This window comes from Paraburkholderia sp. J7 (genome assembly GCF_905220155.1).
In the GTDB taxonomy this organism is placed as follows: Bacteria; Pseudomonadota; Gammaproteobacteria; order Burkholderiales; family Burkholderiaceae; genus Paraburkholderia.
Map to the genome: position 1 here is coordinate 173,015 of NZ_CAJMYZ010000009.1, position 56,833 is coordinate 229,847.

53 protein-coding genes and 1 riboswitch (2 of these 54 cut by a window edge) are annotated in these 56,833 nt (G+C 63.4%); of the genes, 17 read left to right on the forward strand and 36 right to left on the reverse strand.

The features are described 5' to 3' along the window. Together U5A58_RS16785 and U5A58_RS16790 are read left to right on the forward strand one after the other, a co-directional pair. On the forward strand, positions 1-91 hold the final stretch of the coding sequence (locus U5A58_RS16785) for a hypothetical protein (RefSeq protein ID WP_321962279.1). It extends 203 nt beyond the left edge of the window; 91 of the gene's 294 nt are visible here — the last part of the coding sequence; its start codon lies off the left edge, out of view; it ends in the stop codon at positions 89-91. Between the two features lie 68 nt (positions 92-159). Then, positions 160-879, forward strand: a complete 720-nt coding sequence (locus tag U5A58_RS16790; protein ID WP_321911854.1) for a PP2C family protein-serine/threonine phosphatase — start codon at positions 160-162, stop codon at positions 877-879. 620 nt (positions 880-1,499) lie between these two features. Here U5A58_RS16790 and U5A58_RS16795 read toward each other — a convergent pair. From U5A58_RS16795 to U5A58_RS16835, 9 genes are all read right to left on the reverse strand, one after another. After that, the gene (locus tag U5A58_RS16795) at positions 1,500-2,819 is read right to left on the reverse strand and encodes a sigma-54 dependent transcriptional regulator (protein ID WP_321962280.1); all 1,320 of its coding nucleotides are present in this window, start codon (positions 2,817-2,819) and stop codon (positions 1,500-1,502) included. Then, positions 2,816-5,887 (reverse strand): peptidase domain-containing ABC transporter, encoded by a 3,072-nt coding sequence (locus tag U5A58_RS16800; protein ID WP_321962281.1) that lies wholly within the window; start codon positions 5,885-5,887, stop codon positions 2,816-2,818. Before U5A58_RS16800 ends, U5A58_RS16795 begins: the two co-directional genes overlap by 4 nt. Before the next feature lie 18 nt (positions 5,888-5,905). After that, positions 5,906-6,658 (reverse strand): peptidylprolyl isomerase, encoded by a 753-nt coding sequence (locus U5A58_RS16805; RefSeq protein ID WP_321962282.1) that lies wholly within the window; start codon positions 6,656-6,658, stop codon positions 5,906-5,908. Between the two features lie 48 nt (positions 6,659-6,706). Beyond that, positions 6,707-8,092, reverse strand: a complete 1,386-nt coding sequence (locus tag U5A58_RS16810) for an HlyD family efflux transporter periplasmic adaptor subunit (RefSeq protein ID WP_321962366.1) — start codon at positions 8,090-8,092, stop codon at positions 6,707-6,709. 22 nt (positions 8,093-8,114) lie between these two features. Next, positions 8,115-9,977, reverse strand: a complete 1,863-nt coding sequence (locus U5A58_RS16815) for an FHA domain-containing protein (RefSeq protein ID WP_321962283.1) — start codon at positions 9,975-9,977, stop codon at positions 8,115-8,117. Between the two features lie 177 nt (positions 9,978-10,154). After that, positions 10,155-11,579 (reverse strand): efflux transporter outer membrane subunit, encoded by a 1,425-nt coding sequence (locus U5A58_RS16820; RefSeq protein ID WP_415774239.1) that lies wholly within the window; start codon positions 11,577-11,579, stop codon positions 10,155-10,157. Between the two features lie 172 nt (positions 11,580-11,751). Continuing rightward, positions 11,752-12,030 carry a hypothetical protein gene (locus tag U5A58_RS16825; protein ID WP_321962284.1) on the reverse strand — a complete coding sequence of 93 codons (279 nt, stop codon included), beginning with the start codon at positions 12,028-12,030 and terminating at the stop codon, positions 11,752-11,754. Between the two features lie 325 nt (positions 12,031-12,355). Continuing rightward, a complete protein-coding gene (locus U5A58_RS16830; RefSeq protein ID WP_028204268.1) occupies positions 12,356-12,781 on the reverse strand; it encodes a DUF4399 domain-containing protein in 426 nt (141 codons plus the stop codon). A 51-nt stretch (positions 12,782-12,832) separates the two neighbouring features. Continuing rightward, complete coding sequence (locus tag U5A58_RS16835) at positions 12,833-13,258, reverse strand: DUF4399 domain-containing protein (RefSeq protein ID WP_321911864.1); 426 nt, start codon at positions 13,256-13,258, stop codon at positions 12,833-12,835. Positions 13,259-13,583: 325 nt separating this feature from the next. Between U5A58_RS16835 and U5A58_RS16840 the strand changes: the two genes are divergently transcribed. The 5 genes from U5A58_RS16840 to U5A58_RS16860 all read left to right on the forward strand — a co-directional run bounded on the left by U5A58_RS16840 (position 13,584) and on the right by U5A58_RS16860 (position 20,208). Further along, positions 13,584-14,948, forward strand: a complete 1,365-nt coding sequence (locus U5A58_RS16840) for a formylglycine-generating enzyme family protein (protein ID WP_321962285.1) — start codon at positions 13,584-13,586, stop codon at positions 14,946-14,948. A gap of 142 nt (positions 14,949-15,090) precedes the next feature. Continuing rightward, on the forward strand, positions 15,091-17,871 hold the full coding sequence (locus tag U5A58_RS16845; RefSeq protein ID WP_321962286.1) for a xanthine dehydrogenase family protein molybdopterin-binding subunit: 2,781 nt from the start codon (positions 15,091-15,093) through the stop codon (positions 17,869-17,871). Continuing rightward, the gene (locus U5A58_RS16850; RefSeq protein WP_321911868.1) at positions 17,868-18,389 is read left to right on the forward strand and encodes a (2Fe-2S)-binding protein; all 522 of its coding nucleotides are present in this window, start codon (positions 17,868-17,870) and stop codon (positions 18,387-18,389) included. The genes U5A58_RS16845 and U5A58_RS16850 overlap by 4 nt, the downstream gene beginning before the upstream one ends. After that, positions 18,317-19,414 carry a hypothetical protein gene (locus U5A58_RS16855; RefSeq protein ID WP_415774240.1) on the forward strand — a complete coding sequence of 366 codons (1,098 nt, stop codon included), beginning with the start codon at positions 18,317-18,319 and terminating at the stop codon, positions 19,412-19,414. The genes U5A58_RS16850 and U5A58_RS16855 overlap by 73 nt, the downstream gene beginning before the upstream one ends. A 20-nt stretch (positions 19,415-19,434) precedes the next feature. Then, entirely contained in the window at positions 19,435-20,208 is a 774-nt protein-coding gene (locus U5A58_RS16860; protein WP_321962288.1) for a hypothetical protein, read from the forward strand. Between the two features lie 29 nt (positions 20,209-20,237). On the opposite strand, the gene U5A58_RS16865 is transcribed toward U5A58_RS16860, so the two are convergent. After that, positions 20,238-21,068, reverse strand: coding sequence for a flagellar brake protein (locus tag U5A58_RS16865; RefSeq protein ID WP_321911873.1), 831 nt, complete (start codon positions 21,066-21,068; stop codon positions 20,238-20,240). Between the two features lie 297 nt (positions 21,069-21,365). Between U5A58_RS16865 and U5A58_RS16870 the strand changes: the two genes are divergently transcribed. The 4 genes from U5A58_RS16870 to U5A58_RS16885 all read left to right on the forward strand — a co-directional run bounded on the left by U5A58_RS16870 (position 21,366) and on the right by U5A58_RS16885 (position 25,807). After that, complete coding sequence (locus U5A58_RS16870) at positions 21,366-21,935, forward strand: sigma-70 family RNA polymerase sigma factor (protein WP_321962289.1); 570 nt, start codon at positions 21,366-21,368, stop codon at positions 21,933-21,935. Positions 21,936-21,951: 16 nt separating this feature from the next. Next, complete coding sequence (locus U5A58_RS16875) at positions 21,952-22,266, forward strand: hypothetical protein (RefSeq protein ID WP_321962290.1); 315 nt, start codon at positions 21,952-21,954, stop codon at positions 22,264-22,266. A 72-nt stretch (positions 22,267-22,338) separates the two neighbouring features. Further along, positions 22,339-24,117: an ABC transporter transmembrane domain-containing protein gene (locus U5A58_RS16880; protein ID WP_321962291.1), complete on the forward strand. Its 1,779-nt coding sequence runs from the start codon at positions 22,339-22,341 to the stop codon at positions 24,115-24,117. Positions 24,118-24,436: 319 nt separating this feature from the next. Then, positions 24,437-25,807, forward strand: a complete 1,371-nt coding sequence (locus U5A58_RS16885; RefSeq protein ID WP_321911881.1) for an MFS transporter — start codon at positions 24,437-24,439, stop codon at positions 25,805-25,807. Between the two features lie 93 nt (positions 25,808-25,900). On the opposite strand, the gene U5A58_RS16890 is transcribed toward U5A58_RS16885, so the two are convergent. From U5A58_RS16890 to sufB, 10 genes are all read right to left on the reverse strand, one after another. Further along, the gene (locus tag U5A58_RS16890) at positions 25,901-27,571 is read right to left on the reverse strand and encodes a phospholipase C (protein WP_415774237.1); all 1,671 of its coding nucleotides are present in this window, start codon (positions 27,569-27,571) and stop codon (positions 25,901-25,903) included. 313 nt (positions 27,572-27,884) lie between these two features. Next, positions 27,885-28,631, reverse strand: coding sequence for a 3-oxoacyl-ACP reductase family protein (locus U5A58_RS16895; protein WP_321962292.1), 747 nt, complete (start codon positions 28,629-28,631; stop codon positions 27,885-27,887). Positions 28,632-28,637: 6 nt separating this feature from the next. After that, on the reverse strand, positions 28,638-28,853 hold the full coding sequence (locus U5A58_RS16900) for a hypothetical protein (RefSeq protein WP_321911884.1): 216 nt from the start codon (positions 28,851-28,853) through the stop codon (positions 28,638-28,640). Positions 28,854-28,987: 134 nt separating this feature from the next. Next, a complete protein-coding gene (locus tag U5A58_RS16905) occupies positions 28,988-29,320 on the reverse strand; it encodes a non-heme iron oxygenase ferredoxin subunit (protein WP_321962293.1) in 333 nt (110 codons plus the stop codon). A 1-nt stretch (position 29,321) separates the two neighbouring features. Next, on the reverse strand, positions 29,322-29,648 hold the full coding sequence (locus U5A58_RS16910) for an SUF system Fe-S cluster assembly protein (protein ID WP_321962294.1): 327 nt from the start codon (positions 29,646-29,648) through the stop codon (positions 29,322-29,324). 28 nt (positions 29,649-29,676) lie between these two features. Beyond that, entirely contained in the window at positions 29,677-30,129 is a 453-nt protein-coding gene (gene sufU, locus U5A58_RS16915; RefSeq protein WP_321911889.1) for a Fe-S cluster assembly sulfur transfer protein SufU, read from the reverse strand. Next, positions 30,126-31,379, reverse strand: a complete 1,254-nt coding sequence (locus tag U5A58_RS16920; RefSeq protein WP_321962295.1) for a cysteine desulfurase — start codon at positions 31,377-31,379, stop codon at positions 30,126-30,128. The genes sufU and U5A58_RS16920 overlap by 4 nt, the downstream gene beginning before the upstream one ends. Beyond that, positions 31,376-32,701, reverse strand: a complete 1,326-nt coding sequence (gene sufD, locus U5A58_RS16925; RefSeq protein ID WP_321962296.1) for a Fe-S cluster assembly protein SufD — start codon at positions 32,699-32,701, stop codon at positions 31,376-31,378. Before sufD ends, U5A58_RS16920 begins: the two co-directional genes overlap by 4 nt. Beyond that, a complete protein-coding gene (sufC, locus tag U5A58_RS16930) occupies positions 32,698-33,510 on the reverse strand; it encodes a Fe-S cluster assembly ATPase SufC (protein ID WP_321911893.1) in 813 nt (270 codons plus the stop codon). The genes sufD and sufC overlap by 4 nt, the downstream gene beginning before the upstream one ends. A gap of 13 nt (positions 33,511-33,523) precedes the next feature. After that, positions 33,524-34,972 (reverse strand): Fe-S cluster assembly protein SufB, encoded by a 1,449-nt coding sequence (sufB, locus tag U5A58_RS16935; RefSeq protein WP_321962297.1) that lies wholly within the window; start codon positions 34,970-34,972, stop codon positions 33,524-33,526. Between the two features lie 277 nt (positions 34,973-35,249). Between sufB and U5A58_RS16940 the strand changes: the two genes are divergently transcribed. Continuing rightward, positions 35,250-35,510: a DUF1488 domain-containing protein gene (locus tag U5A58_RS16940; protein WP_028204289.1), complete on the forward strand. Its 261-nt coding sequence runs from the start codon at positions 35,250-35,252 to the stop codon at positions 35,508-35,510. A gap of 154 nt (positions 35,511-35,664) precedes the next feature. Here U5A58_RS16940 and hpnJ read toward each other — a convergent pair whose 3' ends face one another. Further along, positions 35,665-37,086, reverse strand: coding sequence for a hopanoid biosynthesis associated radical SAM protein HpnJ (gene hpnJ / locus U5A58_RS16945; protein WP_321962298.1), 1,422 nt, complete (start codon positions 37,084-37,086; stop codon positions 35,665-35,667). 270 nt (positions 37,087-37,356) lie between these two features. Between hpnJ and U5A58_RS16950 the strand changes: the two genes are divergently transcribed. Further along, on the forward strand, positions 37,357-37,713 hold the full coding sequence (locus tag U5A58_RS16950) for a hypothetical protein (RefSeq protein ID WP_321934764.1): 357 nt from the start codon (positions 37,357-37,359) through the stop codon (positions 37,711-37,713). 38 nt (positions 37,714-37,751) lie between these two features. Here U5A58_RS16950 and U5A58_RS16955 read toward each other — a convergent pair whose 3' ends face one another. The 4 genes from U5A58_RS16955 to U5A58_RS16970 form a co-directional block, all read right to left on the reverse strand. Then, entirely contained in the window at positions 37,752-38,432 is a 681-nt protein-coding gene (locus U5A58_RS16955; RefSeq protein WP_321962299.1) for a hypothetical protein, read from the reverse strand. An 86-nt stretch (positions 38,433-38,518) separates the two neighbouring features. Beyond that, entirely contained in the window at positions 38,519-39,487 is a 969-nt protein-coding gene (locus U5A58_RS16960; RefSeq protein WP_321962300.1) for an ROK family protein, read from the reverse strand. Between the two features lie 54 nt (positions 39,488-39,541). Then, complete coding sequence (locus U5A58_RS16965) at positions 39,542-39,871, reverse strand: hypothetical protein (RefSeq protein WP_321962301.1); 330 nt, start codon at positions 39,869-39,871, stop codon at positions 39,542-39,544. A 42-nt stretch (positions 39,872-39,913) separates the two neighbouring features. Beyond that, positions 39,914-40,017, reverse strand: a riboswitch (SAM-I-IV-variant riboswitch). Between the two features lie 106 nt (positions 40,018-40,123). Further along, positions 40,124-41,878, reverse strand: coding sequence for an IlvD/Edd family dehydratase (locus U5A58_RS16970; RefSeq protein WP_321962302.1), 1,755 nt, complete (start codon positions 41,876-41,878; stop codon positions 40,124-40,126). Between the two features lie 224 nt (positions 41,879-42,102). Here U5A58_RS16970 and zwf point away from each other — a divergent pair, with 224 nt between their 5' ends. Both zwf and U5A58_RS16980 read left to right on the forward strand, forming a co-directional pair. Next, positions 42,103-43,725, forward strand: coding sequence for a glucose-6-phosphate dehydrogenase (gene zwf / locus U5A58_RS16975; RefSeq protein WP_321962303.1), 1,623 nt, complete (start codon positions 42,103-42,105; stop codon positions 43,723-43,725). 22 nt (positions 43,726-43,747) lie between these two features. Then, complete coding sequence (locus tag U5A58_RS16980; protein ID WP_321962304.1) at positions 43,748-44,587, forward strand: ROK family protein; 840 nt, start codon at positions 43,748-43,750, stop codon at positions 44,585-44,587. A gap of 31 nt (positions 44,588-44,618) precedes the next feature. Here the strand turns inward: U5A58_RS16980 and U5A58_RS16985 are convergent, their stop codons facing one another. After that, on the reverse strand, positions 44,619-45,542 hold the full coding sequence (locus U5A58_RS16985; RefSeq protein WP_321962305.1) for a LysR family transcriptional regulator: 924 nt from the start codon (positions 45,540-45,542) through the stop codon (positions 44,619-44,621). A 138-nt stretch (positions 45,543-45,680) separates the two neighbouring features. Between U5A58_RS16985 and U5A58_RS16990 the strand changes: the two genes are divergently transcribed. Both U5A58_RS16990 and U5A58_RS16995 read left to right on the forward strand, forming a co-directional pair. Next, positions 45,681-46,898, forward strand: coding sequence for an FAD-dependent monooxygenase (locus tag U5A58_RS16990; RefSeq protein ID WP_321962306.1), 1,218 nt, complete (start codon positions 45,681-45,683; stop codon positions 46,896-46,898). Between the two features lie 92 nt (positions 46,899-46,990). Then, on the forward strand, positions 46,991-47,521 hold the full coding sequence (locus U5A58_RS16995) for a cytochrome b (RefSeq protein ID WP_321911921.1): 531 nt from the start codon (positions 46,991-46,993) through the stop codon (positions 47,519-47,521). A gap of 14 nt (positions 47,522-47,535) precedes the next feature. Here the strand turns inward: U5A58_RS16995 and U5A58_RS17000 are convergent, their stop codons facing one another. The 10 genes from U5A58_RS17000 to U5A58_RS17045 all read right to left on the reverse strand — a co-directional run. Next, complete coding sequence (locus tag U5A58_RS17000; protein ID WP_321962307.1) at positions 47,536-47,961, reverse strand: biopolymer transporter ExbD; 426 nt, start codon at positions 47,959-47,961, stop codon at positions 47,536-47,538. Continuing rightward, positions 47,958-48,656 (reverse strand): MotA/TolQ/ExbB proton channel family protein, encoded by a 699-nt coding sequence (locus U5A58_RS17005; RefSeq protein ID WP_321962308.1) that lies wholly within the window; start codon positions 48,654-48,656, stop codon positions 47,958-47,960. The genes U5A58_RS17000 and U5A58_RS17005 overlap by 4 nt, the downstream gene beginning before the upstream one ends. Positions 48,657-48,669: 13 nt before the next feature. Beyond that, a complete protein-coding gene (locus U5A58_RS17010) occupies positions 48,670-49,431 on the reverse strand; it encodes a TonB family protein (RefSeq protein WP_321962309.1) in 762 nt (253 codons plus the stop codon). Positions 49,432-49,444: 13 nt separating this feature from the next. After that, a complete protein-coding gene (gene pqqE, locus U5A58_RS17015; RefSeq protein ID WP_321962310.1) occupies positions 49,445-50,563 on the reverse strand; it encodes a pyrroloquinoline quinone biosynthesis protein PqqE in 1,119 nt (372 codons plus the stop codon). 1 nt (position 50,564) lies between these two features. Further along, on the reverse strand, positions 50,565-50,852 hold the full coding sequence (pqqD, locus tag U5A58_RS17020) for a pyrroloquinoline quinone biosynthesis peptide chaperone PqqD (RefSeq protein WP_321934754.1): 288 nt from the start codon (positions 50,850-50,852) through the stop codon (positions 50,565-50,567). Continuing rightward, positions 50,849-51,568 (reverse strand): pyrroloquinoline-quinone synthase PqqC, encoded by a 720-nt coding sequence (gene pqqC, locus U5A58_RS17025; protein WP_321962311.1) that lies wholly within the window; start codon positions 51,566-51,568, stop codon positions 50,849-50,851. The genes pqqD and pqqC overlap by 4 nt, the downstream gene beginning before the upstream one ends. A gap of 2 nt (positions 51,569-51,570) precedes the next feature. Then, positions 51,571-52,494, reverse strand: coding sequence for a pyrroloquinoline quinone biosynthesis protein PqqB (pqqB, locus tag U5A58_RS17030; protein ID WP_321962312.1), 924 nt, complete (start codon positions 52,492-52,494; stop codon positions 51,571-51,573). A 66-nt stretch (positions 52,495-52,560) separates the two neighbouring features. Beyond that, positions 52,561-52,635 (reverse strand): pyrroloquinoline quinone precursor peptide PqqA, encoded by a 75-nt coding sequence (pqqA, locus tag U5A58_RS17035; protein ID WP_007178434.1) that lies wholly within the window; start codon positions 52,633-52,635, stop codon positions 52,561-52,563. Positions 52,636-52,862: 227 nt separating this feature from the next. Further along, positions 52,863-54,851, reverse strand: a complete 1,989-nt coding sequence (locus tag U5A58_RS17040) for a sigma-54-dependent Fis family transcriptional regulator (RefSeq protein ID WP_321962313.1) — start codon at positions 54,849-54,851, stop codon at positions 52,863-52,865. Between the two features lie 277 nt (positions 54,852-55,128). After that, positions 55,129-56,833, reverse strand: the 3' portion of a protein-coding gene (locus U5A58_RS17045) for a TonB-dependent receptor (RefSeq protein ID WP_321962314.1). 623 nt of this gene lie beyond the right edge of the window; the window shows 1,705 of its 2,328 coding nt (coding positions 624-2,328); its start codon lies beyond the right edge, outside the window; the stop codon is at positions 55,129-55,131.

Genomic DNA, 56,833 nt, shown 5'->3' on the forward strand with positions numbered 1-56,833 from the left:
CCAGACGCTCGACGTGACCAATTCCGCGTCCAATTCGAACGTGACGGTAGGCGTGGGCCAGAACGGCAAGAATAACGGACTCGTCGCGTAGCCTATGGAGGCTCGATCGTGGCAGGCGCATTGTTATGGAGCTCGGCATCGCGCACAGACGTAGGACGTGTGCGGGCGCTCAACGAAGATGCATGTCTCGATCTGCCCCAGAAGGGGCTTTGGGCGGTGGCCGACGGCATGGGCGGGCACACGGCCGGAGACTTTGCCAGCGGCATGATCGTGCGTTCGCTCGGCGGCCTGGCAGTCCCCAACACGCTCACGAGCTTCATGGCCACCGCGCGCGGCACGCTGCAGACGGTGAACCACCAACTGCGCGAAGAGGCGGCGCGGCGCGCGGTTCGCATGATCGGCAGCACGGTTGCCGTGCTGATGGCGCGGGGGCGCGAATTCGGCTGGCTATGGGCGGGCGACAGCCGCATCTATCTGTACCGCGATGCGCAGCTCGAACCGCTCACGACTGACCATAGTTACGTGGCGGAGCTTCAGGCGCAGGGGCATTTGAGCGCCGAAGCGGCGCGCCACCATCCATCGCAGCATCTGATAACACGGGCCGTCGGTGCGGCAGACTGGCTCGATCTGGACGAAGGCCGCATCGTCGTGCGCGACGGAGACCTCTTTTTGCTATGCAGCGACGGGCTGAGCAATGAAGTTCAGGGCCCTGAGCTGGTGCGTGCGCTCGAGGGCGGCGACTGCCAGCAGGCAACTGAAATGCTCGTGGAGATGGCCTTGCAGGCCGGCGGGCGCGATAACATCAGCGCGGTCGTCGTGAGGGTGGAGGATCCGGTTGGGTCGGATCGCACGCTCGTGAATCCTGCTGTGGGGCGCTGAGCGCGTGGGTGTTGTTGTTTCTGGTTTCTTTGGCCTTTCCTTGTGGTCGTGTCGGTGTGCATGCGTTGCCCCTGTGCGGGGCGGCACCTACTTTTCTTTGCAGCGGCAAAGAAAAGTAGGCAAAAGAAAGCCGCTCAAACCGCCAATGCCTGCCACCGTTCACATCGCGCCACCAAGGGTTAATGGCTCCGGAGCGTCTGTCACCTCGCACCATTCCCGTTAGTGACAAAGGGCTCATTCATCCCGCAGCTCGCTACGCGCGCAGCGGCCGGGTCTGCAAGGGAAACCAAGGGTACGAGTCAGCTTTGCGGGAACTCACGCGCCCCAATGGTTTTGGGCTATGCCCTTCGGGGCGCGCAGCGCCACCGGAAGGATGAGCGCCTTGTCACTCAGTTCAGTGGTGCGAGGTGACAGACGCTCCGGAGCCATTCACCTGGGGTGGTGCGATGTGAACTGTGGCAGGCGCTGGCGGTTTGAGCGGCTTTCTTTTGCCTACTTTTCTTTGCCGCTGCAAAGAAAAGTAGGTGCCGCCCCGCACAGGGGCAACCCTGGCATACCGCCACGACCACAAGGAAAGGCCAAACAGGCCAAACAAACCAGAAACAACAACAAACACAACCTCAAGACTCCTTCCCGTGATTCACCTTCTCGGCATGCCGAAAATCTTTCGAATGAATACCATGCTTCTTCAGCAGCATCTGCAAATGCGACCGGTTCATATCACAGCGCCGAGCAAGCTCGGCCACCGTACCACCAGTCTCCTGCAATCCGCGCTCGAGAAACGCGCGCTCAGCCTCATCACTCGCGGCACGCTTCGCATCGCTAAGCGAAAGCGGCGCGCCAGCCGCCTCGGCTTCCGCCGCACGTAACGCGAGCGCCGCAGGCTTAGGCCGAATATCATCGGGCAAGTGCTCGATATCGGCCGTATCGCCAGCCAGACACGACAACCGATACACGAGATTACGCAACTCGCGAATATTCCCCGGATAGGCATAAGTCAGCAGAAAGTCCCGCAACTTGGGCGTGAGCTTCACAGGCCGGCGCTTAAGCTGCCCGGCAGCCTCGTCGCCAAAGTAAGCAATGAGCAGCGGAATTTCATCGTTGCGTTCGCGCAGCGCAGGCAGCGTGACATGAATCACGCTCAACCGGTAAAAGAGATCCTCGCGAAACTGCCCTTGCGCGGCAAGCTCTCGCAGGTTGCGGTTGGTCGCAGCAACAATGCGCGTGTCCACGCCAATGGGCTCATCGGAACCCACCCGCTGGATTTCGTGCGATTCGAGCACGCGCAGCAGTTTCACCTGCCCCTGCAGCGGCAACTCACCAATCTCGTCCAGAAAGATCGTCCCCGTATGCGCGCTTTCGAATTTCCCTTTGCGATCGCTCGATGCGCCCGTGAACGCGCCTCTGCGATGCCCAAACAACTCCGACTCGAGCAGATTCTCAGGTATCGCGCCACAGTTGACTGAGATATACGGGCGGTCGGCACGCGCTCCGTTGGCGTGGATCACCTTCGCCATCAGCTCCTTGCCCGTACCGCTCTCGCCGTCGATCAACACGGGCAGGTCGGTAGGCGCCGCCTTTTCCGCAATCTCCAGCGCGGCCAGCAGCTTTGCGTTGTCGCCGAATATGCCTTCGAATATGAAGCTGCGCTCGATGAGCGCCTCGCGCCGACGGTGCGCGGAAGGCGCGAGCGCATCCGGCCTTTCCAGCGCATCGAGCGCCTCGGGCGCCTCGGCCGCCGCTTCGACAAAGCGCTCCTTGCGCGAGAGTTGCATGACTTCGTCGCGCAGCGCGTTCGACTGGTTCAAAAGCTTTTCGATATCGGTACGCTCGAGCCGCGGCGCCCAGCGCAGCGTGGAGCGCAGGATTTCGATCTTTTCGAGCAGCCCCGCATAAGACACCACGGAGCTGCCGAATCCATGCGGGTCGAAGAGTTTCATGATGCCCCCAGCTGCTTTTGAACAAGCTGGTAATACATGCCCTTGCGCTCGACAAGCTCTTCATGCCGCCCCTGCTCCACGATAGCGCCTTCGTAGAGCACGAGAATCTTGTCCGCCCGCATGATGGTGCTCAGCCGGTGCGCGATGATGAGCGCCGTGCGACCCTCCAGGATGTCGTGCATGTTCGAGAGAATGTTGCTTTCCGACTGCGTGTCGAGCGACGAGGTCGCTTCGTCGAACACGAGCAGGCGCGGGTCGTGATAAAGCGCACGCGCAATGCAAAGGCGCTGGATCTGCCCGCCCGAAAGGCCCATGCCGCGCTCGCCCACCACCTGCTCGTAGCCAAGCGGCAATTTGCTGATGAACGCGTGCGCGTCGGCCATGCGCGCCACTTCCTCCATGCGCCGCCAGTCCGGCGTTGCATCCCCGCAGGCGATGTTCTCGGCAATCGTGCCGGAAAAGACGAGGTTCGTCTGCATCACGTAGCCCACCTGGGCGCGAAAGTACGCATGATCGATCGCGCTCATGTCGTAGCCGTCCACGTTGATCTTGCCTTCGGTCGGTGCGTAGAAGCCCACCAGCAGCTTGGCGAGCGTCGTCTTGCCGGAGCCGCTGCGCCCCACGATCGCCACCATCTGGCCGCGTGCGACCGAAAAGCTGATGTTCTCCAGCACGTAAGGCGTTTCGTTGCCGCCATAGCGGAAATACACGCCGTCGAATTCAATATCGCCCTGCAGGTCCGGCAGCAGCACGCGCGAGCCGAGGTCAGCCGGCTTCTGCTCGGGTTCGATGTCGAGCACGTCGCCTAGCCGCTCCATCGCGACCGCCGCATCGTTCATGAGGCTCCACAACCCGACCAGACCCATGAGCGGCGCAAGCACGCTGCCCATGAACGCGTTGAACGCGATGAGCTGCCCGATGCTCAACTCCTGATCGAGCACGAGCGTGGCGCCCGCCCACAGAATCACAATCGTGGTCGCCGCGTTGAGCAACTGACTGCCTAGCCCCACCAGAATGTGGAATGCCTGCGCGCGGTACTGCACTTCGAGTGACTTCGCGTACTTGCGCTCCCACTTCAGGCGCACCGCTCTTTCTATGCCCATGCCCTTCACGGTTTCAACGCCGCCGAGCGTTTCCATGAGCATGGAGCGCGAATCCGTGGACGCTGCAAAGACGTCGCGCGCATAGCGTTTAATGCGCGGCGTGGCAATGGCCGTGAGCGCCATGATGGGAATCACGAACGCGATGAGCAGCAGCGTCAGCTTCACGTTGTAGAGAAACATGATCGTGAAGTAGATGAAGATCATCAGCAAATTGAGCGCCGTGGTCACCGTCGATTCGGTGAGGAACGCCCGTATCGTCTGGTTCTCCTGAAAGCGCGCAAAGATATCGCCCGTTTTACGGCGCGCGAAGAACGAGAACGGCAGCGACATCGTGTGCTTGAAGAACTGCGACATCATCGCGAAGTCGAGACTGCGCACCATGAAATTCGACAGATGCGCGCGTATCGTCGTCATGAGCTGCGTGAATACGTGCGAAATAATGAGCCCCACGATCAGGAGATGCAGCAGGCTCACGTTCTGATGGACGATCACGCTGTCGAGAATGGTCTGGATGATGAGCGGCGGCACGACGCCCAGCAACTGGATCACGAAGGTCGCGAGAAAGAGGTGAGCGAGTATTTTCCGGTACGGCAGCAAGTAACCGATGAAACGCACCCACGGCGAGCGCGTCGCCGCCTGCGCACCGGTCGTGTCGCCAGCGGTGAACAACAGGCACGTGCCGTTCCAGCCGCGCTCGAAAGCTTCGACGCTCAGCTTGCGAAAGCCGAGCGCCGGGTCGGCCACCCTCACCCACTGCTTCGACACGCCGTACACGACGATATAGTGATAACCCTCCCAGTGCGCGATAAAGGGCAGCTCGAAGCCTTGCAGCGCTTCGTATGTGCACTGCACGCCGCGCGTGGTGAAGCCAAGCGCCTCGCCGGTGCGTGCGAGACTCTCGAGCGTCGCACCCTGCGTCGTCACGTTCGCGAGGTCGCGCAGCTTGCCGAGCGTCATGGGAATGCCGTAGTGTCGGCAGATCATCGCGAGGCACGCCGCGCCGCAGTCCATCTCCTCGGCCTGCTCGACCAGCACGAAGCGCTTGATCACGCGCTCGCTGAATTTCGCGTCGGCGCCGCTGTCCACAGCAACCGGCCGGCTGCGGCGCTCCGCGAGCTTCTTTTGCCGCTGCAATTCGCGCTCGTTGAAGCGCACGCGCTCTTCCAGCACCTCGCGCAACTTGGGGTTGCGCTCCAGCATGAAGTGCACGGTCTTTTCGGGAATCACCAGCAACCGTACATCGGTGAGCGCCGTGACGCTCGCGGGCTGATCCTGGCGAAGCAGGCAGGCGCGTTCACCGAAGATCTCACCCGCGCCGATTTTCGCGATCTGATAGACGGTGCCTTCTTCCTCGCGCGCGATGCTGACCTCGCCCTGACGCACGACATACAGGCGCATGTCGCCACCCGCGCCTTGATGGATGATCTCCTTGCCGGCGCTCACGCGCTTGACGCCCACGCTCGACACATATTCTTCCAGTTCGGCGCGCGAAAGCTTGCCGCGCAGGTCGAAAAGCCGCGTGACGAAGCCGCCTGCCGAGCTGATCGCCACATAGCTCGTCACGAACGACTGCGCGGCCGGATTCGCGGCGAGCAACGGCTCGAGCGCGGCGCGCGGGATGCACAGCACCTCGGTTTTTGCCGAGGCGCGCACCGACACTTCGTGCCAGTAGTCGCGCAGCATGGCGATCTCGCCGAACACCTCGCGTTCCTTGCGCACGCCGAGGCTCATTTCCTTGCCGCGCTCTTCGGCAATCAGGCGCACGGAGCCCGAGCGGATCACATAGAGGCCGGCAGCGGGCTCGCCGCGCTTGCACAGCGTGTCGCCGAATGCGTAGGAGTGCGTTTCGACCTGCGCGGCGAGACGGTCGAGTTCTTCGCGCGAAAAGAGCGAAAGCGGTTCGACCGATGCGAGAAAATCCGCCAGCGAAGGTGCGCTGGCCGGTGCGGGCGCCTGGGTGTCCATCTGCTTGGCTCTGCGCGCTCAGTGCGCGTCGATGATATGTTCTTGCGCGCGCTCCGCGAGCCACTCTTCGCGCAAGAGCCGCCGCACCTCGGAAGCCACGTCCGCTTCGAGCGCCGCCGGATGCTTCGCCGTCACGCAGAAAATCTCGAAGAACGAGCCATCCGGCGCGGGAAATGGCCCGAGCAGGTCGCCGACCTGCGCATTGAACACCTTGGCCTCGATGTCCGTTTTCAGGGACCCGCGCAGCACCTTGCCGATCACGCCGCCGCGCTCGCTCGTGTCCGCGATCGAATGCTCGCGCGCCATTTCGCCGAATGCCTGCGGCTCGTCCTCGAGAATCGACATGATTTCACGCGCCTTGCCTTCCGAGTCCACCACGATGTGGCTCACTTCGATGCTGTCGAATTTCGGCGAATTGAGCTTGAAATAGCTTTCGACCGCCTCTTCGTTGCAGATGAGGTTAAATGTCTTCTCCTGGTAGAGCGTGTCGGTAATGAAGTGCTCGAATTCGTCGAGGCTGATACCGAACACATCGAGGTAGCGGTTCATGTCCGCCGCGCGGTGCAGCCCCCGCACGCGGCGAAACTGGTCGGCGCGCTGCTGGATTTCGTCGGGCCCGACCTGCACGCCCATTTTCTTCGCGGCGATGACCGTAAGCCGGTCGCGCACCTGCTGTTCGACCAGGCTTTCGAACTGCCCCGTGAGTTTCAGCACGCGAATGAAATCTTCCGTGCCGATCGCTTCATCGTCGATCCGTACGATTGTCGTCATTGCTTTCCCCTGAGTTCTGATACCCGAATTCTGGGCGGGTTGGCGCCTTCAACCCGCAATTTGCCGGAACGGATCCAGCGCGAAATCGATCAGGCGCCGCTCGCGCACCACGATTTCGGCGGTCGCCGTCATGCCGTAGCGCAGCGGATACGTCGCGCCGCCAATCGAAAAATGGTCGCGCGCAAGCCGCACGCGCCCTTCGTACACCGGCTCCTTGGTCTGCGCCTGCGGCTTCGTGGTCGGCGAAATATATTCGAGCGTGCCGTCCACCACGCCATAGCGCTGATACGGAAACGCGTTGAACTTCAGCTTGACCGGCAAGCCCTCGCGCAGGAACGCGCGGTCCTGCTCCGGTATCGCGACCTTCACGACCGGGCGCGCATTGGCCGGCGCAATGCCCCCGAGCGGCGTGTTCGCCTGGATCTTGTCGCCGGGCTGCGTCGTCGTCACGTCCGTAATCACACCCGAGACCGGCGCGAGCACGAGCAGGAAGTTGTCCTTGTCGATGTTCTCGAAGCGGATGCGCGCCGCGGCGTCGGCGGCAAGGCGCGCGGTTTGCACCTGCAGGCGCAGCTTGTCCTCGGTATTGGCGATCTCACGCTCGGTCGCGTCGTATTCGATGCGCAGCGACGTGAGCTGCCCGGCGCTGCCTTCGAGTTGCGCCTTCGCCTGCGCGAACTCGTGGCTCGTTTGCGCCTGCAATTCGGTGAGCCGCGCTTGCGCGATGCGGTAATTATTGTCCGCCTGAACGAACGCGCTGCGCTTTTCCTCGACCTGGCTTTGCGACACGCCGCCGCCGCCCGGCAGCGCGAACAGGCGCTCGTACTTGTTCTCGTCTTCCTTCGCGAGGTCGCGCACGTGGCGCGCGTTGTCGATATTGCCGCGCGCCTCGTCGAGCTGGGCGTTCTCGGCCTGCTGGAGCTTGCTCGTGCCCTCCGCAACGCGCGTTTGATGCATATGCTCTTCAACGTCCATCTGCGCCTTGAGCGCCTCGGCCTTGCGCTCCATCAGCGCCTTTTTCTCGGGGAACTCCTTCCAGTCGCGTTCCGCGTCGTCGAGCTTCAAGCGCGCATCGAGCGCGTTGGTCGCCGCCTGAATCGCTCCGCGCGCGTTGATGCGTCCGATCACGTCGTCCTTCTCCACGGGCTGCCCTTCGGCGATATAGATATCTACGAGCTCGCCGTCCACGGGTGCATAGATACGGCGCACTTCGGACTCCGGAGCAAGCGCGCCTTGTGCGCTGACGATCACATCGGCGCGCCCGACAAACGACCATAAGAGCGCGCACACCACAAGCGCGACCATCGTGATGATCGTGGCTTCAATGAGACGCCACGGCCGCGCGGTGAGAATCGCCACGCCCTCCTCGCTATGGTCGCCCAACGCCTCGCCAAGCGGTCGCGGCGGTTCGGGCGCGGCATGCGAACCGTACACGCCGAACGCCTTGCGCAGGCGCTCAATGAGCAGGGACGGATTCACCGTGCCCTCCCGCTAGCGCAAGCTTTTCGAGCGCGCCCGCGTGGGCTGCGAACGGCGGCGTGGAGAAGTGGGCGGCAGCCAGACGGTCGTGCACGGCTTGCACATGGCCCGCATGCGCCTCGCTATCGATCTGCTGATACTGCTCCATGTCGGCGCGCACGGCGTCGAGCCCCGCAAGGCGCGGATAGCGCTGCGCATAGTCGCTCAGCATCGTATTGAGCGCGTCGAAGCGGTCGCTCGCCAGCGCGCTGTCGATCGCCTCGTGGATGCGATCGAGCGCAGCCACATAGACCGAGTCGTCGCTCTGCAGCTTGCGCAAGTGGCTGAGCGAGTCTGCGTACACGGTGGCAAACGCCGGCACGTAGGCCGAGATTCGGTCGAATGCACGCTGATGCTCGCCTGGGTCGTCGTTCCAGCGGCTCGTCAACGTGTGGATCGGCGCCTCGTCGCGGTAGATGCGAATCGGTGCTTGCGGGCCTCCCCGCCCCTGCACGAACGACTGAAGCGCGCCGATCCAGTCGATGTTTTCCACGAGCGGCGCGGCGTCCGGATTGTGGCGCGCGAGCGTGCGCATGTCTTCGACGATGGCGCGCGCGCGATCAAACGCACGCGCGTTGATCGCGGCAACCCAGTCGGGTACGTTGGCCTTGATGAGCGCTTCTGTCCCCATCGCGCGCCACGTGGTGTCGTTCGGGTGGCGCGTGAGGTATTGGTCGGCCACGCGCGCCGCGCTTTCGAACTGGCCGCTCGTGAGCAGGGCCTGCATGTCGCGCTGCGGGGCGCCCTGGAAATACGTGAGCGCAACGAGCGCGACGATCACGGCGAGCCCGCCGCCGCCCCACCGCACGAACGCGCCCATGTTGATCTTGCCACTGCCGCCTAGTGCTTCGCTCAACTCGCTGAGGAAGACCTCAATGCGGCCGCGCCGGCGTTTCGCGTCATGGCCGGGTTCCGGCGCTTGCTGAGGCGCATCGGGATTGATCTCGTCGTCCTGTGCGGGCGCGGGGGGCGTGCAGAAGATGTCGAGAAACGAGTGCGCGCTGCCAATAAAGGTCGTGCGGTCGGCGTCTTCCGCCAGCACGCTGGCGCGGCGCTCGCGCGTCGCCGTCACGGTGGCGTCGCTCGCACTCGTGCTTTCGAGGCTTACGCGGTAGACGAAGTGCTCGCCGCCGAATGCGATGCGCTGGCCGTCTTCGAGCCTGACTGCGTGGTCGTCGAGCCGCTGTCCGTCGAGGAACGTGCCGTTGGTGCTGCCGAGGTCTTCGACATACATCGCGTCGTCCTCGGCATAGATGTGCGCGTGACGTCGCGACAAATAATTTACCTGGTGCGGATAGGCGTCGTGGTACTGCGAGAACGTCTCGTCGGCCTTGCTGACCAGGAACGGAAAACTGGTGACGACGATCTGCTGCAAGCCAAGATCGGCGCGCTCTGGCGTGAGCGTCACCACCGTTGCGCGTACGGCCGCGCGCGCCGCACGCGGCGCGAAACTTACGCGAAACGCGAGCGCGCCGGCGAAGCTGAGCTCGTCGCCGTCGTTGAGCACGTGGGGCTTCTGGGTGACTTCGATCCCGTTGACCGCCGTTCCGTTCTTGCTGCCCAGGTCGGCCACGTAGGCCGACGCGCCCTCGCGAAAGATGCGCGCATGACGGCGCGAGACATCCACGACGACCTCGGGCCGCGCCTCGGCAAAAGGCGGCTGTGTCCGCCCAACTGCGAACAGATCTTTGTCGATACGGATCTCGCCCAGCTCCGCATGCGATATCGGCCGCAGCACGATATCGAACGTCCGCTCGAGCGATGTCTGGTTCTCGGCAAGGGAAGCGGCGTCAGGCACCATGATTCCGCCAGCGATCAGCAATTGTCAGCCAGGCCGCGCGTGGCGCAAGCGCCGCGTGCGCACTGACTCTCCGTGAGAAGCCGCGCGCCTTGCACATGGCGATCGGGGTGTTAGAAAAGTGTAGGCGACTGTTGGCTGGAGTCAAACAACTGGCGTTGCCCGCCGTCACGAGCGCGCTCACTTGACCGGCGCTGCCGACACAGCGGAATTCGAGGCCACGTTGGCCACATCGACGTTGGGCCAGCCGCCGCCGATCGCCTTATAGAGGGTGACAGTGTCGGCCAGAATCTGCTCATGGTTGGCCAGAAGCGACTGTTCCGCGGAAGCAAGCGAACGTTCGGACTCCAATACTTCGAGCTGCGATACGAGCCCTTCTTTGAGCTGCGCCTCGACCTGCGCCGCGACGGTGCGCAGACGCTCGTTTTGCTGCAGCAACTCGACGCGTTGCTTTTTATGCGCGTCGAGATTCACGAGCGCGTTCTCGACTTCTTCGAACGCCGTGAACACGACCTGGCGATACTGCTCCTCGGCAACCTTGCTCTCGGCTTCGGTCGTCTTGATGTGGGCGTGCACGCCCGGGTCGAACATCGGGAAGTTGATGCTCGGCATGAAGCTCAGCGTGAACACCTTGAAGAGATCGGAAAGCGAGAACGCAGCCGTACCGGCACGGCCCGTGAGGCTGAGGGTCGGCAGTTGCGCGAGCCGGGCGGAACCGACTTGATCATACGATTCGAGAATGCGGTACTGCGCGGCCACCACATCGGGGCGGCGCCCCAGCAACTGCGCGGGCAGGCCCATGGGCACGTTCGGCAGCTTCACGCGCTCGCGCAACTGGCCCGCCGGCATTTTGAACTCGCCCGCGGGCACGCCGACCAGCGTGCAAAGCGCGTTTTCGGCGGTATCGCGCTCGCGGTGCAGTTCCAGCAGTTCGTTCGCCACGCCGTTGACTTCGGCGCCTTGACGCAGCACTTCGGTTTTGGGCGCCAGACCGTTTGCGTACATCTGCTGGTAAATGGTGAGGATCTGCTTGTTCCTTCTGAGCGTGTCTTCCTCGTCGCGGATCTGGTCGTCGAACTGCAGGATCTGGAAATAAGTGCTCGCCACACTCGCAACGAGCGTCAAATAGCCTGCGCGCCAATCCGCTTCGGTAGCGTGATACTCGGCCTTTTGGGCCTGCACGCTTTTCTCAACTTTGCCCCAGATATCGATGTCCCAATTCACCTGAGTGGCGACGTTGTAGGTCTTCGAGAGCGCTAGCCCCGTGCTCTTCTCATAGTCGATCCCCGCGCCCGCGTCGACCGTGGGCAGTGCACCGGCCTGCACTTCCCCGATCTGCGCGCCGGCCACGCCAATGCGCGCCGCCAGCACCCGGATATCGACATTGCCCGCAATCGCCTTCTCGATGAGTGTATTCAGGTAGGGATCGTCGAACTCTTTCCACCACTGCGGATTGACCGTATCGGCCGCGGAAAACGTGCGGTTCGTATGCGCCCAGGCGTCCTTCTCAGGCATGTCGGGACGCCGATACGCAGGCGTACTCAGATCCGTGCAGCCGCACAGCGCCACGGCACACAACCCGGCCGCTCCGACGAAACGGGTCAGCCAACGCGACGCGCCGCCTGATACGTTTGCGGCGGACGGCGAGAGCAGTGTGTTCACGATCGACTCCTTAAGCGGAAGGCGGCGACGAGTGTGGCGATAAGCGCGGTGTGCAACGAATGCGGTGGTGGGCGGCGCCGTGGAGGCCGGTAAGCCTCCACGGCTGGCAGCACGATCAGAAGTTGATCGTGTTGTGCGCCGTCTGCATCGGGTTGGTCGACGAGGCGATGCCCGTCGCGAACGCCACTTCGTTGCCCGTGTTGCTCACGATGCTGTTGGTCTGACCGATCACTTGCTCAGCGGTGAAGTTGGTGCTGCTGACCTTCACGCTCGGCATGCTCGGATAGTAGATGGGCAGCGGGCCAAAGCTCAGGCCACCGCCGTGCACGGCGCTCATTTCACGGCTGTCGAGTTCATGTGCGACGCTCAGGTCTGCAATCATCAGCTTGCTCATGGCAGTTCTCCAGAAAAGGAATGCAACGATGTTGGGGTTTTGAGCTGCAAGGTTGCGGGCTCGGGTCCAACAAGGCATGAGGCGTGCCAGGTGCGCGCGCGAGCGGGCGCACGGCGGCGCATCGCCCGCTGCATAAGGATTGTTCTGGAATTTCCTGCGTCTCACGCACAGCGACTGGTGCTCGCCTGGCGTGCGGTGTGATGGGTGCGCGCCAACGCGTTGCGCGACTTATGTTGGCATGCTGCGAACACGGGTGAACTGTGTGACGTTAAAGCGTCGCAAACGTTCGTACGTCACCTTCTTGTGTGCGATAGATTCGTATGGATCACTTAACGTAAATGGTGATCTTCTTCGAGTACACAGGCGGGTTGTGGGGCACGTGGTGCGCGTCGCCCATCAGCAGCTGCAGCGTATGTTTGCCCGGCGGCAACTGAAGCGTGGTTTCGGTCTGGCCGGCGCCGAAGTGCAGGTGGTTGCGATCGGATGGAATGGGCTGATCCATCGGCGGCAAGTCCGTATCGACGAGCAAGTGGTGGTGGCCCGTGTTGGGAAACTCGACCTCCGCGGGCGCCACGCCCATGTTGCGCAGGCCGAACCACACGCGAAATGGCCGCCCGGCCGGCATCACCTGGCCGTCGTTGGGCCAGCCTATATAGACGTGCGCGTTCGGGTCGGCCGGCGTCGTGCCTGCATGCGCCGCACCGCCCGCGAGCAGCACGAGGCTGGCAGCAAAAACGAGGAACCTGTTCATGGCATGCACTCCCGCTTCTTTTGCGCTGCGGCTAAAGACCGATGTCCTTCGCTATTTCACCGTGACCGTGATCTTCTTCGAGTAGATCGGCGGATCGTGCGGCACGTGCTTGTAATCGCCCATCAGCAACTGCAGCGTGTGCTTGCCCGGCGGCAGCTCGATCCGCGCTTCGGTTTCGCCCGCGCCGAAATGAAGATGGTTGCGATCCGACGGGATAGGCTGATCGAGCGGCGGAAGGTCCGTGTCGATGAGCACGTGATGATGGCCGGTATTCGCCTTGTTGATCCCCTTGGGGCACACGCCCATGTTGCGCAGCCCCATGCGAATCCAGAACTTGCCGGTCGGAATCGTCGCGCCGTCCGGCGGCCAGATGATGTAGACCTCTGCGCCCGGCGGGGAAGGCGTGCGCTCGGCGAACGCGAGACGCGGCATCAGAACGGCCGCTGCCAGGGCCAACAGGGTTGCTCTTCGTTGCATCTTCGTGCTCCTTGTTCGGCAGACGGCGCACGGCTTTGGAGTTCGGTGCGTGTTCTACAGCTTAGGTCGGATTCAAGCGGATGGAGAATAATCGGCGCGGCGCGCGCTTGCCACCGAGTTACTGCATCGCCCGGCGTGCGTGCTATTTTGTAGTTGTGCGCAGGCAGTGCCTGTTCCGGCGGCGGCCCGCGTCTCACGCGAGCGCGGCGGGCGACTGCAGCGGGGTAGCGCACCGTCGGCATTGAAAGGCGATGATGCCTGGGGTTGCCACCTGGGCTGGCAATTCGGCTGGCAACTCGGCTGGCACCTGATAGGGAGAACGAACATGAGGCGGCTAGTGTTGCCTGTGTGCCTGTTGATCTCGCTCGGCCTGACCTCGACACTGCGTTCAGCCGCGCCGGCTGCGCATGCGCGTTCGGCACCGGTTCACGTGCAGCCGCGTTTCGAGCCGCAAAACCCTGGTGGGTACGCAACCACCCTCGGCACACATGAGCGGGTCACCACGGCCAGCGCTGCGCGGCAGCGCTATGGCGTCGCGATCGTGCGCGTGGGCCTGATGCCGAAAGACACCTCCCAGGAATACGAAATCACGTTCTGGAATTCGATCAAGGACAGTCAATACCCGAGCGACTATGAGGCGTACCTCAAGGCCTATCCGAACGGTCGTTTCGCACCGCTCGCGCAGGCCCGCCTTGCACGTTTGCATGCGGAAGCATCGAAACCGGCTGGGGCGTCCGCTGCGAGCGCGACGTCCACCATGCACCCGGCTAGCAGTCCCGCCGCCGCCGCTCCCGCGCCAGCACCGGCGCCAGCACCTCAGGCCAAGACAACGCCGCCCCCAGCCGCCCCGCCAGCCGCGCAGACCAAGCCGGCACCCGCCTCGGCCCCGCCCGCCGCGGCCGCTGCAACGGCCGCTGCAACGGCCGCAGCCGCCGTGGCTGCGAAGGGCAACCCCGCCATTTCAAAACCCGGTCCTCACGACATTCAGGACTGCCCATCTTGCCCGGTGCTCATCGCGGTAACACCCGGCGCCTTCACCATGGGCATCGACAACGACGACGCATCGGAGCGGCCCGCGCACCGCGTCACGATCAGCCACAGCTATGCGCTCGCGAAGTATGCGGTCACGGTGGCACAGTGGGACGCGTGCGTCGCCGCCAGCGCCTGCCCGCGGCTGTCGAATGAGAATAACGTCTCGCCGAATGCACCCGTGCGCGATCTGAGCTGGGACGACGCGCAGCAATACGTGAAATGGCTTTCGAAGATCAGCGGTAAGCCCTACCGTTTGCCGACGGAGGCGGAATGGGAATATGCGGCGCGCGCCGGCACCGAAACGCGCTACTGGTGGGGCAACGACATGCGCAAGGGCACGGCGAACTGCAAGGACTGCGGCCCGCCGTGGCACGTCGAAGCGCCCAACGACGTCGGCTCGTTTGCCGCCAACGCGTTCGGCTTCTACGACATGGCCGGAGGCGTTTGGGAATGGGTCAGCGACTGCTGGCACACCTCGTACAAGAACGCTCCGAGCGACGGCCACTCGTGGGACGAGCCCAATTGCCAGACGCGCGTGATCCGCGGCGGCTCGTGGCGTGACGGCGCCGGCTATATGCTCGCTGCCACGCGCTTCAAATACGACAGCAGCGTGCGCTACGAAGCCAATGGTTTTCGCGTCGCGCGCGACATGAAATAGCGCGGCAAACGTTGCAGGTCTCGCAGGCAAGCGCAGCGCCGCTGCCTTGAATTTGCCTGGTGCAGTTCATAGACTATGGGCAGCCGCTCGAAACCTGTGAGCACACGCGTAAGGTTCTGACTACCATACGTGGAGGCACAACATGGCTTGCGATGTTCCGATCACCCGCCGGACATTCCTCAAAGCCATGGGGAGTGGCGCATTCACGATCTCGGTCAGCTCCGTTACCGCTTTGACGGGCGCCTGTTCCTCGCAGCGCCCGGCCGCTGGCCCCGCCGCAAATACCCCGAATACCGCGACAAGCGCCCACGCCACGCCGCAAGCACCGAATGGCGCGCCCGACTGGGCGCCGGAGCCAGGCAAGGCGCGCTGGCGAATCGAGGGTGTACCCAAGGTCACAGGCGCGAAGATCTATGCGCGCGATTTCAAGGCGCGCGACTTCGACGGCTGGCCGAAAGAAGAAAACTGGTTATACGCGCTCAGATGTAATTGCGTCGACAAGAATTTCGAAGACTTCGACCTGAGCGTATTACCGCATGATCTTCGCCCGATTGCCGTGGTATCCAACCAGACGCTGAATGACAATCGTATCTATCTGGCTTCTGAGCCGGATCCGCTACATCACGAGGATATCTTCCTCTTTGCACAAAAGGGCCAACCCGCCAATTGCTATGGCCAGCCCGTCGCGTTGTTGATCTTCGAAAACTTCGACACGTATCGCCACGCAAAGAAGCTGCTCGATTTCAACGATTCGGTGATCCGCTATGGCGCAACGGTATCGAAGCGCGCCGCGCCGACCGACTGGTATGCCTCCGCGAACAAGATCTATGTGCGCGACGACGACACGTCGTTTTCGAACCTCCTGATGGACGTGGACACCAAGGGACGTCCGAGTCAGGCATTCATCGAGACGTGCAAGAAGAAAAGAAGCGACATGCTGAATCGGGTCGCAACGAGAGTGGACAGCAACGCCTGGCGCGCGTTCAAAGGCTCTTTTACGACGCCCGCAATCGATCCGATGTTCATGGAGCCGGAGTCGGGACTGGCCTGGTTTCAGACGGACACCGGTTGCCTGCATCTGGTTCTCGGCACGCAATCGCCGCGTGGCGACGGCATCGCCGCAGGCGACGTGTTTTACAAGAGCAATATCGACGTCAAGCAGGTGCATGTGATCAGCTGCTACCCGGGCGGCGGATTCGGCGGCCGCGACAGTTCGAATTTTCCCGTTTATCTCGCCCTCGCCGCGCCCTTCGCCAAGGGAGCGCTGCGCTGGCAACAGTCTCGCTACGAGCAGTTTCAGGTTGGGTTGAAGCGTTCGGCCACCGCGTTCACAGAGACAATCTGGCTCGACCGTCACGGCAAGCTTCAGGCGCTCGACAGTTCGTTCACCTTCAATGGCGGCGGCAAGGAGAACCTCACGGGCGCCGTTGGCGACCTCGCGGCCATGAGCGCCATGAGTTGCTACAACATTCCGCGTGCGAGTGCGCAAAGCGCCGTGAGCTATACGCCCGATCTGTTCGGCGGCTCGCAGCGCGGCTTCGGCGGCCCCCAGGCTTACCTCGCTATCGAAACGCTCATGGACGAAGCCGCGCGAGCGCTGCACAAGAGTCCGTTCGAGATCCGGCGCAACAACCTGCTTGCCAAGGGCCGCGGCAAAACGCTCACTGGCGCGCCCATCCTGTTCGACCTTCAACTCGAAGCCCTGCTGAACGGCCTGGAAGCGCACGAGTTATGGCGCAGCAGGGAAAGCGTGCGCGCGCAACGGCACGCGCACGGCTTGCGATACGGCGTCGGACTCGCCATGTCGAACCAGGCGTATGGCACCGCGAAGGACCCCGTATTCGCGATGGTCCAGATTCAACCGAATGCGGGCCTGCACGTGCTCACGCACTACACGGACATGGGCAATGGCGCAGCGACGACGCTGGCGCTCGCGCCCGCCGCGTGCCTCGGGCAGAACGCGCAGGCCATCACCATGAACGAGGTCGATGCCTTTCAAATACCGGATTTCAATTACAAAGTGCTGGGCAAATGGTGCGACAAGCGAAGCTACCCAATTTCGAGCCCGTTTGGCTCTTCGAGCGCGTGCCTCGGTGCATTCCAGCACTTTCAGGCCGTGGACCGCGCCGCCATGGTGTTGCTGCTGCAAAGCGTGCTGCCCGCCGCGCGCAAAATCTGGCATAACCCGCACGTCGAACGGCAAGACCTCAAGTGGGTGAATGGCAAGCTGAGCGCCCCCGGGCGCGAGGCGATCGGCTGGCCAGCGCTGCTCGACGAGATCAATCGCCAGCACTTGCCTACCGTGGCCGCCGCGCACATTACCTACGCGGGTGGATTCTGGCGCAGCCAGTACACGTTCGAGTCGGGTCCGGCCGAGATGGACTGCGACTACATCGCCGTTGGCACCGATACGCACCAACTCGAGAGCGTGCCTCACGGCGAGTTGCTGGAACCGCCGAACGGAGTCGGCTTCGGGCGCTCGAGCTATGCGCCTTCGGCTGCCCTTGTTGCGGTATCCGTGAGCCCCGAGAGCGGGCGCGTGAAGGTGGAGCATGTCGTCACGGCGCTCAGCGCCGGCCGCCTGATATGTCCTGAGATCGTGCAAGGCCAGTCACAGGGCGCGGTGGCCATGGCGATGAGCAATGTGCTGAGCGAATCGTGTCCGCTCGACAATCACGGTCCCGGCAACGGCACGTGGAATCTCGACCGCTACCTCATCACGCGTATGGCCGACGTCCCGCGCCAGGAACTCATCGCGCTGCCGCCGCCCGCGGGCAAAGAGCATCACAGTGCGCGCGGCATCGGCGAGGCCGTGATGTGTCCCATCGCACCGGCGCTGCTGAACGCACTGGCCATGGCAACCGGGCATCGTTTCAGGGACACCCCCGTCACACCCGACAAGATACGCGAGGCCCTGAAGTGAGCGAAGGCGACGTCAAGATTCACGTGAACGGACACGCGGTCACGGTGCCGGCCGCCGATACCGATATGAGCCTCGCTGAATTCCTTCACGAGCGCCTCGACCTGACCGGGACCAAGGTGTGTTGTGGCATTGGCGCGTGCCGTGCGTGCACCGTAGGCATGCGCAGCAGCCAGGACGCGCTGATGGAAAAGACCCTGGCGTGCGTCACGCCCGTGAGCGCAGTGGCGAATCAATATATCTATACGGTGGAGAGCCTCGCGCACGGCAACAGGCTCTCGCTGCTGCAGCAGGCCTTCCTTGAATCTTTCGCGTTTCAGTGCGGCTACTGCACGCCTGGCTTTCTGATGGCGGCGACCGCCATGCTCGAACACTTGAAGGCGTACCGTATCAGCGCAGATCAGCTCGACACGGAAATCGATACCTGGGTGGGGGGAAACCTGTGCCGATGCACAGGCTATGTGAAATACCGGGAAGCGATTCGCAAAGTCGCACAAATGCAGATGAAGAGCGGAGGATGACCATGGGCTTCCGGATCCGCTTGTGCGCGCTGTGCTTCCTGTTCACCGTGCCGCCTGCTGCCTATACGCACGAGCAGACATTGCTCGAATATGCCGATCAATGCGTAAGGGAAATTGGCGAGATCCCGCCGTTCAATTGCAATAACGGTACCGACATACCTATTACGATCGACGGCAAACCTCCCGGGCCACATGAGTCTCCCATGCAATGCGACAAGCCTTCATTGCTCAGCCCGATCTACGAAGCCAAAGGTCAGTGCATCCCGTTTTCGAAGATCCTCAATCTCTCGCGCGGCAACACGCAAATTTCAGCGTATTGCCGCCGGGACGTACTGCGCGACGACAAGGATCCGCACTATGACGGCGTAGTCGTCGTGATGCATCACTCCGGCAACGGCAAGACCTGCTGGTTTGCGTCGAAGCCGCCGCCGTCGAAATCACAAGCCGATGCGCACGCGAGTGGCGGGATCGTCGCGACTCGCGTGCCGCCGCCAAACGAGAGAAGGCCGCCTTCGGGGCAACTCTCCGCAGTCGAATTCTGGGAGACACCCACCGTGGTTGCCACCAGCACGCCGCGCAACCCCACCTGCCTCAAATGCCACGACGCGGGGCCCTTTATCTTCAGCCCGTATATCGGGCAAGTCTGGGACAAGGTGCCCACCGACCCCTGGGGAAAGTATTCGAGCATCGGGCAGGCTTTTGCGTCGTATCACCTCATGACGATGAGCACGCCTGGCAACACCTGCATTGGCTGTCACCGCATCGGCAGCGACCAGAGCTGCACCGCCTTTATCGGGCTCTCGACGGGCAATCAGAAAGCGCCAGGAAACGACCGGCTCGCCAACAGCTATCCACATGACCACTGGATGCCCACCGACAACGCCATGAGCGCGGTGCAGTGGGACAAGGCCAACGTCGCGTCGGTCAATGCCCTGCTGGCCTGCTGCAAAGACGCGGCACACAGAGACCCGAATTGCACATTCACGCCCATGCCATCGAGTTCGAATACCCGGTCATTGCATTGACCTGCACGAGGAGACCTGAAATGGCTGAAACCGTTAGTGCGAGCAACGTCATATCGGATGTGACGCAAACCCTGCAGACCTTCGATCTGCTCGACCTCCAGCAATACACGCGCGAGAAGAGCTACTCGAACACCGCCAGCAAGGACTTCCATCTCTTCTACGTGGGACGCGACGACGTTCACAGCATCCTGAAGTACATCCTTTCGCGCGCCAGCGTTTCGCTTTACATGAACATGTTCGGATTCGACGACGATGAACTCAACGCCATCCTCATGCAGCAAGCGCTCGACCCGACCATCACCATGATGATCACGCTCGACAGGAGCCAGACGAACATCGCACATGAAAAGCAGCTGCTCAATGCCGACATTGTGCAGAACCCGGCCAAATTCAACACGTTCTTCGTGATCGGCGAATCGGCGACCCATCAGATCAGTCATACGAAGGGATTCGTAGCCGATGGTAAAGTGGGCGGCGAGGGTTCGGTGAACTGGTCGGCTTCCGGCGAGGGCACGTTCGTGAACAACGGCGCGCCGGGGGGCCCGCGTTACAAGGCGCAAAACAACACGCAGACCATCTTTACGGACCCCGACACGATCAACCGGTTTCAGACCGAACTGATCGCCGAACACATGATAGCGAAGGCGCAGGGCTTTACGCTCGCTACCGCCGCGCCCGCCGCTGCGCCGGCCAAAAAAGCCGCCGCGAAAACCACGGCTGCCGCTGCGGGCAACGCCAGCGCCGCTGCCGCCAAAAAAGCCGCGCCGGCGGCCAAGCGCAGCAAGCGCAATTAGGTTCAACCAGGCGCGACCGGATCAACCGTTCAGGTCGGCATGCCAGCCCAGTAAGACACGGCGTCCTGCCGATCGAACACGAAGGTCTTGAGGGCGACGAGGCTCTCGGGAGCAAGCGCGTCGAATTCGAGCCCGTGCAAGGTCAGCCCTTCCGCCGGCGTATCGGCGCGCAGATTGCGGATCACGGCGACGGCCTGGAACGTCGCCCCCACATTGCCCGCCTCGATTGGAAACACCACGCAAATGCGCTCGCCCACCTCGCCGATCTTGCACCCGGCGGCAAGCGACATGCCCAGCACGCTGATATCGCAGCCAATGCCGAGCCGGTCCAGTTCCGCACCCGTCAAATCGACGCCATAGCGCACCGCGAGCTGCGTGCGCACGCGCACGGCGCGGCGTTCGCGCAGCCGTCGTATCGTGCCGGGCTCCGAGAGCACGAGATAGCGGAACGGATGCGCGCAAACGGCCTCGACCGTGCAGACGAGCCAGAACACCGCTTGTGTTGCGATCGCAACGATCTCGACCTGCTCGCCCTGGAACGGCTCCCATGCGGGCTTCGCCGCAGCGGGAGGCGTCACGAACATCGCGCCGCCTTGCCGGAAACCGATCAGCCGGCACGGCAGCATCTCGCGCCCCGTGCCCGCCTGGCTGCGTATGCCTAGCAGCGCGCCAATGGCCAGGTTCATGTCGTCCAGCGTCAACGGACCCTTTCCACGATCCGCACGATCCGCACGATCATGCAGGCCGTCTTGTGCACTCGCGAGATTCGCCTCTTCCGCCGTGTTGCGATAAGGCTGAAAGTGCGCGAAGAGGAAGTCGCGCTGCTCGCTGTTCAGCACCCCGCCTCGCGGCAGCAGCATGGTTCCGTCATGGTGAAACACGGCCAATGGCAGCGGTGTCGCCAGGGGCAATTGCCCAGGGTCCGCGAGGCGTTCCAGAGTTTTTGACGCAGTACCGCTGCCAGGCTCGTGAATGTGCATGACCGATAGCGTGTGAATTGTTGATTTTTTTCGTTAGCAGCATTGTGACCGAAATATAGTGACTGATGTCAATAAAAGTGCCGTGATTCTCGGGCCTTGTTTAACGAAATATTCATGCCACATAAAGCCGGAGATTACGCGCCACAATATTTCTTTTTCTGAATCGTCTACACGGGTATGGAAACGCCGCCCACCCCGAGCCCGCTCGCCACGCAGGAGCGCGAAATCGCCGACACCGTCGCCCGCGAGCGCCCGAGGCTGCGCAATTTCATCCGCCGCCGGGTGATCGACCAGGACGAAGCCGAGGACATTCTTCAGGACGTATTCGAAGAACTGGTTCAAGCATGGCGGCTGCCGGAGCCCATCGAGCAGGTTGGCGCGTGGCTCTTTCACGTGGCGCGAAATCGCATCGTCGACCGGTTTCGCAAACGCAAGGAAGTGCCGCTCATCGAGCCAGAGGGCGACGAGAGCGAGTATCGGCTCGACCTCGCGCTGCCCTCGCCCGATGCCGGCCCCGAGGCCGCCTACGAGCGCGCGGCGATGCTCGAGGCCCTGCGCGCCGCGCTCGACGAATTGCCGGCGAGCCAGCGCGAGGTGTTCGTCGCGCACGAACTGGACGGGCGCAGTTTCAAGGAAATGGCCGCCGCGAGCGGCGTTGGCGTGAACACGCTGCTGGCGCGCAAACGTTATGCGGTGCTGCATCTGCGCGAACGTTTGCGCGCGTCATGGGACGGCTTCGAAATTTGAACCGAAGGAGAATGAAATGAAGTTTCGCCGCAAAATAATCGCCAAGGCGCTGCTGATGGTGGCCGTTATCGCGCTGCTGGGCGCCATCGTCATGGGCCTGTGGAACTGGATCGCCCCGGCGATCGTGGCGGGTGCGCATGCCATCGACTATCCACGTGCGATTGGCCTGCTTGTGCTGTGCCGGATTCTGTTCGGCGGATTCCGCGGGCATGGCGGCTGCCGCAGGCGCATGCACTGGCACCAGTGGCAACAATGGCAAAACATGACGCCGCAAGAGCGCGAACAATTCCGCAATGGCGCAGCCTCGGGGGCGACGCCCCCTTCGCCGTAACGCACCGCTCGCCAGCCTCGCCGCGCGGCGGGCTGGCACAATTGACCTATCGCCGATCCGCCAGGAAGCTCCATGCCAGATGTCGCCGCCCGACCGTCACGCGTCGCGCCCCTCTTTTCCCTTCTGCCCTTTCTGCGCCCCTATGCGGGGCGCTGGGCGCTCGCATTCCTCGCGCTTCTGACCTCGGCCGGCGCCACGCTCGCGCTGCCGGTGGCGTTCAAGTACCTGATCGACCGTGGCTTCGCGAGCGGCGATCGCACGCATATCGATCGCTATTTCATCGCGCTCTTCGTCGTTTCGCTGATCCTGGCCGCCGCCACGGCCCTGCGCTTCTACTGGGTCTCGTGGCTCGGCGAGCGCGTGACGGCCGACATGCGCCGCGCCGTGTACGACCACGTGATACGCATGAGCCCGCAGTTCTTCGAGACCACGCAATCGGGCGAAGTGCTCTCGCGGCTCACCACCGACACAACGCTGATCCAGACCGTAGTGGGCACCAGTCTCTCGCTGGGCTTGCGCAATTTATTGCTCACAGTCGGCGGCGTGGCAATGCTCGTCGCGACGAGCCCCGTGCTGTCCGGCTATATCATCGCGACACTGGTTGTTGTGGTCGCACCGATCATCATCTTCGGGCGGCGTGTGCGGCGGCTGTCGCGCGCGAGCCAGGACAAGGTTGCGAACGCAAGCGCATTGGCAGGCGAAGTGCTGAACGCGATGCCCACCGTGCAGTCGTATGCGCAGGAGGCGTTCGAGGCGAATCGCTTTGGCGGCGCCGTGGAAACGGCCTTTGAAACGGCGCTCAAACGCATCCGGGCGCGCGCCGGCTTGACGGCCGTGGTGATCGTCTTCGTGTTCGCCGCGATTGTGTTCGTACTGTGGCTCGGCGCGCAGGCGGTACTCGCGGGGCAGATGAGCGCGGGCCAGCTCTCCCAGTTCATTCTGTACGCGGTGTTCACGGCTGGCGCGGTGGGCGCCGTGGCCGAAGTGTGGGGCGATCTGCAACGGGCCGCGGGCGCGACCGAACGGCTGCTGCAACTGCTCGCCGCGCGCTCGCCTGTCGCGCAGGCGGCGGCAACCGTGCCGCTGCCGGTTCACGGCTCGGGCATACGGTTCGACAAGGTTGGCTTCTCCTACCCTTCGCGCCCCGGCATTGCCGCGCTCGACGACTTCTCGCTCGACGTGCGCCCGGGTGAACATGTCGCGCTCGTCGGTCCCTCAGGCGCGGGCAAAACCACGCTCTTTCAACTGCTGCTGCGCTTTTACGATCCGCAGTCGGGCACCCTCAGCATCAACGGTGTGCCGACCCAACAGGTGTCGCTCGCGGCGTTGCGCCAGGCGATCGGCGTGGTGCTGCAGGAATCCGTGATCTTTTCGGGCAGCGTGCTCGACAACATTCGTTATGGCTCGCCCGACGCCACGCTCGAAGCCGTCCAGCACGCCGCCGAAATGGCCGCGGCGGCCGGCTTTATCGAGCAACTGCCGCAGGGCTACGACACTTTTCTCGGTGAACGCGGCGTGCGCCTTTCCGGCGGTCAACGTCAGCGCATTGCCATCGCGCGCGCGATCCTCAAGAACCCGCCCATTCTGCTGCTCGACGAGGCCACCAGCGCGCTCGACGCCGCGAGCGAGCGCCTCGTGCAGACGGCGCTGGACAACGCCGCGCAAAACCGCACGACGCTCGTCATCGCTCACCGTCTCGCCACCGTGCAGCAAGCCGACCGCATTGTCGTCATGGAACAAGGCCGTATCGTGGCGCAAGGCCGGCACGCGGAACTGCTGCAGAGTTCGCCGCTTTATGCGCAGCTCGCGGCGCTGCAGTTCGGCGCGCAGCACGTAAACACCGTGACGTAAAAATCGACCGGGACGCCCGGCGCGATTGGGACATAGTCGGAAGGGCTGAGCGCCTGCGAGGATAGATAATGCGCCACTGCCACATGACGGTTTCATTCAAAACACGCACACCGCATCACAACGTGATATACCATCGACTCGTATAACAACGTCTCAACCCATGCCAGGCAGGATGGAGCGGTAGCAAGGGACGTATCACTTCCACCTGACCCGGCAACGTCATGATCCCGGCGAATCAGGGCACACTTTTTGCGCACCACCGGGAGCCCTGGCCATGCGCTTCGCATGGGCCAAATCGCGCTTGCCTTGGGGGTGCGAAATGAATGCCGATCAACCAGGAGCCACGCTCCTTTCGGAGGAAGACGCTCATCGCCAGTTGCGCCGCGCTGTGATTGCCAGCACCATCGGCACGACGATCGAATGGTACGACTTCTTTCTCTACAGTACAGTCACCGGGCTTATCTTCGCGAAGCTGTACTTTCCTGAATCCGACCCGCTCGTTGGCACCCTGCAGGCCTTTCTCATCTATGCCGTGGGCTTCGTCGCCCGGCCGGTAGGCGCCGCGATATTCGGGCACTACGGCGATCGCGTCGGCCGCAAGGCCACGCTGATCGTCACCTTGCTGCTCATGGGAGTCGCCACGTTCGCCGTGGCGTTTGTGCCGACCTATGCGTCGATCGGCATCTGGGGCGCCATTTTGCTCACGGTGCTGCGCTTTATCCAGGGTGTCGGCGTGGGCGGCGAATGGGGCGGTTCGGTCCTGATGTCGATGGAATGGACCCGCACCAATGCGCACCGCGGCTTCGTCGCCTCCTGGCCGCAATTCGGCGTGCCGGCGGGGCTCTTTATCGCCAATCTCGTGGTGCTCGTCGTCAGCCGCTTTTCCGGAGACAGTTTCATGACATGGGGATGGCGGGTGCCGTTCCTGCTGAGCATTGTGCTTGTCGCGATCGGCCTGTATATCCGCCTGAACATTCTTGAAACGCCGATCTTCGCGAAGCTCCTCGCCGAGAACAGAATCGAGAAAACGCCAATGGTCGAAGTCATTCGCCGCCAGCCCAAGGACATTCTCCTCTCTGCGTTGGCGCGCATGGCCGAGCAGGCGCCGTTCTATATCTACACAGCCTTCGTCTTTACGTATGGCGTGAAGACGCTGCACGTTTCGCGCGACCTCATGCTCAGCGCGGTATTGGCGGCTGCGGTGCTGCAGTTCGTGACCATTCCGTTCTTTGGGCACATGTCCGATCTGATCGGACGCAAGCGCATGTACATGATCGGCGCGGTGGCCGTGGGCATTTTCGGCTTTATCTACTTCGGAATGGTGGATACGAAAAACCCGGCGTGGATTTTCGTGGCCGTCGTGCTTTCGCTTGTGCCCCACGCCATGCTTTATGGTCCGCAGGCTGCGTTCATCGCTGAATCGTTCACGGGGCGGTTGCGCTACAGCGGCGCCTCGCTCGGTTATCAGCTGGCTTCCGTGATTGCGGGCGGCCCGGCGCCGCTAATCGCCACAGCGCTTTTCGCGTATTACCAAACGGGTTACGCGATTGCGATCTATATCGCCGTGTGCGCGGTAATTAGTCTGCTTGCCGCCTGGCGCATGGGCGACTACACCAACAAAGATATTTCACGCGAATACGACGACAAGCACGGACTTGGCGATCACGGGCACGCTTCCCACCCCGCCTGATCCGCTGCCAAAAATCAGGCGCGCCCCTGCTCGACGAATCTCGCAGGGGCGCGCTTCTTCTTTCATACCTTAACGATCAGCCATCCTAATCTGTCAAGCCTTCGGCGCCTTGTCGAGCACCACGCCCGTCGCCGGGTCGAGGAACACCCTGCGGTCTTCGTGGCCGCGGCCACGGCGGTCGAAGTCGAACATGCCCATGATGCTGCCCGCCGTGGCGTCGAACGAGCCGCCGCCGATGCGCTGACCATCAAGCCAGTTGTCTTCGATGAAGCGCACCACGGAAGACTGGTCGATCAACGTGTGGTCGACGTAATTCTCCCGGGCCCACGGCGAGATCACGACGAACGGGATGCGCGTGCCCGGACCGCAGCGGCCGTTCACGGGCTTGCCGTTCAAGCCGGCCGGCGCCGAACCCGTGCCGCAAATGCCGGCCGCGGTCAACTGGTCGGCCACGCTATCGTACGAAGCACTATTGGGCTGCGCGTACGCATGGTCGTACCAGCCGTCCGAGTCGTCCCAGGCCACGATAACGGCCGTATCTTCCCAGTCGTGCTGCTCTTGCAGGAAGTTCACGACCTTCGCGACGAAAGCCTGCTCGTCGAGCGGGTCAGAGTAGCCCGCGTGGCCATCCTGGTAGGCCGGAGCCTTGAGGAAGCTCACCGACGGGAAATTGCCCGCCTTCACGGCATTGAAGAAGTCGTCGGTATCGTACTGGTGATTCGCCGGGTCGGGGTTCCCGTTCTTGCCCACGCTGTGCCCGATCGCGGCGAGCGAGCTCGGACGCAGATGCTGCGGGTTCGACGTCGATGCGTAGTACTGGAACCAGTTGTGGTGCGGAATATAGTCGGACGTGGACGCGCCAACCACCGGCGAAAGCGTGCTGCGCTTGCAGCCGGTCGTGCCATTGCTGTTCGTCGTCGAGAGGTTGAAGCCGCCCATGAAGCCGCCCCACGAGACACTGCGCGCGTTCAGCAGGTCGCCGATATTCTTGCCCGTCATCTGCGCCGTGTCGGTCGTGCTCGAGCAGAGGTCGTTGGCCGGATCGACGTCATTGATCATCGTGAAGCCGCCCTGCCCGTCGTTCACATAGTACGAACCCGCGGTCGAAGGCTTTTTCGTTGTGAGCACAACCTTCATGCCGTTGGTCTGGCCCGAGATCACTTCGAGCGCGCCGGGCGTGGAAGGACCATAGGTCGACGTATACGCGTTATCGCTCATCGCGAAGTGCTGCGCGTAATTCCACAGCGCCGTGACAGTGTTGCCGTCGTAATAGCCCATCACCTGGCCCTTCGTGCCAAACGCGCCGGCGCCACCACTCGTGCCATTACCCGTGTACTCCGGGAAGAGGTCGGCCCGGCCGTTGTCGTACGCCTGCTGCTCGGCCGTATAGGCGTGGTTCTGGTCAGCCGTGGCCGCCTGCGTGCGATCCAGACGGAACGGATTGGCCGCGCCCGCGCCATTGCCCGCATTCGTGAAGTTCGGGTTTTGGGTCAGCAGCGTGCCGGTCAGACCGTTCACTTCGGGCGTGCCGGGTTGCGCCTTGAATGCAGGCTCACCGGACGGGTTGGTCGCATGCGGATAAGTCGCGAAGTAGTGGTCGAACGAAACGTTCTCGCCATAAATCACGACGAGGTGCTTGATCGGGGTAGCAGTGTGGCCGTGTTCCGGATGATTCTTGTCGTGATCGTCACCAGCACTCCACGCAACTGTCGATGCGAATGCTGCGGCTGTGAGCGAACCAACTGCGACGTGACGCCATTGCATATTCGGCTCCTGGTTGGTTTCGTATTGTCGGGGTCACCGTGAAGCCGCAGAAAAGGCGTTATGCAGCCCGCATCGTCGCGCTCATGCCAGCGGAATGCGGAGGCTACACGGCATGAGGATTAAAGCATCGGGGTATGAATGCTCAGCGTCAGAGTCCTTACGAAATATTTTCGATTGGTAAGTTTGAAGCTGACTCGGCGCGCAATTGGCGCCGAATTGGCGAGATTGGCCTTGAATTCAGGTATGAAGATTGCGCGGCGTTTGCACGCCGGTTTGCAAACAAGGTGAACTAAACGAAGCGCACAGCGTCGTGCTAGATGAAACTGACGCCGCCGTTCACGGGAATGGTCTGCCCGGTGACGAAGCCATTGCCGACCACCATCAGCACGACCTGGGCGACCTCGCCGGCTTCACCGAGGCGGCCAACGGGCAGCCGTTCGGCAACGTTCGCCGTTTTCAGCGGCGCGGCCATCTCGGTGTCGATGGGCCCGGGCGCCACGGCGTTCACAGTGACGCCTTCGCGGGCCACGCGTGCGGCGTAGCCGCGCGTCAAGCCTTCGAGGCCGGCTTTCGAAGCGTTGTAGTGAACGCCGACGAGGCCACCGCCGCGCGCGGCAGCCGAAGAAAGATTGACGATGCGCCCCCAGCGGCGCGCGCGCATGCCGGGCAACACCGCTTGCGTGCAGAGAAACGCCGACTTGAGGTTGACGGCGAGCGTGCGGTCGAATTCGGCTTCGGTCAGCGACTCGATGTCGGTAATGGTGCCCGTGCCCGCGTTGTTCACGAGTATGTCGACCGCGCCGAGGCCGCGCTCGATCTCGCCGATCATGGCGGTGACCTCGCTTGCCGACGACACGTCGGCGCGCAAGGCGAGCGCGCGGCCACCGGCGCTTTCGATCTGCGTCACGACCTGCCGGGCTTCGTCGGCACGTTGCCGGTAATTCACTGCAACCGCTGCGCCGGCCGAAGCGAGCGTAACGGCAATGGCGCGGCCGATTCCGCGCGAGCCGCCCGTCACGAGCGCAACGCGGTTATTCAGGTCTGGGAAAAGTGCGGACATCGGGGCTCACGGCGCGGTGCCAATGCCGCCGCCCGGGCCCGCCAGTTCGCCGTCCACGCCGAGTGAATCTGCATGACCGTGAGCGCTCACACGGCCGCGACGGCGCGAAAACGGCGTGGTGCGCAACTTCGCGCGGCGCCGCGGGCCGGAAATCGGGTCCAGGTAGAACATGACGAGCGTGCCTGCCGCGGCCGCCGCTGCAAGATGGAACAGAGCCTTCATGGATGCCTCTCGATAGTTGCAACGCATGCAGAGCGCGAAGATCGGCGCGCACGGTACGACACACCCTTGCACCAATCCGCGCATCCATTATGCCGCTGACCACTGCGCGTGAGGCGCCTGGGTGGCATGCGCATTCAGGAAAAGCCCTCGTCCCAGCGTGTATCCCGCACCTGCACCATGCCCGCTTCCACACGCACCGCGAACACCACGACATCCTCATACGCGGGCGGCGCGAGCACTTTTCCCGTCTTGATGCAAAAGCGCGCGCCATGCCGCGGGCAGATCACCTCGTCGCCTTCCACGTCGCCGCCCGTGAGCACGCCGCCATCGTGCGGACAGGTGTCCTCGATCGCATAGCAGGTTCCTTCGAGATTGAATACGGCGACCGGCGTGCCGTCCACGTCGACGCTGCGCACGGAACCCGGTTGAAATTCGCTGTATGGCGTCACGTCCACCCAATCGGCCATGTCAAAGCATCCCCAGTTGCAGGAGCGCCGCCTCGGACATGCGCGCTCTTGTCCACGGCGGCTCCCAGACCAGTTCCACATGCGTCTCGCTCACGCCTTCTACGTCGTTCACGCAATCTTCGACCGTGCCCGGGAAGGTTTGCGCCACCGGGCAACCGGGCGCGGTCAGCGTCATGTGTATCGTCACGCGGCCCGCTTCGGCGTCCACGTCAAGTTGATAAACGAGCCCCAGATCGTAGATGTTGACCGGTATCTCCGGATCGAACACCGAGCGCAGCGCGTCGATCACGCGTTCGCGCAGGTCGTTGCTCGCTGCTTGCGTATTCATCGTCATTGGCCTCCGGGCGCGCATTGCCTCACTCGGTTGAAACGGTGCCGCGTTCGTCGCGCAGCGCGGCGTGCAGCGTGTGCCACGCGAGCGTCGCGCATTTGATGCGCGCCGGAAATTCGCGCACGCCCGCGAGTACGGCGAGCTTACCGAGCCCTTCGATCGAGACCGGCCGGTCCGAAGGCGCCGTCGCCATTGTGTGAAAGCGTTCGAACAGTGCTTCGACCTCCGCTTGCGTGCGGCCCTTGAGCGCCTCCGTCATCAACGAAGCCGAAGCCGTTGCGATCGCGCACCCCGCGCCCTCGAAGCCCGCGTCCTTGACGACTCCGTCCTCGATACGCAAATACAACGTCACGCGGTCGCCGCACAACGGGTTGTACCCCTCGGCGCGATGCGTGGCACCGGTCACGGCGTGACAGTTCCGCGGCCGCCTGTAGTGGTCGAAGATCGTTTCCTGGTACAGGTCGCGCAGGTCGCTCATAACGGGAATACCTCTTCTACGCGCGCGAGGCCGTGCAGCAGCGCGTCGACTTCAGAGCGCGTGTTGTACAGCGCAAACGAAGCGCGCACCGTGGCCGGCACGCCATAGCGCTCCATCACCGGCATCGCACAATGATGACCGGTACGCACCGCCACGCCACAATGATCGAGTATTGTGCCGACGTCGTGGGCATGCGCGTTTTCCATCACGAATGAGAGAATGCCAAGCTTTTCCTTCGCAGTTCCAATCATTCTCACGTTGGGCATGTTACGCAGGGCAGCGTCTGCATAAGCGAGCAGATCAGCCTCGTGCCGCTGCGCCACTTCCAGCCCAATCGCGCTCACGTAGTCGAGCGCCGCCGCCAGCCCGATCGCGCCGGCGATATTCGGCGTGCCCGCTTCAAAGCGCCACGGAATCACGTTGTACTCGGTCTTCTCGAACGTCACGGAGCGGATCATGTCGCCACCGCCCTGCCACGGCGGCATGGCCTCGAGCAACGCAGATTTTGCATACAGCGCGCCAATGCCGGTGGGGCCATAGATCTTGTGCCCCGAGAATGCATAGAAGTCGCAACCGAGCGCGGCCACGTCCACGGGAAGGTGCGCGATCGCCTGCGCGCCGTCGACCAGCACCGGGACGCCGCGCGCATGCGCAAGCTCGATCATCCGCGCAACCGGATTCACGGTTCCCAACGCGTTCGACGCGTGCGCAACGGCCACCATACGCGTGCGTGCGCCGATGAGGCGTTCGTATGCGTCGAGGTCGAGCGTGCCGTCGTCGTCGATCGGCGCCACCTTCAGCAGCGCGCCCGTTTGCGCACAGACGAGTTGCCACGGCACGATGTTCGAGTGATGCTCCATCGCGGTGATGAGCACTTCGTCACCGGGCAGAAGTCGCGGCCGCGCGTAGCTTTGCGCCACCAGATTGATCGCTTCCGTCGTGCCGCGCGTGTACACGATCTCGTTCTCGTGCGCCGCATGCAGGAAACGCGCAATGCGTGCGCGAGCGCCCTCGTAGGCGTCGGTTGCACGCTGCGACAGCGCATGCACGCCGCGATGCACGTTGGCGTTGTCATGTTCGTAATAGGCCTGCTCGGCGGCGATCACGCTCGCGGGCTTCTGCGTGGTCGCGGCGTTGTCGAGATACACGAGCGGCTTGCCATGCACGCTTTCGCGCAGAATCGGAAAGTCGCGACGCCAACCCATGACCGTTTCGGCGTCGGGAATACTCACCGGTTCGAGTAGATTCATGACAGTCCCCGCAGATATTCGCCACCGGGCAAGCGCGCGAGCAGTTGTTGCGTGAGCCGGCTGCGCAGCGCAGCGCTTTCCACGCGATCCACGCTCACGCGTGCGAACGACCACACGAGCAGCGCACGCGCCATGCGCTCGTCAATACCGCGCGAGCGCAGGTAGAAGAGCGGGTTCTCGTCGAGTTGGCCGACCGTCGCGCCGTGCGTGCACTTCACGTCGTCGGCGTGAATCTCCAGTTGCGGCTTCGTGTCGATCTCGGCGTTGCGCGAGAGCAGCAGGTTGTCGTTTCCCTGGTGTGCGTTGGTCTGCTGCGCGTCCTGATGCACGATCACGCGGCCGTCGAACACGGCATGCGAAGCGCCGTCGAGTACGCCGCGATAGTATTCGCGGCTCGTGCCGCGCGGCATCTCATGGTCGATGCGCGTGTGATGATCCACGTGCTGCCTGGCGCTCACGAAATACAGGCCGTTCAGATCGACCTGGGCGTCTTCCGCGTCGAGGCGAGTATCGATCTGTGTGCGCGACAACGCCCCGCCGAACGCGAACGAGTGCGAGGTGAAGTGGCTGGCGCGCCGCTGCGAAACGCCTACGTGTGCGATGTGAAACGCTGTGCGCGCCTCCTGCTGGATACGGCAATGCTGAATGTCGGCCTCTTCGTCGGCGACGATCTCCGTGGCGGTATTGACGAAATACGCTTCGTCGGTAATGCCAGCGAACTGCTCGACAATCGAACATCGCGCACCGCGCTCCGCCACCACGGCGTTGAATGGATGCATGGCGAGCGCGGCCTCGCTGCTGAAGAACAACACGTGCAGCGGCCAGTCCAGCACGCAGCTTGGCGGCAGCACGACCACATAGCCGTCGCTTCGAAATGCGCCGTTGAGCGCCGCGAAGCCGTCCTCCGGCGCGCGGCGCGCCATGATCGACTCTATCCGCTCAGGAATCCTTCGTATTGCCTGGGCAAGCGTGCCAACGAATGCGCCTTCCGGCAAAGGCGGCAGGTACGAGAGCTTCGGCGCGTGGCGGCCGTTCACGAACACGATACGGCCGCCAGCATCGGCGGGCACGAGGTCGTCGATCAGGCGCGCATAATCCGTTTGCTCGCCGTCCGAAGGCATGAAATGCCAATGCGGCTTCGCAATGGACATGACATTGGTGTACTTCCACGCTTCGAGCTGCGTGCCGGGAAAGCCGAGGATTTCGAACCGGTCGAACGCGTGCCGCCTTGCCTTGCGCAGCCAGGGCAGCTCGACGCCCGCCAGCGTTCCCGCCATCGTGCGGAAAGCGTCGCGGTAATGCTCGCGCGTTGATTCGCTCATCGTTGCTCCCTGGCGGCAGCCGTGTGTTGCGGGCCGGCGCCCGGCCCACCTGCCGGTTCGTCGCTATCCGGCTCGCCGAGCCAGCCGTAGCCCTTGCGCTCCAGTTCGAGTGCAAGCTCATGCGAACCCGATCGCACGATACGGCCCTGCGCAAGCACGTGCACGTGGTCCGGCACGATGTAGTCGAGCAGGCGCTGGTAGTGCGTCACCAGCACGATCGCCCGCTCCGCGCTGCGCATCTGGTTCACACCGCGAGCGACGAGCTGCAGCGCGTCGATATCGAGCCCGGAGTCGGTCTCGTCGAGAATGGCGAGGCGCGGCTCCAGCACCGTCATTTGCAGCACCTCATTGCGCTTTTTCTCGCCGCCCGAAAACCCTTCGTTCACGCCCCTGTACAAAAGCGCTTCCTTCATCTCCATCGCCGCCATCTTCTCTTTCACCAGCGCGAGAAAGTCCATGGCGTCGAGTTCCGCTTCGCCCCGTTGTTTGCGCTGCGCGTTGAGCGCGGCCTTGAGCAGATAGATATTGCTCACGCCCGGTATCTCCACCGGATACTGGAACGCGAGAAAGAGCCCGCGCCGCGCACGTTCGTCGGGCGCGAGCGCGAGCAGGTCGCAGCCGTCGTACTGCACGCTGCCCCCCGTGACCACGTATTGCTCGCGCCCCGCCAGCACGTGGGCGAGCGTGCTTTTGCCGGAGCCGTTCGGCCCCATGATCGCGTGAACCTCGCCCGCGTTCACGCGCAAATCCACACCGCGCAAAATCGGCTTGCTTTCGACTTCGACATTCAGATTGCGAACTTCCAGCATACTGCTCTCCCTCTCAACCTACGCTGCCTTCCAGGCTCACGCCCAGAAGCTTTTGCGCTTCCACGGCGAACTCCATCGGCAATTCCTTGAGAACGTCCCTGCAAAAACCGTTGACGATCATCGACACCGCGTCCTCCTCGGTGAGCCCGCGCTGCCGGCAATAGAACAGCTGGTCTTCGCCAATGCGCGACGTCGAGGCTTCGTGTTCGACCTTCGCGCTCGGATTTTTCACCTCGATATACGGAAACGTGAACGCGCTGCATCGATCACCGAGCAGGAGCGAATCGCACTGGGTGTAATTGCGGGCGTTCTCGGCCGAGCGCGCCATTTTCACGAGCCCGCGATACGCGTTCTTGCCGCGGCCAGCCGAAATCCCCTTCGAGAGAATCGTGCTGCGCGTATTGCGCCCGATATGAACCATCTTCGTGCCGGTATCGGCCTGCTGATAGTGGTTGGTGAGCGCCGCCGAATAGAACTCTCCGATCGAGTTGTCGCCCTGCAAAATGACGCTCGGATATTTCCACGTAATGGCGGACCCCGTTTCGACTTGCGTCCACGAAATCCTGGCGTTGGCCTCGCGGCAGTCGCCGCGCTTCGTCACGAAGTTGTAGATGCCGCCGCGTCCCTGCGCGTCGCCCGGATACCAGTTCTGCACCGTCGAATAGCGGATTTGCGCGCCCTCCAGGGCAACGAGTTCGACCACGGCGGCGTGCAGCTGGTTTTCGTCGCGCATCGGCGCCGTGCAGCCTTCCAGGTAGCTCACGTAAGCGCCCTTGTCGGCCACGATGAGCGTGCGCTCGAACTGGCCCGTGTTGCGTGCGTTGATGCGGAAGTACGTGGACAACTCCATCGGGCAGCGCACGCCCGGCGGGATATAGCAAAACGAACCGTCGCTGAATACCGCGGAGTTGAGCGTTGCGAAGAAATTGTCGGTGTACGGCACGACCGAGCCGAGATACCGGCGCACGAGGTCCGGATGCTCACGCGCCGCTTCCGAGAACGAACAGAACACGATGCCAAGCTCGCCTAACTGCCGGCGAAACGTCGTGGCGACGGACACGCTGTCGAATACCGCGTCCACCGCCACGCCCGCGAGCATTTCGCGCTCCTGGAGCGGCACGCCGAGCTTTTCGTAGGTGCGAAGGAGTTCCGGATCGACTTCGTCGAGGCTCTTGGGCCGGTTTGCCTGCGTGAGCGGCGCCGAATAATAGGCGATGTCCTGGAAGTCGATCGGCGGGTGTTCGATGCTCGCCCAATGCGGCTCGGTCATCGTGAGCCAATGCCGGTAGGCAGCGAGCCGCCATTCGAGCATGAAGCCCGGCTCCTGCTTGCGCGCCGAGATAAGGCGGATCACGTCCTCTGACAAGCCGCGCGGCAACGTATCCGACTGCACGTCCGAAACGAACCCATGCCGATATTCCCGCCGCAGCAATTCCTCGAACGTTTTCGCTTGTGTATCCATGACGTTATTACGGTCTCCTGTACACTCATGACCTCATTCTAGAACCGCTGTCAAAACCCTGGCATGGCCGGGGTTTAACCGCGGCGCAGCGAGCGCGACGCCGGCACGCCCGATGCGAAAGACCCTGCTCGCAAGAGTGAAATGACGACGTATCTACCCGTCCCGCCGATGGTGAAGCCGCCCGCCAGCGGCGCTCAACCGAAATAGCCGCAAAAAGAACTCAACATTGGCCGCGCCAGGTTCTACCCTGTAACAGTGAAACTCACGGAGGACCAGGATGAGAATCGAATTCACGAGTCGCCGTCACGCCGTGGCTGCCGCACGCGTCGCGTTCGAAGCCAACGTGGACAATCGCCCGGTATGGTGCAGCGTGTCGCTCGACGCGCTGAACGATCGCTTTGGCAATACCGGAACATCGGCGCATGCACTACTGAGCGCGTTCGAAGCGAACCGCCCGAGCATCGAACTGGCCGCGCGACACGCGCTGGAGAAAAACGGGGGCCAGTCCGTGGAGCTGGAAACGCGCGATCTGGAGTAATCGCGCTGGTGCAAGTGGAATCGCAACAGGGTGCGAATCATCAGCCCAATCGGCCTGCTTCCCGCAGGCCTCGATACCTCCCCAAATGCAACCCTGAAAGGTCAGCGATAAAAAAACGCCCGGAATTCCGGGCGTTTTTTTAATCGTGGCTTCCTCAGACCTTGCGCGCCCGGAGATACCGGAAGAACTCCGCGCCTTCCTGCAGGCGCCGCTTCATCATCTCCCAACTCACCAGCATCTCGCGCACGATTTCCCAGATCTTCGATGGCCGGAAATAGAAACGCTTATAGAACTCCTCGACGCCAAGGTAGATCTCTTCGCGCGAAAGGTGTGGATAGCCGATCGTCGAAGCCTGCGTACCTGTGGAATTAATGAGCGTGATGACCTTGGTATCGTTCAGCCACCCATTTTCAACGGCCTGCTTGTGAAGCACCGTGCCCGGATACGGCGCGGCGAGCGACACCTGAATGGTATGGGGATTGATCTCTTTTGCATACTGAATGGTCTTCTGGATCGTCTCGTGCGTCTCGCCCGGCAGACCGAGGATGAACGTCCCGTGGATCTTGATACCGAGCTTGCGGCAATCCTCGCTGAACTGGCGCGCCATATCGGTACGCAAGCCTTTTTTGACGTTCACGAGAATCTTGTCGTCGCCGGATTCGTAGCCCACGAGCAGGAGCCGCAACCCGTTGTCCTTCATCACCTTCAGCGTCGAGTACGGCACGTTCGCCTTGGCATTGCACGACCACGTCACGCCTAGCTTGCCAAGCCCGCGCGCAATCTCCTCGGCGCGCGGCCGCAGATCCGTGAACGTGTCGTCGTCGAACATGATCTCCTTGATTTCGGGCATGTTGTCGCGAATCCATTTCACTTCTTCCAGCACATGCTCGACCGAACGCGTGCGGTAACGGTGCCCCCCGACCGTATGCGGCCAGAGGCAGAACGTGCAACGGGATTTGCAGCCGCGCCCCGTGTAGAGCGACAGATACGGATGCTTGAGATAGCCGCTGAAATAGTGGTCGGGCGTGAGGTCGCGCTTGTAGATTGGCGAGACGAATGGAAGCTGGTCCATGTCTTCGAGTATCGGCCGGGCTTCGTTGTGCGTGATCCCGCCGTCGGGCAGGCGATAGCTGAGGCCCAGAATCGATTCGAACGGAAGACCCTGTGCAATTTCGCGGCACGTGAAGTCGAATTCCTCCCGGCAGACGAAATCGAGCGCATCACTCGCGGTAAGCGAACCCTGCGGATCGACCGCCACTTTCGCGCCGATCATGCCAATGAGAATCGTGCTCTTGCGGCGCTTCAAGTGCTCGGCAAACTGCACGTCGCTCTGGAAAGAAGGCGAACTCGTGTGAATGATAACCAGTTCGTATTCCTGAGCGATATCCAGGGTCGTTTCCAGTGAAAGCTCGTCTGCGGGTGCATCGACTACGCGGCTGCCTTCGACGAGCGCGGCCGGCTGAACCAGCCACGTTGGATACCAGAACGACCGGATCTCGCGCTTTGTTTGGAAACGTGAGCCAGCGCCGCCATCGAAGCCCTCATACGAAGGTGCCTGCAGAAACAGCGTTTTCATGAATGTCCTCGGAGAAAAATCGTGACTTTGCCTCGAAGCCTACAAAAGCATGACACTTGCTGGATAGCTGCTTTGCCCGGGTCAAGAATACTACGACTTACCTTCGCGGCATGGCGAAAAAAAGCCCGCACCCGCTTATCGAAATACCCAGTTGAAAAAAGTTTGGCGCCCGGTGAACGCCGCATTCGTCGGCATGAGCGATGCTTTCTGTACTATATTTTTGGGGCATCCGTAGCAGCATTCACAGCACTCCAAAGCGGGAGGCGATGTATGTCGCGATATCACGACATGACAGAAGGCGTGCCGGTTGGCAACGGCCACCATATCAGCCCGGCCGAATTCCTGCTGATGGCGGGCTTTCTCGCGTACCGCGCCCCGCTCGCTTCAAGCGAAGCCCGGGCAGCAGCCCGGCGTGTTCTGGATGCGGTTCTCAGTGCGGCGGCAGCACACGGGTTCGTGCATGCCGACGCACTCGAAGCCATGATGGCGAGCGCCGAAAAGTCGGCGAACGTACGCAGTCTCGCCGAGCAGGCCAGTGCTGCCGTGGGCGACACGTTCACGTACCTGCAGGTGATTCGCGGCGCGGGCGTCACGCTGGAAGCGGACCCTTATACGCTTGTTACTTGAGGACTGGCGCGCCACGCGTTGGGATGCCGTTTCGCCATTCAACTGTCCGGTGGACGCGCGGGGACCTGCTGCCAGCCGCCGGCGCAGGTTCGCACGTACGGGTAATAAGTCTGCGACGCCACGCAGTAGTACCAGACGCCATACGGGGCCTCGTCACCCTGCCCGCCCTGGCCGCCGCCTTGCCCATACTGCTCGTTTTGATCGTACATAGCGGGGCCGCCGTACTGAGGCTCTTGCTGTACCTGGCCTTGCCCCTGCTCGATCCACTGCGTGGGCTGCGAGAAGTCGCCGGAAACGTAGGGGTAATAGACGCTGCCTATGTACGTCGGATAGTAGTACGGATAGAACGGATAGCCGTAGATGAAACCGGGGCCGAAGTAGAAGCCGACGCCCACCGACCCGCAGCAGCCATACCAGCCGTGATAGTAGCCGCCGTGATACCAGCCGTAGCCGTGGCGATAGCCGCCATGGTAATAACCGCCGTGATTCCACCCGCCGCCGTTATAGCCGCCGTGGTAGCCGCCGCTCCAGCCGCTGCCGTGGTTCATGCCGCCGTTGCCGCCCCAGCTTCCACCGTAACCACCACCACCACCGCCGCCGCCGCCCCAGCCGCCGCCGCCGTGGTACCACCCGCCGCCGCCTCTACCCGCGCTCGCCCCAGCGCTGATGCATAGCGCCACGAGCACGAGCAGGAGTCTGCACAATTCACGCCCTTTCATGATGCTCACCCCGAAAGCCGTTCGGCTTCATAGATCAGTTTAGGCGTCGGGAGCCCTTTTTTCCTGTGTGTGCGTTTCCCGGCGCATTACCGCTCGCGAAGGTCGTCCTGCCTCGCGATAATGGCCGCGCCAATCAGGCCGCCGTCGTGCCGGAACGTGCCGGGCACGACCACGCGCTCGCGAAACTCCCGCAGCGTGCGCTTGCGCACTGCGGCATCCAGCGCATCGATGAGTGGGGACACATTGGAAAGTCCGCCGCAAGCCGGCACGATCGAAGCGCCGGTAATGTTGATGACAGCAGCGAGCGGCTCCGATACCAGGGCGAGCCAAGCCGATACCGTGCGCTGCGCGCGATCGCGGCCTTGCTGCCAGTCGTCGAGAATGGTGTGGCTGTCTTTCTGTTCGTTGTTCAGGAGCGCGTTGAGCCGTTCCATGCCGCGTGCCCCGCCGATGGTGTCGACGCAGCCCATGCGGCCGCAACCGCAACGCAAGGCACTCACTGGCTCCGCGTGGCCGGTGCCGTTGAAGTCGACGTGCGTGCTCACAGGCAGCCCGTGGCCCCACTCGCCCGATATACCGCTCGCGCGGCCGACTACGCGGCCGCCCACCACGAGCGCGCCGCCGACGCCGGAGCCGAGGACCACGCAAAACACGACATCGTGGCCCGCCCCCGCACCCTCGACGGCCTCCGCCAATGCGAGGCAGTGAGCGTCGTTGGCAATGCGTACGCGCCGCTGAAGCCGCGAGGTCAACTCCGCGCCGAGCACGCGACCCGAAACGCATGGGACGTTGGACGAGCAGATCACCCCGCTTGCGGGATCGATCGCGCCGGCCATCGAGATCACGAGTGGCGAGCGGTTCTCGCCAATATGACGGTCTGCGAGAGATTGAAGCGTCGCGCCAAACGCCTCCCAGCTGTCGACGGGCGTTGGCACGCTTTCGAGCAGGCGCACGCTGCCCGGGCTCTCCGATACACCGAGCCTGACGTAAGAACCGCCGATGTCCGCGACGAAGACGCCTGAGTTTTGCTTTTGTTCTGCGCTGGTGTCTGGCACCCCTGGCTCCTCTATGCGTGCCCGTGCGTGTCTATGCGACGCCAGCCTGAGGTTTCAGCGGGCGCGCACGAAATGATGCTCTATCTTGGCACGCAATACGCCGTCGACGGCCGCGAGTTGTTCGCGCAGCCGCACCGCGCGCCTTTCGGTCATCTCTCCAAATACGATCTTCTGCTCGAGCACGTCGCCGCAGCGGGTCACCGCCCAACGGTCGACGACCACCTGTTCGCCGTCGAGCACGTCTGCGGCTGTCGAAACGACGCCGAGATCCAGACCGGAAACGAGATGAACGGTATGCGTGAGCGTGAAGCCAGGAAGACAGTGCGAAAAGTCCTCACAGACCGAGGACGAAGAGGACGAAGCGGCGGGGATATCTTGACGCATAGTGACTCCGGATGAAGGTTGATCGAACCGGTGCCAGCTACGCTGCTCCCGCTTCGTTGCCGTTAATCGGCCGCATCGCCTCGAGGGCTTCCACCTTGCCCGGGAGGGCAGGTTGGCGTCGGTCACTCCGACTCTGGATGCTTTGCTTCTTGTGTTCGATATTCCGAACGAGCTTTCATTATACCGGAAATAAGGTTCCGGGCAAGAAGCGCACCTCGAGCGCCGTCGTGCCCGGCTTTCCGGCCCCGCAAGCTACTTCCTTGGGACGGCGCCTCGCGACTCGGTCGCCCTGAGGAAATCGAAGTCGGCGCCCTTGTCCGCCTGGGTCACGGTGTCGAGAAACAGCTTGTGATAACCGCGGGCCGCCGTGGGCACGGCAACCGGATTCGCCTGCGCCCGGCGCCGCAGTTCTTCGTCGTCCACGAGCAAGGCGATCTCGCGGTTGGCCACGCTCAAGCGGATGCGGTCGCCGTTACGCACATGCGCAAGCGGGCCGCCGATGGCGGCTTCCGGCGTAACGTGCAGCACGATCGTCCCGAATGCCGTGCCGCTCATCCGTCCGTCCGAAATCCGCACCATGTCTTTCACCCCGGCGCGCGCGAGTTTCTTCGGGATCGGAATATAGCCGGCCTCGGGCATGCCCGGCGCGCCTTTCGGACCAATCCGCTTGAGGACGATGATGTCGTCGGCGTGCACGTCGAGGTCGTCGGAGTCGATGCGGTTCGCCATATCGCCGGCGTCTTCGAACACGACCGCGCGGCCCTCGTGCTCCATCAGCGCCGCCGAAGCCGCCGATTGTTTGATGATCGCGCCGCCCGGGGCAAGGTTGCCGCGCAGGACGGCAAGCCCCCCTTGCGGATAAATGGGCGCGCTGAGTGGCTTCACCACGTCTTGCGCGAAACGCGGCCCGGCGCGCTCCATTTCCTCGCCCAGCGTGCGGCCCGTCACGGTCATGGCGTCGAGATGCAGCAAGGGCTTCAGTTCATGAAGCAGTGTGGCCATGCCGCCAGCGCGATGAAAATCCTCCATGTAATGCTCGCCGGAAGGCTTCAGGTTCAGCAGCACCGGCGTTTCGCGGCCCATACGGTCCACCGCATCCAGATCGATGTCTAAGCCAAGGCGTCCGGCAATGGCGGCAAGATGCACGATGCCGTTCGTCGAACCGCCAATGGCCAGCAGCACCCGCAAGCCGTTCTCGATCGACTCGGCACTGAGCACCTGATCGATCGAGAGCCGCCGCCTCGCCATCTCCACGGCCTGTGCGCCGGTCTGCTCGGCCACGCGCATGCGGTCCGACGTGACGGCCGGAGGTGAAGCGCCGCCCGGCATCGTCATGCCCATGGCTTCCGCCACGCAGGCCATCGTGCTGGCCGTGCCCATGACAGCACAGGTGCCGACGCTCGGCACGAGGCGGTCATTCACCTCGGCGACCTCCTCCGCCGTGACTTCGCCCGCGCGAAACTTGCCCCAATAGCGGCGGCAATCCGTGCACGCGCCAACGCGTTCGCCGCGGTGCGCGCCCGTCACCATCGACCCGGTAATGAGCTGAATGGCGGGAATGCCCGCCGATACGGCGCCCATCAGTTGCGCGGGCACCGTCTTGTCGCAGCCGCCGATGAGCACGACCGCGTCCATGGGCTGCGCGCGAATCATCTCCTCCGTATCCATCGACATGAGGTTTCGCATGAACATGCTCGTTGGCTGCGAAAAGCTCTCGTGGATTGAGATGGTCGGGAATTCCATCGGCAAGCCGCCCGCCAGCAGAATGCCGCGCTTGAGCGCCTCGAGCAGCTGAGGCACGTTGCCATGGCAAGGGTTGTACGCGCTGCCCGTATTGGTGATGCCGATGACAGGACGCTGCAGCGCGTCGTCGGTATATCCGGCCCCCTTGATGAAAGCCTTACGCAGGAATAGCGAGAAGCCTGTGTCGCCGTAGTGGGTCAGTCCGCCGCGCATGCCCTCGGGATCAGGGGAATCCTTTTCATTCGGTGAGTTCTTTTCGGACATAGCCACGAGCCTCGGGTCGGTTCAAATGGGTCAAAACGCGGGCAAAGCGCCGTCGCCGGTAAGCGTACTGCGAATCGTGCAACGCGCAAGGTGCACAGTGCGCCCTTCGCGCACGATATTACAAATCACCTTCCATAGCAGATTGAACCGAATGCGCGCACACTCGGTCAGTCGAGGTACCGGATTTGCTTGGTGTGATCCTTTCGGCCCATTGAAGCGAAATCATGTCGACGAAACAGACCCAACCCGATGCTTCCAGCGAGGCTTCCCGCACGGCTCCCAGCGCAAAAGTGCCCGCGCATGCGCAGGGCGCACCGGTGGCCCCCGCCTCGCCTGCCGGCAAGCATCCTGCGCCGCCCTGCACGCTCGTGATCTTCGGCGCGGGCGGCGATCTGACCCAGCGCCTGTTGATGCCGGCGCTTTACAACCTCGCCGTCGACCGGCTGCTCGACGACGGCATGCGGATCATCGGCGTGAATCACGGCGAGCGCGAAACCCAGGCGTGGTGCGACGATCTGCACGCCGCATTGCAAAAATTCGCCGCCGACAAGGCTAGCACCTTCCACGCCGGCAAGCTCGACGACAAGGCGTGGGACTGGGTCGCGCAGCGCCTCACCTATATGGCGGGCGAATTCGAGGACGACAGCGCGTATCAGCGGCTCGCGCAGCAACTGAACGGCAAGTCTCACGGCAGCGCCGTGTTCTATCTTGCGGTGGGCGCGCGCTTCTTCAAGCCGATTATCGAGCGCCTCGGCAAGGCCGGTTTGCTCGACGAGGGCAACGACAGCAACGGCGCGTTCCGCCGCGTCGTGATCGAAAAGCCCTTCGGCGCCGATCTCGCTTCGGCGCGCGACCTGAACCAGCACGTGCTGAATTTCGCGCAAGAATCGCAGGTCTATCGTATTGACCATTTCCTCGGCAAGGACACGGTGCAGAGCATACTCGCGCTGCGTTTCGCCAATGCGATGTTCGAGCCCGTGTGGCGGCGCGAGTACATCGACAGCGTGCAGATCACGGCTTCGGAAGTGATCGGCGTGGAGGGCCGCGGCAAGTTCTACGAGCAGACCGGCGCGTTTCGCGACATGGTGCCCAATCACCTCTTTCAGCTGCTCGGCATGGTCGCCATGGAACCGCCCAATTCGTTCGACGCCGAAGCGGTGCGCAACAAGAAGGCTGAAATCTTCGAGGCGCTCAAGCCGCTCACGCCCGACGACGTGGTGTTCGGACAATACGCAAAAGGCCCGGCAGGCGTGGATTACCGCGACGAGCCGAACGTGGCGAAAGACAGCCGCACGGAGACCTATGCGGCCGCGCGCGTGCAGATCGACAATTGGCGCTGGGCGGGCGTGCCGTTTTATCTGCGTACCGGCAAACGGCTGGCTGCGCGGCGCACGGAGATCTCGGTGCAGCTAAAGAGCGTGCCGTTTCTGCTCTTTCGCGACACACCGGTCGATGCGCTCACGCCCAACGTGCTGACACTGCGTATCGATCCGTCGCATGGCACGAGCTTCGACTTCAACGTGAAAACGCCGGGGCCGGTCGTGCAGATCGGCCCGGTGCATTCGTCGTTCGATTACGACGACTTCTTCGCGGAGCACGCCAACGTCGGCTACGAAACGCTGCTTTACGATTGCATGCTCGGCGACCAGACGCTCTTTCAACGCGCCGACGCCATCGAAGCGGCATGGTCGGCGGTGGACGGCGTGTTGCATCCGGAACTCGACGCCGCGCTCCCCGTGTACGACTACGCGGCGGGCAGCGAGGGGCCGGCGCAAGCCGATGCGCTGCTCGCGCGCGACGGCCGCGCATGGCGCGCGCTCGAGCAGCCACAAACGAAAAAGAAGTGAACCAGAAAACCAAGGAGAACGTATGGCCAAAATCGAAAAAGCGGTCAAGAAAAGCGCGGTGAAAAGCACGGCAAGCGCGAAGCGCGCCTCGCAGAAAATCGAAAATATTCTCGCCATCGACATAGGCGGAACGGGCCTGAAGGCCGCGATCGTCGGCGCAAACGGCACCATGCGCACGGAGCGCGTGCGCGTGGCGACGCCGCATCCGTGCCCGCCCGCCTTGCTGGTCGAAACGCTTGCGACGCTCGTCGACCCGCTCATCAAGCACTATCCCTCAACGCGCGTTTCGATCGGCTTTCCTGGTTTCGTGCGCAACAATCATGTGATTACGGCGCCGCATCTCGGGCTCGATGACTGGAACGACGTGCCGCTCGCGCAGATGCTCGGCGAGCGCCTCGGCATCGCTTCGGTGCGCATGATCAACGACGCGGAAATGCAGGGCCTTGCCGCCATCGAAGGGCACGGCCTCGAATTTGTGATGACGCTCGGCACCGGCGTGGGCACGGCCATGTTCCGTGACGGCGAATTGATGCCGCACCTCGAACTCGCGCACCACCCGGTCAGCAAGAAGCGAGCATACGACGAGTACATCGGCGACGCCGCACGCAAGAAGGCCGGCAACAAGCGCTGGAACGCGCGCGTCGAGAAGATCATCGGCATTCTCGACTCGCTCGTGCACTACGACAAGCTGTGGATAGGCGGCGGCAACGCGGCTCGCCTCACGTTCGACTTGCCGCCAAACGTGGCGACCGTACCGAACGATCGCGGCATCGAGGGCGGCGCACGGTTGTGGCACCCGCGTTCGGTGCGCGAAACGCCGCAGTTGCCCGCGGCTACACGGCGCGCGGGCAAAACCAGGTAACCCGCTCACGTCGGGCCAGGCGCGCGCCGCTTCATTTGCGAGCGCGCCCGCCCCCATCGGCGAAGAGTTCGATCACGAGTTCGCGCAGCCAGCGGTTGCCTTCGTCGTGCTGCACGCGCGCGTGCCAGAGTAGATGAATGGGCGCCGCGGGCAGCTTCATGGGCAGCGCGCTCAGGCTCAATGAAAACGGCTTGGCGAGTTGCAGCGCAAGCCGCTCCGGCACCGTGGCGATCAGGTCGGTGCGTTCGAGGATATAGCCCACGCTCATGAAGTGCGGCACGGAAAGCCGCACCTGGCGCTTCACGCCGCGCCGTTTCAGCCATTCATCGACCTGACCGTGCCCCGTGCCGGCCGACACCACCACCAGATGCTCGGCCTCGCGCCACGCCGCGAGCGTGAGCGGCGCGTTCTCCAGCGGATGCCCGCGCCTGAAAAGGCACACATAGCGCTGATCGAACAGGCGCCGCTGGTAGAAGCCGCCCTTGAGCTGCGGCAGCAAGCCGATGGCGAGATCGACGCGGCCTTCAGCCATTTCGTCGCTGAGATTGACGCCCGTATTGCGCACGGTATTGAGCGCGACGCCCGGCGCCGCACGCGAGAGGCGCTCCAGCAGCGCAGGCAGAAACACGACCTCGCCGATATCGGTCATGCCGATCGTCATGGTGCGCGTGGCGCGCAGCGGATCGAAGCCGGTCAAGGGATTGAGCGCGCCATGCAGCGTGGCGAGCGCCTGCGCGACCGGGTCCGCAAGACGCAGCGCGAACGGCGTGGGCACCACGCCGCCCGGCCCGCGCACGAAGAGCGGATCGCCCAGCAGGCGGCGCAGCTTCGCGAGCGCGTTGCTCACGCCGGGCTGGCTCATGTTCATCTGCTCGGCCACGCTCGCCACGCGCCGCTCGCGCATGAGCCGGTGAAAGAGCAGCAGCAGGTTGAGGTCGATATCGCCGAGTTCCATTCATTCAATCCAGTGATGAAGCAGATTCACTCCATTTTATTGTGCAATGAGTTGCCGCTGCTGAGAATACGGACACGGTGTGCACGTGAAGAAGCCGCGCTAGCCGACCCCATAAATCTGAATATCGGAGACACAGTCATGAAACAACGTGATCTGAAGATTGCGATTGTCGGCGCCGGCATTGGCGGCCTCACGCTTGCGCTCGCGCTGCGCGAGCACGGCATCGACGCACAACTTTTCGAGCAGACCGACGAACTGCGCGAAGTCGGCGCGGCCGTCGCGCTCTCGGCCAACGCCACGCGCTTTTACGAGCGCATGGGCCTGCGCCCGGCCTTCGAAAAAGTGTGCGCGGAGGTGCCGGGACTCGTGTATCGCGACGGACGCAGCGGCGATGTGATCGGCCACCATCGCGGCGCGCCCGACTATCGCGGGCAATTCGGCGGCTCGTACTGGGGCGTGCATCGCGCCGACCTGCAGGCGGTGCTGTCGGGTGCGGTCGGGCTGGAGCACATCAAGCTCAGCCATCGGCTCGTCGATCTCGCGCAGCATGCCGATCGCGTGAGCCTGACGTTCGCGAACGGTGAGCGCGTCGATGCCGATCTCGTGATCGGCGCCGATGGCGCGCGCTCGATCACGCGGCGCTGGATGCTGGGCTACGACGACGCGCTGTATTCGGGCTGCTCCGGCTTTCGCGGCGTGGTGCCGGCCGGTCGCATGGACCTGCTGCCCGATCCCGAGACCATCCAGTTCTGGGTCGGGCCGGGCGGCCATCTGCTGCACTATCCGATTGGCGACCAAGGCGATCAGAACTTCCTGCTCGTGGAGCGCCACCCTTCACCCTGGCCGTCGCGCGAGTGGGTCATGCCCGCCGAGGAAGGCGAGCAACTGCGCCTTTTCAAGGACTGGCACCCCGCCGTCGTGCAGATGATCACCGCCGTGCCGATCAGCCAGCGCTGGGGCCTCTTTCACCGTCCGCCGCTTGGCCGCTGGAGCAAGGGCCGCATCACGCTGATCGGCGACGCCGCGCATGCGCTCGTGCCGCACCACGGCCAGGGTGCGAACCAGTCGATCGAAGACGCCGTGGTATTGGCCGACCAGTTGGCGAAGGCAGGGCCCGGCAACTGGCGCGAGGCGCAGGAGGCCTACGAGCGCTTGCGCCGGGGCCGCACGCGCAAGGTGCAGTACGCTTCGATCACCACGGCGGATGTGCTGCATCTGCCCGATGGCCCCGCTGCCGAGGCGCGCAACGCCCGGCTCGGCTCGCGTGCAGGCGTGCTGAATCATCTGGACTGGATCCATGATTTCGACGCGCTGGCGCAGGAGCCGAACGACCGGCAGGGCGGCACCTGGCTTTGAGGCGGTGCGCAAGCTGCGCAGTTAATGATCCGTTAATCTCGGCGCACTAGAATCGCCGGTTTAAACTGACCATTTCCGCCCAAGGAGCGCCCATGCAACTCACCGCCGACTCGCGCTACGACCTCGTCGCGCGTCTCTTGCACTGGCTCGTCGTCGCACTCGTGGCGGCGCAGTTCGTGATTGGCTGGACCATGCCCGACGTGCACCGCGACACGCGCCCCGTTGGCGAGATCGCGTGGCATCTGGGCGTCGGCACGGCGCTCCTTGCCGCGATGGCCTGCCGTTTGGTCTGGCGCGCGACCCATCGTCCGCCGCCCGACGACCAGACGCCGTTCATGCGCGCCGTGGCGGCCCTCACCCATCTCGGCCTTTACGCCCTGCTGATTGCGGTGCCCGTGCTCGGTTGGATCAATGCGTCGTCGCGCGCGTGGGAAGTCACGCTGTTCGGCGCCATCCCCCTGCCTGCGCTCTCCACTGCGGGTTCGTCATTCGGGCACGCCATGGGCGACGTTCACAGCGTGCTCGCATGGGTGCTGTTCGGGCTCATCTGCCTGCATGTGGCCGCGGCGCTCTTCCATCGTTTCGTGCTCAACGATCGCGTGCTGCAGCGCATGAAGCTTTAGCCCCGATTGACCGTTCAGTGATGCCGCGGCACATCCGGCTCGGTCACGAAACCGACCTTCGCGAGTCCTGCGGCGCTCACGGCCGAGAGCAGCTTCGCGACACGCTCGTACGGCGTGGCGCGATCGGCCGAGAGCCGGATTTCCGGCTGCGGCGTGAGCCGCGCCGCGGCAGCGAGCCGCGCAGACAGCCCTGACTCCTCGACAGGCTGTGCGTTCCAGCTCATGTGCCCGAGTGCATCCACGACGATATCGACGTGCGGCGCGGCCAGATTCTCGCGCTGACTGCTCGCGTGCGGCAAAGCCAGCTTCGTGGCATGGTGCAGAACCGGCAACGTCACCATGAAGATGACGAGCAGCACGAGCATCACGTCGATCAGCGGCGTCATGTTGATGTCAGCCCCTGGCAGCGCGTCGTCGTCCAGGTCGCGGTCGTCGTTCATACCCGCTCCTTCAATGTTGCCGTCGGCATGGGCGCGCTACCCGTGAGCAACAGCGCGTGCAAGCCGTAAGCGAAGCGGTTGAGCTGCGCGGCGATATCGCGCGACATACGCGCGAGCGTGTGATAGCCAAGCACGGCCGGAATCGCCACGCACAGACCGAACGCCGTCATGACGAGCGCCTCGCCAACCGGCCCCGCGACATGTTCGAGACTGGCGTCGCCATTCGCGCCGAGTGCCAGCAGCGCGTTGTAGATGCCCCACACCGTGCCCAGCAGGCCGACAAACGGCGCGGTGCTGCCAATCGATGCAAGCAGACCGAGTCCGCGCTGAAGACGCGCGGAACTGTCGCTCACGGAAGCCCTGAGACTGCGCAGCAGCCAGTCGCTCAAGTCGACGCGCCCCCGGTGTGCGGCGCCGCTCGCCTCGTGATGCGCCAGCGCGCGCTGGCCCGCGCTAGCCAACTCGAAGAACGGCGTGCCGGGGCGGCTCACAGAGTCGATCCCATCGCCGGCCGAGCCGCTTTCCCAGAAGCTTCTTTGCGCGGCGCCTGCGTGGCGGCGCAGACGCGCGAACTCGAACGCCTTCAGTACGATCACCGACCATGACACGACCGACATCGCCGCGAGCAGCGCCGCGACGAAGCGCGTCATCGGATCGCCCTGAGCCCACAGGTGCGTGATTCCATAAGTTGGCATGAGGTCCTCCGTTTCATTCGCTGAGGGTGAACGCAAACGGCACGTCGGCGCTTGCCGGCGCCGGCTTGCCGTCCTCCACATACGGCTGGCAGCGGCTCGCGAGCGCCGCGGCGCGCGCCGCTTCGTCAAGCCTCGTGTAGCCGCTGGTCGTCGCTATGCGCGCGGCGACTACTTGGCCGTCCGCAGCCGTATCGAGTTCGATGACGGCAGTCCCCGCCTCTGCTCGGCGCAAGGACTGCGCGGGATAGTCGGGCTTCGTGAGCGCGCAATCCAGGTGGGCAACGTGGCGGGGCGCGTCGGCGACGGGCGCCTGGGTGGCGCGCGTGGGTGCGGGTTGCGGTTGCGGCGCGGCTATACGATCCGTTGGCATCGCGGCTTCGGGCGCAGCGTGTGCTTCCGATGGCGCCGCTGGCGCTGGCGTCGTGCGGCTGACGTCTTGCGCATGCACTCGCGTCGCTACACGCGTTCGAGCAGGCGGCGCAGCGACATTTCGGATTGCTTCATGAATTGACGGGCTCGGGAATGGCATTGGCGCAGGCGCTTCGCTCTTTTGCGGCAACGACGGCACCGGCGCTATCAGCACCGCGTCTACGACCTTCATGCGCGCCCGCACGTCATGTGACACCGGCGCCTCCCACTGCACTATCGCAATCAGCACGGCATGCAGCGCAAGCACAGCCGCGACCACGCCCGCGATCGCGGCGCGCCGCCCAAACGTCGGGTGGGCGAACACCATACCCTCACCACGATCGAAGCGCGCAACGACCGACGCCATGTCGATTCTCCACTCAAAGCGCGAGCGAGTTCTGCTTGCTGCGGAACACGATTGGCCGCTCGTCGTCGCGCGTTGGCCGTCTTGCGATTTGCACGGCTTGCACGATGCGCTCGTGATGCGGCGACTTCGCACACACCGGGTCTGCCGCGGCGGCATCGCCAGTCAGCATGTAAGCCTGACAGCGGCAGCCGCCATGATCGGCGTGACGCTCGTCGCAACTGCGGCAGGGCTCGCGCATCCAGTCGTCGCCACGAAACGCGTTGAACGCTTCGCTCTCGTACCATATCTTTCGCAGAGGCACGTCGCGCACGTTCGGCAATACGAGGCCCGGCAGCGAACGCGCCGCGTGACAAGGCAAGGCTGCGCCGTCTGGCGCCACGCCGAGAAACACGCTCCCCCAGCCGCTCATGCATGCTTTGGGCCGTTGCTCGAAGTAGTCGGGCACAACGAACAGAATGCGACACCGCTCGCCGACGCGTGCGCGATACCGGTTCACGGTCTCCTCGGCTTCGCGAAGCTGCTCGGCGGTGGGCATCAGTTGATCGCGGTTCAGCATGGCCCAGCCGTAATACTGCGTGTTCGCAAGTTCCAGATAATCGGCGCCCAGTTCGAGCGCCATGTCGATGATCTGTGCAATGTGCGGCAGGTTGAAACGATGCAGCACGCAGTTGAGCACCATAGGATAGCCATGCGCCTTCACGAGCCGCGCGACGTTGCGCTTGAGTTCGAACGTGCGCGTGTTCGTCAGAAAGTCGTTGAGTTCGCGCGTGGAATCCTGCATCGACACCTGAATATGATCGAGCCCGGCCGCCTTGAGCCGCTCGACACGCTCGACGTTCAGGCCGATACCGGACGTAATCAGGTTCGTATAGAAGCCAAGCTGCCGTGCATGCCCGACGAGCGTTTCCAGATCGTCGCGCAACAGCGGCTCGCCGCCGGAAAAACCGATTTGTGCCGCGCCCAGTTCGCGCGCGGCGCTGATGGTTGCACGCCATGCTTCGGTGTCGAGTTCTTCGCCATGCCGCGCGAAGTCCACCGGGTTGTAGCAGAACGCGCAATGCAACGGGCAGCGATAGGTCAACTCGGCGAGCAGCCAGAGCGGCTTGGGCAGGAGAGCGGTATCGGTCGTCATGTCAGTCGAGCCAGCCGCGCAGCCGCGCGTGATCGAGAAAGCGATAGACGTCCGGCGCCAGCTCGGAGGTGCTGAACAGGCGCTCCAGCTCGCCAATGATCTCGTCGAGTTCGTGCGCGCCGTCACAACGCGCGAGTATTTCACCCGCGCTCGAATTGAGCTGCACCATCCCTTCGGGATAGAGCAGCACATACGCGTCCTGGGCCGCCTCCCATTGCAAGCGGTACATGCCGCGCAAACGCGGGCGCAGCGGCACGCCGCTGCCTGCATCGGGCATTATCGGGTTCATAGGGGCCATGCCTTTTCGACCGCATCGAGGATCGACCAGAGAATATCGAGCTTGAACTGCAGGATCCCGACGGCACGCTGCTGTTCGGCGGCCGAGCGGAAATGGCTCAGCGTCACTTCGAGCCCGTGTTCGACATCGCGTTGCGCGAGCGGCACGCGGCTGCGGAAATACTGAAGGCCTTGCGGCTCGATCCACGGGTAATGCGACGGCCAGCCCGCGAGCCGGTCGAGGTGGATTTGCGGCGCGAACATCTCCGTGAGCGACGAGCACACCGCTTCCTGCCATGGCGCGCGCCGCGCGAAATTCACATACGCGTCGACTGCGAAGCGCACGCCTGGCAACACAAGCCGTTGCGACCACATCGTTTCGCGATCGACGCCAACGGCTTCGCCCAGCCTCACCCAGGCTTCGATGCCGCCTTCGTTCTCGCCTTGCCCGTCGTGGTCGATGAGACGCTGGATCCAGCGGCGGCGTGTTGCGCGGTCAGAGCAGTTCGAAAGGATCGCCGCGTCCTTGAGCGGAATGTTGATCTGGTAATAAAAGCGGTTCGCGACCCACCCGCGAATCTGCGCGGGAGAGCAGCGCCCGCCGTTGAGCATCCGGTTGAATGGATGATGAATGTGATAGCGTGATTCGAGCGCACGTAGGCGCGCTTCGAATTCATTCGCAGTCCATGGTATTTCGTGCGTGTCCGGTAACAGGAGAGGTGCGTTCATTGTCATACCTCAAATTGCATGCCGTCGTGGGCCACGTCGATACCGTGTGCACGCAGTTGCGCGTGTTCGACGGATTGCGGGTCGAGAATCGGGTTCGTGTTGTTGATATGCGTAAGCACTTTGCGCGTGGCGCGCGGTAAGGTGTCGAGCCAGTCGATCATGCCAGGCCGGCCGCCGGCGCCGCGCTGCGCGAGATGCCCCATGTCCGCAGCGTATTTCGTCGAGAAGCCGAGGTCGATCATCTCGGTGATGGTCCAGAACGTGCCGTCCACGAGCACAAGGTCGGCGCGGCGCATGGTGCCGAGTACATCGGTATTCATCTGTGCGAGACCCGGCGCGTAGAACGCCTGCGTGCCCGCTTCGATGTCCTCGATCAGGAGGGCCACGTTATCCCCCGGCGCGGAAGCCTCGCGGCGAGGCGAATAAGGCGGCGGTTTGCTCTCCACGGGCATCGCGGTAAAGCGCAGCCCGGCGCAAGCAGCAATGGTGAACGGCTCGCCTGGCGCGACCGTATGCGCCTCTACGCCGCAGTAATGGCCAAGCAGCGGCACGAGCGGCAAGCCGCTCGACAGATCGTCGAGCACAGGCGCACACGCATAGAGTGGCAGCGGCGACGTGCGTTCACGCAGCATCAGCAGGCCCGTTACGTGATCGATCTGCGCGTCGGTCAACACAACGGCCGCGATCGCGCTATCGCGCATTGCGCGCGCCGGTTGCAGGTCGGGATGCGCGCGCAACTGCGCGAGCAGATCCGGCGACGCGTTGACGAGCACCCAGTCCACGCCGTTGCCGCTCACCGTAATCGACGACTGCGTGCGCGGCAGCACGTCTGCACCATACTGCCTCGCACGGCGGCAGTTCGCACAGTTGCAGTTCCATTGCGGCAGGCCGCCGCCCGCGCCTGAACCCAGTATTCTGATCTTCATGATCGTTCTCGCTGCATGCCGCCCGCTCGGCCTTCATGGCTGAGCGGACGGCACACTGCCGTGTGCTCAGCGGTTGGCGATATACATCGTGATTTCGAAGCCGAAACGCAGGTCGGAATAAGCGGGGGTCGTCCACTGCATGACATGTCTCCTTGTTTGAGATTGAGTCGCAATACCGCATCGAATGTGCGGCCAGTCTCTTCAAAGCAAGGGACATGCCGGTGCGAGCCAGCGCTCGTCCGATGCAGCCAATGCTGCACGCGTGGCGAAGGGTGTTGCGTTTCGGAACACGGGTGCTACAGGATGCAACACCCGTGGGACAGAGGAGGAGAAAGGCAGTGACCTGGCGGCGTGCCGCGAATGGCGCTTCAGGCGTCGCCCGACCCGCGGCCTGGATCGGCGCAGGGCATCTTGCGATAAATGGTGTTGCGCGACACGCCCAACGCCCGCGCCGCAGCCGAAACGTTGCCGCCATGGCGCGCCAGCGTGGCCGCAATGGTCGAGGCCGTCACGTCTTCAAGGCGTGCGTCCTCCAGCACCGAAACGTCCGCAAACGCGGGCGCCGCGGCCAAAGCGTGCGGCTCGCCGCGGCAGCGCAAATCGTCGAAGAAGTCATCGGGCAGATGCTCGCGGCGAATCTGGCCGTCGTCGTCGACCATGGCGGCGGCGGTACGCAGCAGGTTGCCGAGTTGCCGGAAGTTGCCCGGCCACGCACAGCGCTCGAACAGCGCCATTACGTCCGGCGCGACGCTGAGCGGCAGCCGGTTCGCACGTCCGTGCGATTCGCGGTGCAGGAGCTTCTGGATCACGACCGCGAGATCCGTGCGGTCGCGCAGCGGCGGCAAGCGGACCACGAGGCCATTAAGCCGGTAATACAGGTCCTCGCGAAAGCGGTTCTGCGCGATCATCTCGCGCAAATCGCGGTGCGTGGCGCAAATGATCGCGACATCAACGGGAATGGTCTTCGCCGAGCCGAGCGGATTGACCATGCGCTCCTGCAGCACGCGCAAGAGGCGCACTTGCAGTGGGTACGGCATGTCGCCGATCTCGTCGAGAAATAGCGTGCCGCCATTTGCCTGCAACAGCTTGCCCGCCGAACCCTTGCGCCGCGCGCCGGTAAACGCGCCCTCCTCGTAGCCGAACAGTTCCGATTCGATCAGCGTTTCCGGAATCGACGCACAATTCACGGCCACGAACGGCCGGTCGCGGCGAGGCGAGTCGTTGTGAATGGCCTGCGCGAGCAACTCCTTGCCCGTGCCGGTTTCGCCGGTGACGAGAACCGGAATGTCCTTGCCGATCACCTTGCGCACCTTCGCGATCACGAGCGCCACCTGCGGGTCGCCCGTGTCGAGGTAGCTCAGGCGCGAGAGCCCCGTGGAAGGCGGCTGCGCCATCGCGCAGGCAGATGGCTGCGAAAGCGCGTCGTGCACCACGACAGGCCGGGCGCCTTCGGCCAGCGTTGCGCGCCTGAACTGCACGCGCGCGCAAACCACCGCCCCGTTGACCAGATTGAGCATGAGGTGCGACTCCAGGCCCGAGCGCATCCGGTCGATGAGTTGCGCGCTCGTGGTCTGGAACAGCGACGACAGCGTATGGGCCCGCAGTGCGGCGAGCGAGAGGCCGAGCTGGAACTGCGCGCTGCGGTTGGCCGAAAGAAAACGCCCGTCGCTCGTGAACGCGATGATGCCCTCCATGAGCGTGCCGAGGAATTCCGGGCGGCCATGAAACGAGACCTGCAGCGTCTCCTGAAAAGTCGTCGCAAATAAGTGATTCTCAATCATCTGCACGGACATGCGCGCAAGCGCCATGGTGTGCTGGTGATAGCTGCGATGGTCACCCGTTACGTCGAGCACGCCGATCACGTCGCCGTACGGGTCGAAGATCGGCACGCTCGAGCAGGTGAGGAAACGGTTCGCCGCGAGGTAATGCTGATCGCCATGCACGACCATGGCACAGCGCTCGGCGAGCGCGGTGCCGATTGCGTTGGTGCCCTGGCGGTCCTCGGCCCAGTTGGCGCCGGGCCGCAGCGCGACCTTCTCGGCGCGCTGGAGAAAGTCGTCGTCACCGATCGAATGCAGGATCAGGCCTTCTGCATTGGTCAGCACGATCATGCTTTGCGTGTTGACGATCTGCTCGTGCAGCGTTTCCATCACGGGCGTGGCGTGCATGCACAGCACGCGGTTCTGCTCGCGCTTCAACTCGAGCCCCGCGCCCGAAAGCACGTCGTAATCGGGTCTCGCCGTTGCGCGCAGACCGAATGTCTCTGATCGTTCGTGCGCCTTCTGAATCGACGGCGCGGGCCAGCCATTGCACACCGGGACCGCTTGCCCCGCGGCCATATGAACGTCGTCGCGCATACTCTCCTCCACGATTGGCCGGTGCCTTGCCGGACACTTCAGTATTTCTCGGTGTCCTCTATTAGCAAGCTCCGGGCCATCCGGCCATCGAATCGAGCTGGCCGGTTTGCGCCGAACGCGCACGCGACGCGCAACACGCTGTGTAAGCGAACCGTATGCAAAGCTGCCTGCGTCGATCAAAACGCGTGGCGCAGCGATTCGCCATCCTGTGTATTACCGCAAATGGTCCGCGTGGAGGAATGCGGACTCACCCCGATGCGCGCATCAGTCGCGGCGTTCAATCCCAGGCGTAATGAAGGCCCACCCAAAAACCGCGCGGTGCGCCTGGTCCGACGAATTGCTCGTTCACGGGGTTCGCGCCATCGAACGTGTGGCCGGAGCCGTTGAAGAAGTTCTGACCCAGCACGCCGAAGCTCGCGTAGCGCTTGTCGAACAGGTTCGTCACGCTCGCGTAGACCTCCAGCCGTTTCGTGACGTGATAGCGCGTGTCGAGATCCACGAGCAGATAACCCGCGATTTTTCCATTGGAATCCTGATTGTTTTCGTCGCCTTGCGCATACACGCCGCTGCGCCACGTGATGTTGGTGCCGATGTTCCATTGCGCCGTGGCCGCGTAGTCGAGCCGCAGCTTGACGGCATGCGCCGGAATGCCTGGCACATGGTCGCCCGGTCGCACCGTCACGACGCCGTTCGCATCCGCCGACGAGTTCGCGGGGCTTTGCTCGGTCCATGTCGAGCGGTAGGTCGCATCCACATAGCTGTAGTTCAGTCCAATGCCAACGCGGCCGAACGTCGTGTGCCCCGCCAGTTCGACACCTTGGCGGCGGGTTTTGCCGACGTTCTGAAAATAGCCCTGCGTGCTGCCTGCTGCGCTCACGAACTCGATGTCGTTGGAAAGCGTGGTGCTGAATGCGGCGGCGCTCCACGTGGTCTGCGCACCGATGCGACCGCGCGCACCAGCCTCGAACGTCTTCGAGACCACGGGCTGCAGCGCCGGATCGGCCACGAAGTCGTTCGGCAACGAGCACGGCGCGGCGGGGTCCGCGCACGCAAGCTCGATTGCGGTGGGTGCGCGCATGCCTTCGTTGTAGGTCGCGTAGACGGTGACAGCGGGCAGCGGATTCCAGTTGAGCCCCACGGCCGGATTGAAGCGCGAGAACGTGTGGTAACCGTCGAGCAGCGGTTGCACGCCGCTTTCGTCGGCAATGCGCGCGCTCGCCCAGTCGTAGCGACCCGAAAGCGTGAGCGTCCATTGCGGCGTGAACGTGAGCGTCTCATTCAGATAGACGCCATAGTTCGCGTTGCGCGTTTTCGCATCGGTTTGCTGAACGAAATTGCCGATGCCGACTGTCGCGCGGTCGGGGGTGAAAGAGGCGTCCTGCGAAGACGAGACGTAATGCGAGTTCGCGAAATCCGCCGCTACGCCGGCAACGAGCTGGCTTCCCATGCCGCCCAGCTTGCCGAGCAGCGTGAGCTGCAGGCTCGCGCCGAAGCTGTCGGTCGTGACAACGGAGTCGACGTTCGTGCCCTCCAGCGTATCGACGTTCCCGTCCTGGTCGATCGAGCCGTAGTCGGTGTTGTTGTTGCTGCTCACGTTTTCGTTGCGCAGATGCCGATAGTAGGCATTGCCGCTCAGTTCCACATTGTCGTTGAAGAAGTGCTCGCCCGAGAGCGTGAGGTAGCCCACGCTGTTGCGGTTCAGGTCCGGAAATGTATAGGCCTGCCTCGGGTTGTCGAGAAACGAGCGCGGAATGGTCTGGCTGCCGTACAACTGGTTGTCCGCGCCGCCGCCCGACATCGACAGCGTCGTATCGTCGTCGGTGTAACGCAGCTTGCCGAATGCCTGGCGCACACGGCTTGCGTTATGGTCGGCCCAGCCATTGTCGTTCGTTACATTCGCGTTCGCGTAGTAGTCCACGTGCTGCCCGAGCGTGCCGCCCTGCTCGAACTGCGCGCTCTTGCGCCCCCATGAGCCGCCCGAG

Excerpts from the sequence above, each read along its gene's own strand:
- U5A58_RS16815 (WP_321962283.1), bottom strand. The coding sequence starts at position 9,977 with ATGGTGCCTGACGCCGCTTCCCTTGCCGAGAACCAGACATCGCTCGAG.
- U5A58_RS16890 (WP_415774237.1), bottom strand. The coding sequence starts at position 27,571 with ATGCAATGGCGTCACGTCGCAGTTGGTTCGCTCACAGCCGCAGCATTC.
- U5A58_RS16825 (WP_321962284.1), bottom strand. The coding sequence starts at position 12,030 with ATGAGCAAGCTGATGATTGCAGACCTGAGCGTCGCACATGAACTCGAC.
- U5A58_RS16830 (WP_028204268.1), bottom strand. The coding sequence starts at position 12,781 with ATGAACAGGTTCCTCGTTTTTGCTGCCAGCCTCGTGCTGCTCGCGGGC.
- U5A58_RS16860 (WP_321962288.1), top strand. The coding sequence starts at position 19,435 with ATGGCTGAAACCGTTAGTGCGAGCAACGTCATATCGGATGTGACGCAA.
- U5A58_RS16980 (WP_321962304.1), top strand. The coding sequence starts at position 43,748 with ATGGCCAAAATCGAAAAAGCGGTCAAGAAAAGCGCGGTGAAAAGCACG.
- U5A58_RS16990 (WP_321962306.1), top strand. The coding sequence starts at position 45,681 with ATGAAACAACGTGATCTGAAGATTGCGATTGTCGGCGCCGGCATTGGC.
- U5A58_RS16870 (WP_321962289.1), top strand. The coding sequence starts at position 21,366 with ATGGAAACGCCGCCCACCCCGAGCCCGCTCGCCACGCAGGAGCGCGAA.
- U5A58_RS16955 (WP_321962299.1), bottom strand. The coding sequence starts at position 38,432 with ATGAAAGGGCGTGAATTGTGCAGACTCCTGCTCGTGCTCGTGGCGCTA.
- U5A58_RS16795 (WP_321962280.1), bottom strand. The coding sequence starts at position 2,819 with ATGAAACTCTTCGACCCGCATGGATTCGGCAGCTCCGTGGTGTCTTAT.
- U5A58_RS16800 (WP_321962281.1), bottom strand. The coding sequence starts at position 5,887 with ATGGACACCCAGGCGCCCGCACCGGCCAGCGCACCTTCGCTGGCGGAT.
- pqqB (WP_321962312.1), bottom strand. The coding sequence starts at position 52,494 with ATGAAGATCAGAATACTGGGTTCAGGCGCGGGCGGCGGCCTGCCGCAA.
- U5A58_RS16835 (WP_321911864.1), bottom strand. The coding sequence starts at position 13,258 with ATGCAACGAAGAGCAACCCTGTTGGCCCTGGCAGCGGCCGTTCTGATG.
- U5A58_RS16895 (WP_321962292.1), bottom strand. The coding sequence starts at position 28,631 with ATGTCCGCACTTTTCCCAGACCTGAATAACCGCGTTGCGCTCGTGACG.
- U5A58_RS16910 (WP_321962294.1), bottom strand. The coding sequence starts at position 29,648 with ATGAATACGCAAGCAGCGAGCAACGACCTGCGCGAACGCGTGATCGAC.
- U5A58_RS16995 (WP_321911921.1), top strand. The coding sequence starts at position 46,991 with ATGCAACTCACCGCCGACTCGCGCTACGACCTCGTCGCGCGTCTCTTG.
- U5A58_RS16965 (WP_321962301.1), bottom strand. The coding sequence starts at position 39,871 with ATGCGTCAAGATATCCCCGCCGCTTCGTCCTCTTCGTCCTCGGTCTGT.
- U5A58_RS17010 (WP_321962309.1), bottom strand. The coding sequence starts at position 49,431 with ATGGCGTCGGTCGTTGCGCGCTTCGATCGTGGTGAGGGTATGGTGTTC.
- U5A58_RS16885 (WP_321911881.1), top strand. The coding sequence starts at position 24,437 with ATGAATGCCGATCAACCAGGAGCCACGCTCCTTTCGGAGGAAGACGCT.
- U5A58_RS16875 (WP_321962290.1), top strand. The coding sequence starts at position 21,952 with ATGAAGTTTCGCCGCAAAATAATCGCCAAGGCGCTGCTGATGGTGGCC.
- U5A58_RS17005 (WP_321962308.1), bottom strand. The coding sequence starts at position 48,656 with ATGCCAACTTATGGAATCACGCACCTGTGGGCTCAGGGCGATCCGATG.
- sufC (WP_321911893.1), bottom strand. The coding sequence starts at position 33,510 with ATGCTGGAAGTTCGCAATCTGAATGTCGAAGTCGAAAGCAAGCCGATT.
- U5A58_RS16950 (WP_321934764.1), top strand. The coding sequence starts at position 37,357 with ATGTCGCGATATCACGACATGACAGAAGGCGTGCCGGTTGGCAACGGC.
- pqqD (WP_321934754.1), bottom strand. The coding sequence starts at position 50,852 with ATGAACCCGATAATGCCCGATGCAGGCAGCGGCGTGCCGCTGCGCCCG.
- U5A58_RS16855 (WP_415774240.1), top strand. The coding sequence starts at position 18,317 with ATGCACAGGCTATGTGAAATACCGGGAAGCGATTCGCAAAGTCGCACA.
- hpnJ (WP_321962298.1), bottom strand. The coding sequence starts at position 37,086 with ATGAAAACGCTGTTTCTGCAGGCACCTTCGTATGAGGGCTTCGATGGC.
- U5A58_RS16900 (WP_321911884.1), bottom strand. The coding sequence starts at position 28,853 with ATGAAGGCTCTGTTCCATCTTGCAGCGGCGGCCGCGGCAGGCACGCTC.
- sufU (WP_321911889.1), bottom strand. The coding sequence starts at position 30,129 with ATGAGCGACCTGCGCGACCTGTACCAGGAAACGATCTTCGACCACTAC.
- U5A58_RS16940 (WP_028204289.1), top strand. The coding sequence starts at position 35,250 with ATGAGAATCGAATTCACGAGTCGCCGTCACGCCGTGGCTGCCGCACGC.
- pqqE (WP_321962310.1), bottom strand. The coding sequence starts at position 50,563 with ATGACGACCGATACCGCTCTCCTGCCCAAGCCGCTCTGGCTGCTCGCC.
- U5A58_RS17040 (WP_321962313.1), bottom strand. The coding sequence starts at position 54,851 with ATGCGCGACGACGTTCATATGGCCGCGGGGCAAGCGGTCCCGGTGTGC.
- U5A58_RS16880 (WP_321962291.1), top strand. The coding sequence starts at position 22,339 with ATGCCAGATGTCGCCGCCCGACCGTCACGCGTCGCGCCCCTCTTTTCC.
- U5A58_RS16840 (WP_321962285.1), top strand. The coding sequence starts at position 13,584 with ATGAGGCGGCTAGTGTTGCCTGTGTGCCTGTTGATCTCGCTCGGCCTG.
- U5A58_RS16920 (WP_321962295.1), bottom strand. The coding sequence starts at position 31,379 with ATGAATCTACTCGAACCGGTGAGTATTCCCGACGCCGAAACGGTCATG.
- U5A58_RS16845 (WP_321962286.1), top strand. The coding sequence starts at position 15,091 with ATGGCTTGCGATGTTCCGATCACCCGCCGGACATTCCTCAAAGCCATG.
- U5A58_RS17000 (WP_321962307.1), bottom strand. The coding sequence starts at position 47,961 with ATGAACGACGACCGCGACCTGGACGACGACGCGCTGCCAGGGGCTGAC.
- U5A58_RS16805 (WP_321962282.1), bottom strand. The coding sequence starts at position 6,658 with ATGACGACAATCGTACGGATCGACGATGAAGCGATCGGCACGGAAGAT.
- pqqC (WP_321962311.1), bottom strand. The coding sequence starts at position 51,568 with ATGAACGCACCTCTCCTGTTACCGGACACGCACGAAATACCATGGACT.
- sufB (WP_321962297.1), bottom strand. The coding sequence starts at position 34,972 with ATGGATACACAAGCGAAAACGTTCGAGGAATTGCTGCGGCGGGAATAT.
- U5A58_RS16970 (WP_321962302.1), bottom strand. The coding sequence starts at position 41,878 with ATGTCCGAAAAGAACTCACCGAATGAAAAGGATTCCCCTGATCCCGAG.
- zwf (WP_321962303.1), top strand. The coding sequence starts at position 42,103 with ATGTCGACGAAACAGACCCAACCCGATGCTTCCAGCGAGGCTTCCCGC.
- U5A58_RS16905 (WP_321962293.1), bottom strand. The coding sequence starts at position 29,320 with ATGGCCGATTGGGTGGACGTGACGCCATACAGCGAATTTCAACCGGGT.
- sufD (WP_321962296.1), bottom strand. The coding sequence starts at position 32,701 with ATGAGCGAATCAACGCGCGAGCATTACCGCGACGCTTTCCGCACGATG.
- U5A58_RS16865 (WP_321911873.1), bottom strand. The coding sequence starts at position 21,068 with ATGCTGCTGCCGCGAGGCGGGGTGCTGAACAGCGAGCAGCGCGACTTC.
- U5A58_RS16985 (WP_321962305.1), bottom strand. The coding sequence starts at position 45,542 with ATGGAACTCGGCGATATCGACCTCAACCTGCTGCTGCTCTTTCACCGG.